The organism is Alkalicoccus urumqiensis (assembly GCF_002993335.1).
GTDB lineage: Bacteria > Bacillota > Bacilli > Bacillales > Salisediminibacteriaceae > Alkalicoccus > Alkalicoccus urumqiensis.
On record NZ_PVNS01000006.1, the window covers coordinates 172,371 to 219,019 of the forward strand.

The window sequence follows — 46,649 nt, forward strand, 5'->3', positions numbered from 1 at the left end:
AAAATGAAGCATCTTTAGGGTACGCTTGGATAAATCATAGTCGCATCGATCTATCTATATTGAAGTGCAAACAGAAATATGATCATGTCATTGTTGTTGCTCATGCGGGTTTAGAGCATTACTCTATACCACAACGGGAATGGAGAGTACGTTACAAATCTTTAATTGATCTTGGAGCAGATGCAGTCATTGCTTCACACCCTCATGTACCTCAAGGTTATGAAAAATATAATGGAGGAGTTATTGCATACAGCTTGGGGAATTTTTATTTCGACTCGAAGAATTATGTGAATAAGAAAGGCCATACTTATTCTGTCATACTGGATTTTGCAGATAATGAAGTGAACCTTACGCCGATTTTCCACCACAAAGAAAATCAAACCGTTGTATTGTCTAAAGAGGAAGAAAGAATTAATATCGATGAATTAAACAAAATGCTTGAAGATCCATATGATGAAAAACATGAAGAAATGGTATTGAGTGCGTATCAATCAGTTGGCAAGAATTTTAATTATTCAATTTCTCCATTCCCTGTATATGGGGGGGTTATTAAATCCTTGTTAAGAATGTTGAAAAGAATAATTATGTTTTTGCTGAAACGAAAACGAACGGATAAAACCCTGCTTTCACTTCATTTGTTTCGGAATGAAGCATATTATTATGTGATTCGGAATGCATTGGAAATTAAAAACAGAAGGTGAGATACAGATGAGCGATTTCATTTATAGCAATACCTATATTGATGAGGAACAGATAAAACTCAGCTTTCAAGAAATATATGGAAATGATCATAACCTTATTCATTTGTTCAATGGCAGTTGGGGAAGCTTTGCGTTTTTATCAAATCATTATGAAGGGTTTGATTATTATGAGACCGATGATCAAATAACTGCTATGTTGGGAGGACCACTGCTCGATTTTGCAGGTTTAACCGATTTGAGCATTTCTGAAAATGAGAAAACTAAAGCTATTTCTTTACGTTATTCTCAAGAGAATATGAGTTGGGACAATGATCTAAATGGTCCGTTTCAATTTATATATATTAATAAACGGAGTGGGGAAATCACTGTTGTAACAGATATGATGTCGTTTATTCCTGCATACGAATACTCCGATGATAAATGCTTAATGATCTCATCTCATCTTTCTTTAATAAAGGCATGCAAGCCAGAATTAATTTTGGATCAAACGTCAGTTGGAGATTTTGTATTACACAGTATCGTCACTTATCCGTATACAATGTATAAGGGTGTGTACCAACTGCAACCTGCGTCAGTTCATCAGTATCACTGTGAGGCAGGGAAACAACATAAGGAGCCTTATTGGGTCCCGTATGAATCAAATGCATATAAATCATTAAATGAAGCAGCTCAGGATTTAAAGAATTCATTGGACGATTATGTGAAGAATGTGATTGCCGATCATAAACAAGTAGCTCAGTTTATCAGTGGTGGAGAAGATTCTCGGTCAATATCAAGTATCATTAGGCAATTCACCAGAAGTCGATCGTTTATTTTTCTTGATCAAATGAACAGGGAAGGCCGGGTAGCAAAGAAAGCGGCTGAAGCCTACGGTATTGAATTCAATCTGGTACAAAGAGACAAGTTACATTACTTAAACATTCTTGAAGAAGGAAGCCAGCTTGTAGGTCACGGCGCTCAATATACACATGCGCATTCATTGGGATTACATAATAAGTGCGGTCTATCGAAATATCCGGCGGTTTTTGGTGGGCTTTTTTCAGATGCGCTATTAAAAGGAGCTAGAATAAAAAAAGTGAGAGGGATAGGACGATTTCCATTCCTTCCTCAGATCAAAGATAAAATGTATAACCCTGAAAAGGTTAAAAATACTTCTGCTTTAAAGAAGGAAATAATTGGAAAAATTGAAGAAAGGCGCAAGGAGCATCTGAGTTATATTAAAGAATTCAGAAAAGAATCGGCTTCTGAATGGTTTGAGTTATGGCCCAGTTCCATGAATTTAAACATTGTAAATATTCATGTGAATCGACGACTTTTTCAAAGTTATGAACCGTTTATGTCAAACGATGTTGTAAAAATTTCTGCATTGGTCCCTCAAAAATGGAAGAAAAACCGCAAGCTATTCCATAGAGCAATGCAACCGCATCTGAAGAAAACAAAATGGTTAAAACATGGTGATGGCCGTCTCCCATACTTCCCTTGGTATGTGAACAGCTTTGTACAGTTCTTTTTCTGGAGCATCGATCTAATTGGCAGGAAGACGAAAGTATCTAAAATACATCCCGGTCCTTGGGGAGATTCTAATAATATTAAGATTAGTGAGGAATACCAAGAAAAAATCCAATCAAATAATGAGCTCTATAAGAGTATAAATCAGTCATTTACATTCAAATTATTGAATGAATTGTTTACAGGTAATAACTTGCGACTAGATAATCAATTAAACTTATTACAAACATTACATTTGATAAAATTGGAATCAAATCGAAATTTTTATAGAGATGAAAAAGTTGAATCGTGAGCTGAAGTAGGCATTTCAAGCCCGTTGTAGATTGCAAGAAAAAAGTGGGTCTTATTCATTTTTGGGGATTGAACTCGCGTCCCTTCCTAACCAGGTAAATGCCATTTTAAAATCCGTGTTATTTACTGGGACCGATAAAGCATTCGTATGCGTAACAGATGAAATGACGCTCGTCCATAAAGAAGGCGTTTAATCATTTTTAAACGATTGACCTGCCCTTCCACGTAACCATTGCTGTCTTCGTTCATGAGTGCATGAAGGGTCGGTTGAAAATCCGTTAACAGCCTGTTGATGAACGCTTTGGTTAATGGATCCTCCCGGTTTTTTTCGAATAAAATAAGCGAACGGAAGCCTTCGGCATCCCGATCGGTAACACAGGCACGGAACGAAGTGAGAAAAGCATAAAACGGACCGAGTACGGGATACTGTTGAAGAATGTCGTTGATGGCATTCCGCTTTTCCTTTTCTGCCAGCGGATTCTGCCAAAGTAGTCTCCGGATCGTTCTACGCGAATAGTAAGCCTGCGCGTGAAACGGTTGTCCCTGCTTTTTCTTTTTCCGAAATTCTGTGCCGAAGACCCGAACCGCACCGTAGGTGCCTTGATAACCGTATTGAGTGGTTAATACCGTGTAAATGGTTTTGATGCTCTCTCCGCTTTCGATCATAGAGATAACATGCTCTTGATGGGCGTCCAGCGGTTTGGGGCGCTTACCTCGATGAGCCGAAGGCGGTTCCTGTATAGCGAGATATCTCCTCACGGTCACCCAGCTGCACGAAATTGTTTTTGCGATGCGACGAAGAGAATATCCCTGCTTTTGCAGGCGTTTTGCTTCCTGGATCAGTGCCCATTTTTGCTCGGCATTTTCTCTCTGGCGTCTTTCCTGCTTCGTTTCTTTGATGAGGATGGGACTTCCCAGGATTTCCAGCTTTTCCTCTCTTTTTATTCGTGCAGGGAGCACCTTTCTCATGACCTGGGCATGAAGGGTTCATAAATTTTGAATGAGATGGAACCGGTCATGAATATGGTAGAGATCCGTCCGTATTTCCTCCATCGCTTCCTTGAATCGGGAATACCTGTCCCGGGTGATGAGAGTGATTTCCGGATGCGCTTGAAGCCACTTCTGAATCGTTTATTTCTCCCGGTCCGGAAGCATTTCCATGGGCTGGTGGGTTCTAGCGTCACCAATCAAAAGCTCATACCGATGCCCTTTTTTCCAGGCGAAATCATCCATGCCGACGAAAGGGGCTGCACGCTTCTGAGATTTCTGTTTGATGCAGTAGACGCAGCAGCGTATCATGACGGACATCCATACCGATTTTCTGACAGAGGTTCGATGCCTGGACACCATTGGTCGAAAACGCAAGGGTGCGCAGCATGTCCTCCAGCCGCCAGGTGCGTCGCTTCGATGGCAGAAGCCAGTCATACCGTTCCGTAAACACCCTTCGGGTACATTCCGTATTGATACAAAAAACCATTTCTGTGTGCGAAGGTACAGCAACACGGGCTTCCCCTGGATCGGGAGATCATGAATAACCCGCATGTAGGAGCTGTGTTTTTTAGGAGAGCTTCGTTGACATAATGGACAGGCAGACGCCCTGGTTTCTTGTGCGACAACAAAGACAAAAGAGTCAGGGGTTTCCAATTTATGCAGCACGTGAAGGTGCTCATGCAGCGGGACAGAAAGAATCGTCATGATCCTCATTCTCCTTTTTATTATCTATATACCCACTTGGCGTCAAGCGTTCCCCAAAAATGAATAAGACCCATTTTTCTCTTGCCAAATACAGTCTAGTTTTCCTCTCTTGTTTCGATAATGAACCCTCAATGGATGGGTGTTCCAAATAATTTGATGGAATAAGAACTTTTATAAAGCTTCAAAAGAAACCGTAGCACTCACAGTGGGCCAGGCGCTCGTAATGCACATGATGTGACAGCCCCCCCCCTCTCTGCTCCTCAGCTGTTTCCTCAATTGAAACCTCCTATGATCGGCAGCGCTTTATCCCTGACTGTTTATAGCAAACTCCCTCCCCAAGCTACACAACATTAACGTATACTACAACTAAACCGTAAGTATACATCCCTCTGGATTCTCACCTTTTTCTCTCTTCTTCCTGAAAGAATCAGATTTTTTAGACGAAGACCTTGTAACGTTTATGCATTTCGCATATAATGAAACCACAAAAGGTTATGATGTTTTTAAAAAGGTACCTAAAGGTGGTTTTGTTTATGCCCGCTGTTTCTTTATCCGATGAACGTATCCCTCTTCAACATCTTACTTCCAGCCGTTTTACGAAATACGGAACGCTTTTAGATGCAGACGCTTTTCAAGCAGCTGTTCCTGCACTGCAGAGAAAAGCGATGCCGGAAGCCGGTAACGTGTATGTGGCCTCTGATCCGTCACTGGAAGACGATTCGTCTCTTGTGCAGGAAGCGGAAACCGTTTTCGGTGAAATGGATATTCAGGTCGGCTACTGCAACGGTTATACAAACGCTGTGAATGCGCTGGAATACCATAAGTCTAGTGAAATCAACGTGGCCGCCACGGACTTTATTCTCTGTCTTGGACGGCTGGAAAAAGGCAAGTCGACGTTTGACTTAAATCAGGCGGAATTCTTCTACGTGAAAAAGGGCGAAGCATTTGAGCTGTACCCGGAAGTGCTTCATTTTGCGCCGATGGCGGTCTGCGGGGACGGCTTTCAATGTCTCGTTATTCTGCCGAGGGGGACGAATGAGGAATTAACCCGGGAAGCGAGCCGCAGGCAGGATCCGGTGTTATTTAAGAAAAACAAGTGGCTGCTTGCGCACCCGGAACGCGATGTGCTGATTGATCAGGGTGCGGTGCCGGGATTACTGGGAGACAATATTTACGTGAAGGGGAGGCAGTGACATGACAGAATCCATTAACGTGAAAACAGGTGAACGGTCGTTTTCTGTTCAGATCAACGGAAAGGAGATCATCCGCCACACAGACGAGGCCCCGTTTCTCTATATCGGAAAGGGTCAGGAAACGATGGAGATGTACCGGGGAAACTTTGACATTGATGACTATGTGATCGAACGGGTGCCGCTCCGCGTACATACACTGACAGAAACAGCAGATGGGTTTCAGGCGGAACTCACGGACGGAACGGAACCGGTTCTTTCGGTCATTGCTGCGCTGGAGAAAGACCGCTTTACATTTACATTCAATTGTAAGCGCAATCATAACCGTTTCTGGATGCGCCTTGTGTCACACGAGGATGAGAAAGTGTACGGCGGCGGGGAGCAGCTCTCCTACTTGAACTTAAAAGGAAGAAACTTTCCGCTCTGGACGTCCGAGCCGGGTGTCGGCAGAAACAAAAGCACGTATACGACGTGGCAGGCGGACGTGAAGGATAAAGCAGGCGGCGATTATTACAACACGAACTATCCGCAGCCGACGTTTATTTCCTCCGAGCGCTACATGGCGCACATGAATACGACCGCCTACGCCGACTTTGATTTCTCGAACGAGTCGTTTCATGAACTGCAGGCGTGGGAGATTCCGGAGTCAGTGGAATTCACCGCCGGCAGTACGTACCTGAATCTGCTGGAGAAAGTGAAAGACCGGTTCGGGACGCAGCCGGAGCTTCCGGAATGGACGTACAACGGCATGTGGCTCGGCATTCAGGGCGGCACCGATGTCGTTGAAGAAAAGCTGGCCAAGGCCGAGCGTCACGGCATTCAGGTCAGCGGCGTCTGGTGTCAGGACTGGCAGGGGAAACGGGTCACGTCCTTTGGGAAGCGGCTCATGTGGAACTGGATCTGGAATGAAGAAATGTATCCCGGCCTGGATAAAAAAATCTGGGAGTGGAAAGAAAAAGGGATCCGCTTTCTCGGCTATATCAATCCGTATGTGGCTGTTGAAGGCCATTTGTTCAAGCAGGCAGAGGAGAATGGATACCTCGCATTAAAAACGGACGGCTCCACGTACGTCGTCGATTTCGGCGAGTTCTACTGTGGTGTCGTTGACTTTACGAACCCGGAGGCATCGGAGTGGTACAAGCAGGTGATAAAGACGAACATGATCGACTTCGGTCTGGACGGCTGGATGGCGGACTTCGGTGAGTACCTGCCGACAGACGTCGTGCTGCATAACGGCGCTTCGGCACATAAGGAGCACAATGCCTGGCCGATACGCTGGGGAAACGTGAACCGGGAAGCGATTGAAGAAGCCGGCAGAGAGAACGACATCGTCTACTTCATGCGGGCCGGCTATACCGGCATTCAGACGGCGTGCCCGCTTTTGTGGGGCGGCGATCAAAGCGTCATCTGGGAGCGGGACGACGGACTGGCTTCGGTGATCCCGGCAGCTCTTTCTGCCGGCATGACCGGATGCGGCATCCACCACAGCGACATCGGGGGCTATACGAGTCTTCACGGCAACAAGCGGGACAAGGAACTTCTTCTCCGCTGGGTGGAGATGGCGGCGTTTACGCCGGTGATGCGGACGCACGAAGGCAACCGGCCGGATGACTGCTTCCAGTTTGACGGAGATGACGAAACGCTCGATGTGTTCGGTTATTTCTCCAGGGTGTACGTGCATTTAAAGCCGTATTTAAAAAAGCTCGTGAAAGAAAACGCGGAAGCCGGAATTCCGGTGCAGCGGCCACTGTTTCTTCATTATGAGGCGGATGAGACGGCGTATGACATTCAGTACCAGTACCTCCTCGGAAAAGATGTGCTCGTTGCGCCCGTGATCGATCAGGGCGCGGACAGCCGGGAGCTGTATCTGCCGGAGGATGAGTGGGTGCACGTCTGGAGCGGAGAGACGTTTACCGGCGGCTGGGTAGAAGTGGATGCGCCGCTCGGAAAACCACCGGTGTTCTACCGGAAACAGGCGGAGGACGCTTCATTGTTTCAAGCGATTCACACATTGACTTAACCAGGAGGGACGCATATGCTTACCGTTTTATATTTACCGATTGCGCGCAAAACGTTTAACACCGACGTCGCCGATACGCTGCGTCAGGAAACCGAAGAGCTGCTTCAGGAGACGGTGGAACTGATCAGCCCGATGGAATTGATGACGTCCCCGGATGACTTGGACGCGTTTCTGCAGGACGTATCGAGTCCGCCGGATGCGATTGTGTACCAGAGTCTCACGTTTGCGGACGGGGAATTTATTCAGGCCGCGGTAGACCGATACAGCATTCCGGTCATCGTCTGGTCGGTCCGGGAGCCGGAGGTCGGCGGCCGTCTGCAGCTTAATTCCTTAACGGGAGGAAACAGTACGTCGCACGTTCTCCGGAGCAACAGTCATCCGTACAGTTTTCTGTTCGGAAATCCGGATGAAGCAGCAGTGCAGGAAAGGCTCGGCTCGCTTTTTCGCGTCATGGATACGGTGAAGCAGGTGAAATCATTAAATATCGGCGTCATCGGCGAACATCCGCCCGGGTTCTATTTCTCCGGCACCGATACCGGAGAGCTTCACGACGTGTTCGGTGCGAAGGTGACGACGGTCGATCTGTACGATGCGTTTGCAAGAGCGAAGGACGTCCCGGAAGAGAGGTGGCTTCCGGAAGTGGAGACAGCGGAAAAGCAGGTGCTGACGCTGAACCGGGATGATGCGACCGTGCAGCGGTTCGCCCAGTTTACGTCCGCGATGCGCGAGTATATTGCTGAAGAAAACTTGTCGGCGCTCGCGATCCGCTGCTGGCCGGACTTCTTTAACGAGCTCGGCGCGGCGGCGTGTTCGACGCTTTCCCACTTAACGGAGGAGAGCATGGTGTCTGCATGTGAGTCGGATATTCACGGCGCGCTTTCCATGTTTATCTTAAACCGTCTGTCAGCCGGACGGGCACCGTACCTCGGCGACATGGTTCATGTGAACGAGGAAAACAATGCGCTCGTCTTCTGGCACTGCGGCGCCGGCGCGTATTCGCTCGCCCGCGAAGCAACAGGAGCGCAGCCTGGCGTACATCCGAACCGGAAGCTCGGTTTTACGATGGAATTCGGGTTAAAGGCAGGCGAAGTCACGCTGTTCCGCGTCGGTCATACACCGGAAGGGTACCGGCTGCTCGTGTTTAAAGGCGAAGCGCTGGATGTACCGCAGCGGTTCAACGGAACAACGGTCGAGATCGGGCTCAAACAGCCGGTTCACAGCGTGATGCAGGAGCTGATGGAGGAAGGGTTTGAGCCGCACTACGCCCTCGTTCACGCGGATGTGACGAAAGAGATCCGTGAAATCGGAAGGCTGTTTAACCTTCCAGTTGTAGAAATCGAAGCGTAAGGGGGGCGGGTAGATGAGGGTAGCCATTGGTCAGGCAGGAGGACCGACTTCTGTCATTAACGAAAGCCTCGCCTCCTTCGTATCGACTTTTTCAGATGACGATATCTATTTAGTACTTAACGGATATGAAGGGCTGGCGACCAATCAAATGAAAGCGATGGGAGAGATGCAGCGGGAAACGATCGAGCGGAGCAGAGGGGAACCCGGAGCGGTTCTTGGCTCCGGCCGGTATGATTTCAGCCCCGCTCTTCAGAAACAGGCACTTGCCTATCTGATGGAGCGTCGCATCGAAGCGCTCGTTTTCATCGGGGGAAATGGGACGATGAGTGCGCTTCATGCGGTGCAGCACCTGGCGGAGGAGGCCGGTTATCCACTCAAGGTGATCGGCATTCCGAAGACGGTGGATAACGATATTGCAGGGATCGATCATGCGCCGGGATTTGGGAGTGCGGCGAAATATGTCGCGCAGAGCGCCCGGTATTCCAAGATGGATCTGCAGGCGATGCGCAACTTTGAGCAGGTGCGTATTCTCGAGACGATGGGAAGAAACGTCGGCTGGCTCGCGCAGGCGTCGGGATATGGCATGACAGAAGAAGCCGGTCCGGATGCGATTTATGTGCCGGAGCGGGAATACAGCCTGGAGACGATTCTCGGTGACGTGCGGCGTGCCTGGAAGGAGAAGGGCTACTGCCTGCTCGTGATCAGCGAGGGAGTGACGATCAACAACCAGCAGACGGCGCTGTCGAATTCCCGGGGGCGGACGATTCTCGGCGGGGTGTCCAAAGTGATTGAAGAGGCGGTGCGGGAGAAGCTGGAGCTCGTCTCGCGCGCGGAGCAGCTCGGGATGAACCAGCGCTGCTACTACCCGGCGGTGTCGAAGGTGGATCAGCAGGAAGCGGCGGCGGTCGGGACGTATGCTGCCAAATTAGTACAGAATGGAGAAAGCGGATTTATGGTCGGGGTCCATCGTCATGATACAATGAACTACAAAGCGGAATTAACTCGCGTTCCGCTGCAAATTGTGAGCGATGGAGGTGAACGACTGCTTCCTGATACCTATATTGAGGAGAGAAAAGCGTATAACGAATGGCTGGAAGGGATTATCGACCTTCCGCCTGTCTCCACTCAAACCCAGGCCGGAAGCAGCTCAATCTTATGAAAAAACAAATGGAAAAGCTGGATCATTCGAAAGGGTCTTTGTATTTACAGATTAAAGATATCCTGATCGACCGCATTCAAAAGCAGTACTGGGAGCCGAACAAACTCATTCCGACAGAGCAGGAATTAATGGAAGAATTCGGTGTGAGCCGAACGACGATCCGTCAGGCGATTCAAATTCTCGTGCAGAACGGGCTGCTGGAGAAAAAGCAGGGTCGGGGAACGGTCGTGAAACCGCAGCGTCTGCAGGGAAGTCTTGGACGGCTGAAAGGGTTTGCTGAAGAGGTCATTGAAAGCGGCCGGGTGCCGCGTTCGAAAACGCTCCGTGCCGAATTCCGGGAAGACCTGTATCAGGAAAAAACGGTGCTGATGCTGCAGCCGCATGAAAAGGTGCTTCTCGTGGAGCGGATCCGTTTTGCGGACGAGACGCCGATTGCTCTGGAGCGGACGGTGTGGCCGGAAGCGATTGGAAAGCTATTGATCGATGAAAATCTCGATGAAGCGAAATATTACGAAATTCTGGAGTCCCACAACATCTGGTTAAAGCGTGCGTCGGAGCAGATTAAGTCGATTAACTCCACGCTGCTGGAGGCTGACTACTTAGGTATCCGCGGAGGCGAAGCGCTGCTCGAGATGACGAGACTGAGTTTCGGCGTGGACGATAAGCCGATTGAATTTACAAAAACGAAATACCGGGGCGATCAATACCAGTACCACATTGATCTGGAGCGGTAAAGGAGGGCCACGTTGGCATATATTTCAGGGAAAACCATGTTGGAGAACGCGTACAAAGAAGGCTACGGTGTCGGTGCGTTCAGCGCACACAATGCGGAAACAATTCAAGGTATTTTGGAAGCGGCGGAGCAGATGAAATCGCCGATCATGATTCAGGTCGGGCAGAAAGTTATTCAAAATGTCGGCCTGGAACCGATGAAAGCGCTCATCGACATTTACATGAAAGACGTCACGGTACCGGTCGCTGTCCATCTCGATCACTGCCGCGATCTCGGACAGGCGATGAAGGCGATCCAGCTCGGGTTTCAATCGGTGATGTTTGACGGCTCGGCGCTGTCCTTTGAGGAGAATGCGGAAAAAACGAAGCTCGTAGCAGATGCGGCGTCCCATCTCGGTATCGGCAGCGAAGGAGAAATCGGCAAAATCGGCGGCACGGAAGATGATATTACGGTCGATGAGAAAGATGCCCAGATTACGTCGGAGGAAGAAGCGCTGGCTTTTGCAGATCGGAGCCGCGTGGACTACCTTGCCCTTTCAATCGGCACGGCCCACGGCATTTACAAGCAGGAGCCGGAGCTTGCGTTTGACCGGATCGAGGAGATTTCGAAGTCGCTGAATAAACCGCTCGTCATGCACGGTGGCTCCGACGTTCCGGATGCGGATGTGAAGAAGGCAATTGGCCTCGGCATTGCGAAAATCAACGTCGATACCGAGCTGCGCGTCGCTTTCACGGAAGGGATGAAGCAGTGCCTTCAGGACAATCCGAACGAGTACCATCTGGCGCATTCACTCGGTGCCGGTAAAGAAGCCATGATCGATAAAGTGAAAGAGAAGATCCGCGTGTTCGGAAGTGAGAACAAGGCGCGTACGTATTGAATAAAAGGTCGTAACAAATTTTAAAATGAGGTGATCTATCATGACGGTAACGTATGGACAGTGGACGAACAATGCGTATACAAGTTCGACGGACAGTATTGGTGTCATGAACAAGTTTACAGACGAAGTCATTGCAGAGGTCGGCGTGGCTTCAAAAGCCGATTTCGACAGCATGGTTGACTCTGCGGAGAACGTATCTGCTTCCCCGCTCCCGCCGTACAAGCGGTTTGAAATCTTAAAAAAGGCGTCGGAACTTTTAAAGGAAAAGCAGCATGAATTTGCGGAAGTGATCGCCAAGGAAGTAGGCAAGTCGATCACGGAGGCGACAGGGGAAGCCGGAAGATCGTCGCTCACGCTGGAAGTGTCCGCTGAAGAAGCGAAGCGGATCTCCGGGGAGGTTGTACCGGTGGAGTCTGCGCCGGGATCGGAGTCCCGCCAGGCGTTTACGATCAAAGAGCCGGTCGGCGTCATCGGTGCCATTACACCGTTTAATGTGCCGCTGAACTTAGTGTGCCACAAAGTCGGCCCGGCGATCGCTTCCGGCAATGCTGTGATCTTAAAGCCGGCGGAAGTCACGCCGCTCAGCGCGCTGAAGCTCGCCGAAGTGTTTAAGGAAGCCGGACTTCCTGACGGCTGGCTGCATGTTATTACCGGAAAGGGAAAAGACATCGGCACGTGGATGACGGAGAGTGAGCGGATCCAGATGATTACTTTCACCGGCAGCCCCGGCGTCGGTTTGTGGCTGAAGCAGCACGCCGGACACAAAAAAGTGAGCCTCGAGCTCGGGAACAACTCCGCGGTCGTTGTGCATCAGGATGCAGATATTGAAACGGCTGCGCAGCAGGTCGCGCAGAAGTCGTTTAACAATGCCGGACAGGTGTGTATCTCGGTGCAGCGGGTGTACGTGCAGAACGATGTGAAACAGGCTTTTCTCGAAAAGCTGAAAGTGGAAACCGAAAAGCTCGTAACCGGAGATCCGATGGATAAAAACACGGACGTCGGTCCGGTCATCGGAAAAGACGCCCTCCAGCGCGTGTCGGACTGGGTGAAGGAAGCTGTCGATCAGGGAGCGGACGTGCTTACCGGCAACAAGATAGAGGGGAACATATTCCTGCCGACGGTGCTCGTCGATCCGCCGCAGGAAGCGAAAGTGTGCCGGGAGGAAGTGTTCGGTCCGGTCGTTTCCGTGATCGGCTATCAGTCGGAGGGCGAAGTGATCGGCTTGGTGAACGACTCCAAATACGGGCTGCAGGCCGGGCTCTTTACGAATGACCTGACGTTTATGATGAAGGCAGCGAAAGAAATAAAAGTCGGCGGCCTGATCGTCAACGACACGTCCGGCTACCGCGTGGACCACATGCCTTACGGCGGTCTGAAGGAGAGCGGCGAAGGCAAAGAAGGACCGAAATACGCGATGCAGGATATGATGAACGAACGATTGATCGTGCTGCAGGGATCAGCAAAGCGTTAAGCCGCGGCCGCATGACCGTCACATACTGGTCATGCGGCTTTCTTTGTAGGGTAAGAATGTATAAAATTCAAAGCCACATTCAAGCAGTTATGCCAAGGGCTGCAGCATTTCAGTGTTCTGTTCCATGTACCGTTTGTTTCTGTTGATAGAGCTTCTCCGCTTTTCGGCAGAAGCTTGCCGTGGGCTTGTCTTCAGCTATTTCTCATGGCCTGCGCCCTGAGAAAGGATCTTCAGACTGCGCTTGATCCCACCGGCGTCTCTGCCGAACGCTCCGAAGTGTATTAGAATTAGGATGAAGAACAGATGATCCGTAGCAGGGTCGATGTCTATAAGGCAATACCGTTTCTTTTTTGCCTGCCGAAACCGGAAGCCGTCGACTCCGGGAGGATCCGAACGAGGCGAAAATCCATTCCTTCAGACGAAAGGAAGAAGGAATTAGTTGAGCCCGTTCCCTCCGGAACGCGTACGGCTGCAGGTGCAGGCAGAAAGCGGGAACCTATTAAACAAACCTCTCTTTTCTTAGGTAGAGCCGGGATTCGAGGGAGATGTGGTGGAGACGTTTTCGTGTAACTCTGCAGCAGGTGATTCCAACAACTGCGATTTCCGCTCCCAGAAATCGTTGGGGCGTGCCCGCTGAAGGAGGACCCGCTCCCACTCCGGCCGGATATTCCAACAACTGCTGTTAAAATTCTTACTTCTGCCGCTGTTTTTCTAACAGCGGGTCCTGTATTCCAACTTCTCCTGAAGCGACCGCGTTTGCAGGGGATCGAACGATACCAAACAAGAAAGGATTCATCATGGCATTCATTTCCGTCATCTTACCGATATTTATCGTCTTCGCCGTCGGCTTTCTCGGACAGCGGCTTTTCGCTTTTGATACGAGGGAGCTTTCCACGATGGCGCTGTTTTTGATTTCGCCGTTTCTGGTGTTTGAAACGTTTTATACAAATACGCTGTCGATGGACTACGTCTACCTGGCTGTGTATACGGTGGTTCTCTCCGGCTTTCTCTTAATCAGCCTGCAGCTGTGGGGGAGATTTAAAGGGTGGAAGCGGAATGAAACGGCCGGCGTTATGCTCTCCGGATCGTTTATGAACAACGGTAATTACGGGGCGCCGCTCGCTCTATTTGTATTCGGCGCAGCCGGCATGGAGATCGCCATTATTTTGATGGTGTTTCAGCAGCTGATGATGAGCACCGTCGGTATTTTTATCGCCGCAAAGGGCGGTGCCGCGGAGAAAAATTCCATTTCGACAGCATTTAAAAGCGTCGTGCGGATGCCGATTTTGTATGCCGCTCTCTTAGGCATCGCCCTGCAGCTGGCAGCGGTGGAACTGTCTTCTTCATTGGCAGAAGTCGTCAGTTTGATTGCCGGTGCGGCCATCCCGGTCATCATGATTGTGCTCGGCATGCAGCTCGCCAACGTGCCGTTGAAGCGTGTCCGCTACTCGCTATTAACGGCGACGGTCGTTTCCCGGCTCATTGTCTCTCCGGTCCTGGCTTTCCTGCTCGTCTGGGGCATGCCGCTCGAAGCGGATGTCAAGCTGGTCATGATCCTCATGGCAGCGACGCCGACTTCCGCCAACATTACGCTGTACGCCCTCCGATTCCGGACGGAGCCGGAATTTGTGTCGCTCGCGACATTAATCACCACCGTCCTTACACTACTCACCATCCCGATCGTCCTCTGGCTTCTGCCGGGGGTATGAGAAAGAAAGAAGAAGACCGGAGCTTCTTTATAAGGTCTTATTTTTTAACAAATAAGAATCTATAACATCCAAGAGCTCTTTTACATGGCCATGCCAAAGGCTTCAGCATTTTAAATCGCTGTTAAGTACATCGTTACTTTCTGTTGATAGAGATTCTCCGCTACTCGGCAGAAGCTTGCCGTGGGCTTGTCTTCAGCTATTTCTCAAGGCTTTCGCCTTGAGAAAGGATCTTCAGACTGCGCTTGATCCCACCGGCGTCCCTGCCGAACGCTCCGAAGCCCAGTATTGCATTTGAAAAGAAGGGACCTTCGATCTGGAGAAGATCTAAAAGAACCAGACAGCGCAGGGACGAGAAACAAATGAAGGAACATATTTTTGTTCAGGAAACATTTCTGCTAGTCGAAGTACTCCTTCCTTTTGCTGAAACCGGAGGCCGTCGACTCCGGGAGGATCCGAACGAGGCGAAAATCCATTCCTTCAGACGAAAGGAAGAAGGAATTAGTTGAGCCCGTTCCCTCCGGAACGCGTAAGGCTGCAGGTACAGGCAGAAATATATCTTTCTTTGCTTTTAAGACCAGGCGGTCTCTTCCCGGTCTTCTCTTTTTTGCACAGAAAAACCGCCCTGCGGGTGGCAGGGCGGAGCAGGTGTTTCTCAGCCTTTTACGGCGCCGGCGGTCATTCCTGCAACGAAGTAGCGCTGGAGGAAGATGTAGGCGAGTACCATCGGCGCAGAGGCGATCATGACGCCGGTGAAAAGCATTGGATAGTTGGTCGCGTACTGCCCCTGGAACTCGAGGAGTGCGAGCGGCAGCGTTTTGTAGTTGTTGTCTGTAATAAACAACAGCGGGTACAACAGGTCATTCCAGTGCATCACGAACAGGAAGATGGCCGTCGCGGACAACGACGGGAGCGAGAGCGGAATAACGACGGATGTGAACATTTTCCACTCCCCGGCTCCGTCAATGGTGGACGCTTCAAACAGCTCTTTCGGCAGTGTTTTCATGAATCCGGTTAAGATGAAAACGGCTACCGGCATCGTCACGGAAATGTTGACGAGAATAAGACCGAGCAGGCTGTTCGTCAGCCCCAGCTGTAAAACGACGTTGTATAACGGTACCATGTTCACCTGGGCAGGCACCATCATACCGAGCGTAAACAGAAGGAAAACGATGGTCCCGATCCAGTTGGTCAGCCTCGTAATCGCGAATGCGATCATTGCAGCGAACATCAGCGTAAACGAAACGGACGCAAGCGTCACAACGGAGCTGTTAATGAAGTAACCGAGCATCGTCTCACTTCGGAAAATGTCGATGTAGTTGGCGATGTTCACTCCCTCACCGGGGAGGCCGAGCGGGTTCTCAAAGGTTTCACTCATCGTTTTCATCGAGGTGAGTATCACCATCGTGATCGGAATAATGACGAGCAGTGCGTAAATCAATACAGCGAATCGACGAAAAATCATCCGGTTTCCCTCCCTCTTTAATACGAGACTTTGTCTGAGCGGAGCACTTTAAACTGCAGATACGTGATAATGGCGATGATGACCATGAAGATGACGGAAATCGACGAAGCGTAGCCGAAGTTGTAGCTGCGGAACGCGACTTCGTAAATGTATGTGGCGATGATTTCCGTGGAATGGTTCGGTCCACCGCGCGTTGTCGCAAAAATTAAGTCGAACGCTTTAAAAGACTGAATCGTCGTATAGGCAACGACGATCGTTGCCGACGGTGCAAGGAGCGGCCACGTAATTTTTTTGAACGTCTGCCATTTCGATGCCCCTTCAATTTTCGCCACTTCGTAAAGGTCGTTTGGTATGGCGTGCAGTCCGGCGACAAAGATGATCAGCATCTGCCCGGTGTGGAACCAGACCTGCGTGAAGGCAAGCGAGTAAATAGCGATGTTCTGGTTGCCGAGCCAGTTCTGCTGTAACGCCTCGAGTCCGGAGATGCCGAGAAACGTATTCAACAGCCCCATCGACGGATCGTAAATGAAGGACCAGATGAAGGCGACAGAAACGGACGAAAGAATCGTTGGGAAGAAAAATAGTGCCCGTAAAAAGATATTGAATTTGGTATTTTTAATCAGGATAATGGCAAAGATGAGTGAGAAAATCGTCTGGAAAATGACAACAAACAGCATGAAGGATAAGTTGTTTCCGACTGCCTGTGCAAAGATACTGTCATTGGTCGCAGCACGGATGTAGTTATCGACACCGACAAAGTCAAACTCGGAGGAAATGCCGTCCCAGTCTGTAAACGAGTAGAAAAAGGCACTGACGGTCGGATACAGAAAAAAGATGCTGTAGAGGATGAACCCGGGCACGAGAAAAAGATAAATATTCTTGGATGCTCTCATAGCAGTATCAGTCCTTTTAATGAATAATCTGCTTTACGCGTTATGTAAGAAAGGGTACTGAGGGAAGGAGCCTCCCTCAGTACTGGGGCGGTCTACTCGATGTTTTCTTCCACGACCTGCTGGGCCTGTTCCGCAGCATCCTGCGGCGAGTCTCCGCCGAGCACCTGCTCGATTGAGCTGAGTACGGCGTTCTCCACAGAGGAATTGGTGATGAAGAACCGCGGCTGAAAGCGGGTTTCTTTGTCCGTGAGCCAGTACGCCGTGTCCTGCAGCTCTTCGGACGTATACTCCACGTCTTCAATCGTTAAGTGCTGGCCGGTTTCATTCGCGTACTTCGACGCTACTTCAGGCTGGCTGAGGTACTCGATAAACTGCTTTGCTTCTTCCTGTTTTTCGGAATTTTCGTTGACCGCAAGCATGAATGTCGCTGTATGGATGCCTTCGTACTGTGCTTCGTCTTCCGACACCGTGATCGGCGGCAGGAAGTCGAGGTTTAATTCCGAATTCTGCTCTTTCAGGGATGCCATGTGATACGAGCCGGTCGCAAGCATCGCTGCTTCTTCCTGTGCGACAGAGGCGATGGCTGAATCCTGCTGGATACCGAGGGAGTCCTCTGAAATCATCCCTTCATCAAGCAGCGTCTGGAAGTCCTCCAGCGTGCTGACCCACCAGTCGTTGGTGAGGGACTCTTCGCCGGATTCAAGTTTTGCAAAGATGTCTTCATCCGGAGCGTTATTCATCATCATGCTGTTCATAAACTGGTTTGGCCCGATGTCACCGCCGGGAAACGCGATTGGCTGAATGTCGTTTTCCTGCAGTGTCGCACCCATCTCGATAAATTCATCCCAGCTCTGCGGCGGCTCGATGCCGAGTTCCTCAAACATATCCACGTTGTAGACCGGCATGTTGAATACCAGCTGGTATGGAACGGCGAGCTGCTGGCCGTCAGCCTGACCGATTTCAATTGCTTCGGCGTTGAAGTTGGAGACGAATTCTTCATCCGTCAGGTCTGCAAAAAAGCCTGCATCCCGGATGACTTCAAACTGGGAGCCCGGGAAAGAGGTGAAGACATCCCCAACGGAACCGTCACGAAGCATCTGCTGCGCGTTCGACTGATACTGCTCGGATGGGTAGACGTTCATTTCGACGGCAATATCCGGGTTTTCGGATTCGAACTCTTCGATGATTTCATCGAAAACTTCCGTATCTTCCCCGCGCCAGTGAATGAAGCTGATCTGTGTCTGATCCTCGCTCGCTTCCGCATTCCCCCCGGAATTATTGGTATCGTCATTGCTGCCGGAAGCATCACCACCGCCCTGATCGCCGGCGCAGGCACTGAGAAGGATCGTCATACTAATCGCTGTCCCGAAGGATAAAAACAAACTCTTTTTCACATCCATCACCCCTAAACATAATAATAAATAATTAAAGATAGGTACCTTTTGTTCCAAAAAAATATCAGCGGCGCTATACGTAAGATTATTACATGGAATTGAAGCGCTTTCAAGACCTTTTTTGAAATAGTTAGAAAATGAGATGCCGTTCATTTGCTAAATAATGGGCTGAGTATTGTCGCTGCAGGTGGAAGGAGGCTTTAGAACCGTTTCTTTCTGCAACAGAATATTGTGTTTTATGCGGAAAATGATGTATAGTATCGAAAAAAGGTAACAATGTTTATGTAAATATCATGACTTTAAAGGAGTGGACAGGAAACGATGCCAATTCCACCGATCGTCGATGCCATTGAATCCCAGGTAATTGCCTCTGTGAAAACACAGACTCAGCTTCATAAAGCCGCCAGCAGCCGATCCAATATTGTCTTTCTTTTAGATGAAGATGTCTTTACCATCGAAAGATCCGTTAAACTCCTGCAGAAACATCACAAAAAGGTATTTATTCATATGGATCTTATTGAAGGCATCGACAGCAGTAAAAAAGCACTCACTTATGCGGTGGATCTGTGGGGAATTGACGGAATCATTTCCACCCGCAGCAGCATGATCAAGTACGCCAAACAGTCCGGTACCATGGCCATTCAGCGATTATTTGCCATCGACCAAGGCGCGGTTGCAAAAGGAATAGAGAAAATTGACGGGGCAGATGCGGTGGAAATACTGCCGGGCGTAATTCCAAAAGTAATTAAAACCGTAACGGAAAAAACAGCCGTCCCGATCATTGCAGGCGGTCTGATTGAAAACGAAACCGAAATCCATGACGCCCTGCGCGCAGGAGCCCTCGCCGTTTCGGTCAGCAACAAAAACCTATGGAATACATCGCTTTAACACGGACCTGTGGAGGGGGAGGATAATGATGAGGGAAGATTGGGAGACGAGGAAGGACGATGAGGCGGAGAAAGAGAACCTGTATACGTATTATGCCGATGTGTATGAAGAACTGCAGGAACTGGGGGAGGAAGGATAGGGAGGAGCAGCCGGACCCGGAGAGAGGTGCGGCTGTTTTAATTTTAAACGGCAAAGATATCACATCGATACATTACACACAGTTTTGCTTACCACTATTATTGCAAAATTCCAACGCATATACATCACAGACTCCAATAGGCTTAGAGAAAGAATTACATAAGGGATTATTTTTTGTTGAACCATTTAAATTGACATTTGGCCCATTATCTATCGAGTGTTTCGCACCACGGTGACAAAGTTTCGTGGCGCGAAACAGGATAAAGCGATGGGGAGTTAAGTTCTCTTCTACAACAAAGTCCCGGATCGACTTTTGAAAAGTTGATTCGGGGCTTTTTACGTTTGGCTCTTTTAGGGAATGGTGATGTTTCGATTGATGTAGAGACCTTATTCTCTAACGTGATAAATCCGATGGAATTTTTGTTTAATGTCAGCATTTACAGCTAGTCATTCAGTGGAAACATCTGTGGATCTGGTTATCCCTTTCAGTGATTGGGAGTGTGAAAAAACGAACAAAAATTAATTTTGGATTTGATGGCTTCGTAGCAAACAAACGGGACCTTATTAAGTTATGTTCCATTTGTTTGATTTAGAATTAAGTGTTGATAATTTTTGGTTCAGGCTGTAGCATTAATAACAAACAAACGGGACATAAAAGATAAAAGATCCGAATGTTTGAATATTGTTTGTGGAAAAGGTGATACAAATGAATGATAAATTTAGAGTTGAGCAGATGAAAGAACGTTTTAAAAATAAGTCATTCACTAGCCAGGATTTGTATCAATTTTATTTGAAGTACGAACCTAAGCTGAAGCAAAACACTTTTAGGTGGAGAATATATACTTTGAAACAAGCAGGTATTATTTCAAGTGTTAAAAGAGGGACGTATAGACTGGAAAGTAAAAAAGCTTTTTCTCCTCTTATAAATTTAAGTTTAAAAAGAATGTATAACAAAATAAAAGTGAACTTTCCATACATTGAGGTTAGTATATGGGAAACCAACTGGTTAGCAGATTATATGATTCATCAGCCAAGGACAGACAATATAATTATTGAAGTAGATAAAGAAGCGGTGGAAGCAGTATTTGCACTTTTTCAGGAAACCAAAAGCAATGTGTTTTTAAATCCCAACAAACACGATGTTGAAACATATTTAATGACGGGGAAACGTAATATAGTGGTTAAAAATTTAGTGGTCGAATCTCCAATTCAATTGCAGGATAAAATTTATGTCCCAAAAATTGAAAAAATCATTGTTGATTTATTCGTTGATAAAGATTTATTTATCATGTACCAAGGGCAGGAATTAGCAAACATTTACGAAGCATTTTTTGAAACTTACAGCATTAATCAATCTACGTTAAATAGGTATGCGACAAAAAGAAAAGTTAAAGAACGCTTAATTGATTTCATTATCAAACAAACATCCATTGATAAAAATAACATCTATATTTGAGGTGGAAAAATGCTGGGAGAGGCAACGTACACGAAAGAATGGATTGACCAAATGAGTTATGAACTAAAAAGGGGAAAGAAAAAGGCAGACCCTGAACTAATAGAGAAAGTAACGAAGGCTCTTCATTTACTTGAATCATTAACATTTACTAAATTAGAGTTCATATTTAAAGGCGGGACGGCATTATTATTATTACTAGATGACATTCACCGTTTTTCAATAGATATCGATATTATAATAGAAGGGAATAAACATGAGGCAAGTATAGACCCGGCATTAGAAGAGGTTATTAATAATAGTAGCGTGTTTGAGAGGTTTGAAGAGCAAGCGAGAAATACCAATGAAGAAATTCCAAAAGCACATTATAAAGTTTTTTACACTTCGGTATTGGATGGAACTGAAAAATACATTTTATTGGATATTCTATTTGAAAAGAATCACTACAGCGAGATCATAGATAAAGAAATCAATTGTACATTCATAGACTACAATGAACCGGCACAATACGTTCAAATGCCTAGTATAGATTGCATATTAGGCGACAAGTTAACAGCATTTGCACCTAATACAACCGGAATACCATATGGTAAAAACAAAGAGTTGGAAATAATAAAGCAAATGTTTGATGTCGGCAATCTATTTGATTCAATGAATAATATCAACGTAGTAAATGAAACGTTTAAATCTATGGCACAACAAGAGTTAAATTATAGAGGAATGGATAAAGATCACACTTATGTAGATGTACTAGATGACATATTTAATACTTCTAGAATCTTGTCAGCGCGCGGTGGAATTGAGCGGGAGACATATGAGCTGCTGGAGAATGGGGTTAAAACAATCAAAGATTATATATTCTCCAGAAATTTCATCGTTGAAGCTGCAGTAAACAGTGCTGCGAAAGCAGCCTACCTCTCTCTATTGCTAAAGCATGATATTAAGCAGGTAGAGCGATTTGATTCGAGACTAGATCTGCAAGCTTTAAAGATTACTTCTCCAGATTTTAAGAAGTTTAAATCAATCATAAAGTTTGATCCAGAAGCTTATTTTTACTGGTATAAATGTATTGAGATAATTAATCCAAAATAGATTTATGCAGTGGGTAGAGGAGTTCATTTTGTGGCGGATAATAAAGGATAGGGTGATGAACCACATATGGCAATGGATGAGCGAAGATAAAACGAGGGACAATGGAAAGACAGGAAATGCCCGGACAGACATGGGGGATAGCCAACGAAGAGGAAGGTGGTACAGCATTGTCGCAGCGCGTGGTACATTTCCCTGCATAACATGGTACAAAAGATTGCAGGGGTGGTAAAAACTCTCCGCCGTATTCATTCTTCATGAATCAGATCGAAGAAAGATAAGGAGAGAGGGGGTTCACGAGTGGCAAAACAAAAAGCGCTGCCGTTTAATACATTTTTCTCTTGCCAAATACAACACGGGTGTCCCCTGGATCGGGGGGTCATGAATAACCCGCATGTAGGAGCTGGGTTTTTTAGGAGAGCTTCGTTGACATCATGGACAGGCAGACGTCCTGGTTTCTTGTGCAACAACAAAGACAAAAGAGTCAGGGGTTTCCAATGGATACAGCACGTGAAGGTGCTCATGCAGCGGGACGGAAAGAATCGTCATGACCCTCATTCTCCTTTGTATTATCTATATACCTACTTTAGCGTCAAGCGCTCCCCATAAATGAATAAGACCCACTTTTAGTTTGCATTAAACATATGAGTTGAACCTCCTGATTTTTGGCATAAAAAAGCACCTCCGAAGGGGAGATGCAATAAAAATGTTAAAATAAAACATGTTGATTAATGTTTGAAATATGAAGCACGTTCTCTGAAAGAAATTGCTAAACTGTGTACATGCTCCATATTTTTAAAATAAAAGTAGTCCTCTTGATTAATTCCCACTAGAGAGTTAGCGATATTTAATGAGTGAGGTTGTATGTACTTATTGATTTGAGACGCGAGAACAAGTCCTCCAACTGATCCAACTGCCGTGCCTAGCCCAGGGGTTACAAGCGTTCCCGCAGCACCTCCCCCGAAAGCTAAAACCGAGTTCACTCCGAAACGTTGGAATAGAATTAGCACTTTTACAGCGGCCATCCTACTTTTTTTGTTTTTATTTAATAGTTTATAGTCTCTGTTTACTTTAATAATATCAGAAATAGTTTTTAAACCTAAAATAATCTCTGTTGAATAAGGCGCTAACGCGAAAATTTCATCTGGCAAATCGAATCCCAAATTTCCTTTTAATGTTTCAAGTGCATCTTTAACATTCTCTGTAAATTCATAATTAGAAATATCGATAGGAATAAACTGACCTTCAAGTTCTGGGTTAATCTTCAAAATTTTTTCTCTTATTTCGCTGCTTGTTGCATATAGCACATCTGGATTGTCTTCCATTATACTCGATAACTTACTCGCACTAGTATCTTTCCACATTTTAACTTGTACCAGCATAGTCTCACCGGTTTCAGTATTTTCTCCGCTGATATCCCATACCGGTTGGGTTGGATTAGGAGCTATAGTAAAATCGAATCCTGGAAATTCTTCACTTAAATTATCTTCAACATGGAACTCAAAAAATTTACCTTTGACTCCATTCACTAATCCTATAACAGATTTTTCTCCGTTTTCTAATACTTCTTTATATTTCTCATATAAGCTTGTATTCTCAGACATTCGTGTATAACTTTCTGCATATGCTTCGAATAACTCATCAGGTATATTCCTAGTCTCTAAAACTTGATAACCAATAATTGTGGAATAAATGCTTGCGTCAACGAATATATCGTCATCTTTCATTTTAATAATATCAGTGTATAGTTCCCCATTTGAACCAGCCGAAATCACTGATTCGGACTTTGGAATATCTTCTAATTGTGAGAGCATCTTATAAGATTCCATAGCTTGGTTACTCCTTAAAAAATGATACCTGCAATAGATATAATTAAAGCAGCGATGACTCCTATGATCAAAATTAAGTTATTATTCTTTTCTGATCCACCCTTTAGTTCTTCAATTCTCTGGTTTAATTCTTTTATCTGGATTTCACTTTGATCTAACGAAGAAATCAATTCTTGTTTTTTTTGCTTTTCAATTAATAATTCTTCTTTAATATTTACTATCTCTACCTGCATTTCATTTACCTTAGTATCTATAGTTTCAATAATACTTTTATTATTCTCAGTTTCATCTTGCATTGAAGCAAGTTGGGTTAAATGCTTTTCGGATTGGTATGTCAAATCAGTAATCATCTCATGATTTTTTACAACCCTTGGGATTAGTTCTTTATTAATTTGATCTTGCTCCTCCCAAAATTTAACTTTTTCGGCAATTTTGACTTCTTCACTATTCTTTGACATTAGAATACACTCCTCACATATAAGTGGCTGTAATATAATTAATCGTCATTATTCGGTGAATTTTAAAATAGTTATTTATATGGGTCTTATTCATTTTTGGGGAGCGCTTGACGCTAACGTGGGTATATAGATAATACAAAGGAGAATGAGGGTCATGACGATTCTTTCCGTCCCGTTGCATGAGCACCTTCACGTGCTGCATCCATTGGAAACTCCTGACTCTTTTGTCTTTGTTGTTGCACAAGAAACCAGGACGTCTGCCTGTCCATGATGTCAACGAAGCTCTCCTAAAAAACCCAGCTCCTACATGCGGGTTATTCATGATCCCCGGATCCAGGGGACACCCGTGTGGCTGTACCTTCGCACACAGAAATGGTTTTGTACCAATACGGAATGTACCCGAAGGGTGTTTACGGAACGGTATGACTGGCTTCTACCATCGAAGCGACGCACCTGTCGCCTGGAGGACATGCTGCGCACCCTTGCGTTTTCGACCAATGGTATCCAGGCATCGAACCTCTGTCAGAAACTTGGTGTGGGCGTCAGCCATGATACGCTGCTGCGTCTACTGCATCAAACAGAAATCTCAGAAGCGTGCAGCCCCTTTCGTCGGCATGGATGATTTCGCCTGGAAAAAAGGGCATCGGTATGGGCTTTTGATTTGTGACGCCCGCACCCACCAGCCCATTGAAATGCTTCCGGACCGGGAGAAAGAAACGATTCAGAAGTGGCTTCAAGCGCATCCGGAAATCACTCGCATCACCCGGGACAGGTATTCCCGATTCAAGGAAGCGATGGAGGAAATACGACCGGACCTCTAGCCTATTCATGACCGGTTCCACCTCATTCAAAATTTATGGACCCTTCATGCCCAGGTCATGGGAAAGGTGCTCCCTGCGCGAATAAAAAGAAAGGAAAAGATGGGAATCCTGGAAAGCCCCACCCTCATCATCAAAGAAACGAAGCAGGAAAGACGCCAGAGAGAAAATGCCGAGCAAAAATGGGCACTGATCCAGGAAGCAAAACGCCTGCAAAAGCAGGGATATTCTCTTCGTCGCATCGCAAAAACACTTTCGAGCAGCTGGGTGACCGTGAGGAGATATCTCGCTATGCAGGAACCGCCTTCGGCTCATCGAGGAAAGCGCCCCAAGCCGTTGGACGCCCATCAAAAGCATGTCATCTCTATGATCGAAAGCGGAGAGAGCATCAAAACCATTTACACGGTATTAACCACTCAATACGGTTATCAAGGCACCTACGGTGCGGTTCGGGTCTTCGGCACAGAATTTCGGAAAAAGAAAAAACAGGGACAACCGTTTCACGCGCAGGCTTACTATTCGCGTCGAACGATCCGGAGACTACTTTGGCAGAATCCGCTGGCAGAAAAGGAAAAGCGGAATTCCATCAACGACATTCTTCAACAGTATCCCGTACTCGGCCCGTTTTATGCTTTTCTCACTTCGTTCCGCACATGTGTAACCAATTGGGATGCCGACGGCTTCCGTTCGCTTATTTTATTTGAGAAAAACCGGGACGACCCGTTAACGAAAGCGTTTATCACCAGGCTGTTAACGGATTTTCAACCGACCCTTCATGCACTCATGAACGAAGACAGCAATGGTTACGTGGAAGGGCAGGTCAATCGTTTGAAAATGATTAAACGTCTTCTTTATGGACGAGCGTCATTTCATCTGTTACGCATACGAATGCTTTATCGGTCCCAGTAAATAACACGGATTTTAAAACGGCATTTACCTGGTTAGGAAGGGACGCGAGTTCAATCCCCAAAAATGAATAAGACCCACTTTTATTTTGCATTAAACACCTGCTGTAACCGTCTAGCGCCGTCGACATCGGTACTGCCATCGGCGGCGCAATCATTCAGAACGGAAAGGTCCATAAAGGAGCCAACCTGCACAGCGGCGACTTCGGCTACATGCTGACGACGAGCCGCGTCACCGAGGAGGATGATGTGTGGAGCCGGAAAGCCTCCACCAGGGCACTCATCCGGCATAACGCCCGATTAAAAGGTGGAGCGGCGAAAATATCTTCGCCGGAGCAACGGCCGGCGACCTTGAGTGTCAGGAGCACTGGACACGTTTTACCGGGATCTTGCCGCCGGTATCTACAACCTGCAGTACATATACGCCCCCGATCTGATTCTCCTCGGCGGCGGCATCAGCCTGGAACCGAGGCTGATCGAAGGCGTCCGCCGAAAGCTGGACGAGCTGCTCGCTCTCATTCCGCTCGCCAAAGTTACGCCTGTTATCGATACGTGCAACTTTAAGCAGCAAGCGAATCTGTTTGGGGCGGTGTATGCGTATAGACGGCAGGAATTGTTCGTGAAAAAGAGGATGACGCTTATCTATCCTGAGGCTCTGCGATAACTTCTATTTTTTACCGTGACCACATGTTGGACATACAACCCACCACTTATTATGTTTGAATTCTTGAAGATGATAGTTATTTATATGTTTGATAATAGTATGTTCGGTACTGTTGCGGCAATGTACTTTAACCCAAAATTCATTACACGATAAACATGAATAATGAAATTTAGAATGTCCATTATCAGTTATAAGGTGCTCTACTTGAATTTTATTTTCTTCGCCGCAATTCCAGCAAAGATGGTATTCCTTTAGATGGTACTCCATAATTAACCGAAACCAATTTTTAAACATATATAGTTTTGAAGGTGCCAGGTATATTGAAGAATATTGATGTGGTTTATTTTGGATTAATTTAGTATTAAATAATGACTCGTTATAATAAACATGGAAAGGAGGGAATTCCCTCTCGTCATAATCAGAAAACTCTTTGTCAGAGTGAAGTATTCCAGAAATTAGTATAGGTAATTGCCAATTAGTCTCAATCGGCTGCATGTTCCCATATTTTCTTATTGCAACTTCTTCAATATCTTTTTTCCATAATTGAGTACCTTGTGATTTATAATTACGATATTTAGCATCTAAAATAGCTATACCACGTTCAGTCCCATCTTTTGAAAACTTTAATACAAAATCGGGTTTAACAAATTTATCGCTAAGTTTTATTTTGGGTTCATAATAAACTTCTAATTTCCAGGAACCTGAAAAAAGATTTATTACAAAGTTGTTTAAACTTTTATGGGGTTTTGATTTAATGTAATCATCTAGATATTTTACAATATCGCTCTTTTCATTTAGACTCCAGCCCAATTCACGAGTTAATATGAATATGATTTTATAAAGAGCCCATACTTCATAAATGTGCTCAATTTTTTTTGTAGGAATTTGCCTTTGATTTTCTACTGTGGATAAAGATGGTGCTAAATTATTTTTTATTTTTTGAATGACTTGCCACGCTGATTGGTAAGGTGGATTGTGTAGAAATAGTTGGGTTGGTTTTAACGGTAAATATTCAAGCGGTTCTAATTCTTTGAAAATTTCCATTTTTAGTAAATTTTCTGCAGTTGTTCTTAGTAGATCAAATTGGTTAGAAGCTTCATTTAAAAGTCCAATTTGTTGAGATAAAGTTTTAACCTTTTCAAGTTGTTTTAATTTTAAAAGCGGACTCTCGTTTTGCTCTTTCTCATTCAAAAGAAGTGGGAGGGTATTTTCTAATAACATTGCTAATTCATTATTCTCCTTCGGTATAGAAATGTCCACACTATCTTTAGTAATGTTGGAAATATATTTAAATTCAATACAAAGGTTATGTGAATTGAATTTTGTGGGATTTTTTGAAGTGATAATCCCCTTTCCTCGGATTTTTATAATTCTAGCGCGTTTTAGAGAATCTTCTTGTGCTTCTTTATTGAAAGTTTTGTAAAAACGATAATGTGATGGCAAATGGAAAGTTTTCAACAGAATTTTTACGATTTCTAATTCTTTTAGAACAAATGATTTGCTATTTACTTTATAGCTTTTAATACGAATAGGTGACTTATCACTAATGTTATCTAATTGCGCTTGAATACTATCCTTAGATTGATTATGCTTATAGTTCATATTTGAATTGAATATTCCATTCATCTTCAATACCAACTCTATATCTTCATAGTGTGGTCCCTCTTTAAAATCAAAATTTATAGCCTTCGATTTATTGCTTTCTCTAATTTCCTTTCGATGATCAAGGTTTTTCTGGACTTTTGATAATAAGTCATCATGACATTGCTGAATACGCCCTGCATCCTCCAAATCATAAATAGACATATCCGTACTCAAATCACTTTTATTAAAGCACATTTCTCTTTCGTTAATTAAATTTTTTAATTGAGGAGTTGGCTTACTTCCAACTGAACCCATGTCTTTAGAATAAATCACTAATTCTTCTAACATTTGCTTTATGAGTAAATTCTCGTGTGTTGCTACATACGGTTTTGCTACTTTACTCCAATAAAACGGGTTGCCAGGATTTATATTTTTCTCTAACTCCATACGCACATCAAAACGACCGTATTGTTCATATTTCTTTTTTAAGGTTTGAAGAGCAAGAGTTGAATGAGGATTTAAGTTAATTTGCTTTACCGCTAGCTTTAGTTTATTTAACTGTTCTTGGAGGTTTAAGGCTAATTTTTGTTTGCTTAACCCAATTGAAGCAATATTACTATCATCTCGAATTAAATCTTCTCGAATATGATAAAGATCTCTCAGCATTTCTTCGTAATCATCAACTGATAATGCTGAGGGTAAAAAATGAATTTTTCCAAATTTTTCAGAGTGCTGTTTATAAGAAATACTTAGATAAACTGATCCGGCACTTGTGATTCCAGTTATTGAGGGGCCTTCACTAAAAATATAAAAGTTCTTATTTTTTCTAGTCGAGAAATGAGTAGACTCAAACCATATATCTTTTTCTCCTGAATAATACAACTCAATATGCGAATTATTAATTGGGGAAACTAAATAAAGGTTATAATGTTCCAGGTTTTTATCTGAGAGTCGAACCCCAATCTGCCTAACATAAGATTCATTTTGACTACGGTAATGAGTGGGGATATTCCATTCATCATTTTTTCTTACTATCTTATTTCCAATATTAATGTCTCTTATTCTCAACGACCCCTCTATTGGCGGGGAAGAGTGATCATACCAAACTTTTATCATGTATATATCTGCAAACATTTTGATCAACTCCAAAAAGAAAACATACCGGTTTGATTATATCTTTTGTGCATTTGCCTTAACTTCAAAATACTTGAAGAATTTTCACCTACTTGTTCTTCTACTATTTGCGAAAGATCTGAAATCATTTGATCTGTTTCTAACATATCGTGTAACCTTGGTAATAATTTCATAACGGTTATGTCCTCTATAAACTTATTATCCGATATTCCCCAACTTTTGGAATGTCCATAATAAAGCAACATATGATGTTCTAGTCGTTCGCTGTAATCAATATTCCATTTGTAAAGCTCGTCTTTAATTGCACTTATAGCAAGCTTTATCTTTGATGGAAGGGTTGAATCAGTTGTAGTTGGCTTGAAAAATTCAGAAGGAATACTAAATTCTAAATCATCAGCTGAAGGATTAATTTCTTGTTTCGCTTGTGGGTTAATCGGAATAATGAAACTGCGGTCAATAACTTTTGGGCTTAATGACTGAACAGCACCGTCCACGTTCATTGTTCCAATAATTCGTAGATTATCAGGTATTTCAATTAAAGGTTCGTACTCTTGTAAATTTTCATATCGGGATATAATATCAAAGTGATTGAGATTATTCACTTTTGAACCATTTAAAAGCTCATCAATAGAGATATTTTGTGTTGATAACAAGTATTTTATATACCATTCAACTTCTCTCTTATTGTGATTATATTCAGTAGAGCTATAAAGTCGAAGTTTTTCTCCTTCTAATTCCTTTATACTCAATATATCCGCTAAATAATATTCTATTTGAGCAAGGTTGATTTCATCTAAACAAATAAAAAATAGTTTATCTTTATTTTTGTTCGCTTTGATAAGGCAATCTAAAAAAGGTGAAGAAACGTATAGTTTTCTAACTGGATTGTAGAATCCTAGTAAATCTTGTTTGTCAGTCCAATTAGGCTGTACAGGTATAATTTCAAAATCTGCACCTATAGCTTTAGCAATTTGATGAACTAATGTTGTTTTTCCAGTTCCTGAGGGACCGGATAAAATAACCATTTGTCCAGTCGTCAAGGATGCCAGAAATTGCATTAGCGTATTTTTCTCATAATGGTAACCTTGTTTGTGAAGTTGAGAATGTATGTTTTTCAGCAATTTAATGTGCGACTCTGGAAGACTCATAGGTTTTTCTATATCCGTTGTTTTTAACTTATCGATTGAAAAACCTAATGATTCTAATTTGTCTGATTTATTCTTCACTTCTTGATTTTGTTGTTCAATATACAATTGTTTAATATTCAATTTTTTATTCAAATCGTCTATTTCTTTCTTTTGTAATTCATTATTCTTTTTCGCTTTTTCAAGTAGTATAATGTCGTCCTGAATTTTCCCCTTAATAATTTTTACTAAGTCAATAAATTCATTATCCCTTTCATATAGAGGAGGGGTGACTACAGCTAATATTCCTAAATCTTCTTGGCTTATTTGCAACAATTCAAATATTTGATTGATATTAGTTATAGGGTAAATTTTGCTTGAATCAGTTTTGAAAAATTTCCCTTCAATTAATTTTTCTGTATCTGCATGGTTAAGGTTAAATTTAGCAGCAACAAGAGTGCCGTTTTCTAATGGGGTACTTCCTGTTTGAATAGAACAAAATAAATTTGGTATAATTCTTAGTTCTTTTATTATATCTAAATTCAATTGAAATCCATTATAAGGATTAATTAAATTCTCAATAAAAATAAATTTATTCCCATGGATAGGAATCCTAACATTTCCTATTACCCAAAAATCATCTAAATTCGTTTTCTTCAATATATACTGCTCTTTGTCTGGAAGCGACATGTTGATAAAATTATCTATATTAACAACAGTAGACATAAAATTCAATCCTTCCAAGTAGTAAGTGTAGGGTGGCTTAGAGCGGCAAAAATCTAAGCATTCACTTGAATTAAAAAAGATGATTAAATTAAAACATCAATAATATAGTGTTTCAGTAATACTCCACATCTTCACTGGCTGTCTCGGTTGTCTCTACGAGCCGGACGATTTTCAGTATGCCGTCGTGCTCTTTCAGTTCGTAGACGGAGTCGAACGTTTTTACTTTGACCTCTTCCAAGTCGTAGTCAATGGTATATTCCTCTTCGGTGTAGACGGTGATGGTGTCGCCGGACATGTCGTAGTCGACGACGTTGATCCAGTCGATGGACTGGGTGATGTTTCTGTCGTACAGACTTAGAATGTAGTCAAAGGCTTCGGCCTGGTAGTCGCTGCCGTCCGGGTGGATGTAGCTTTCCAGGTAGGACGTGTCTCCGGAGTTGACGGCGTAGACGCTCTCCGACGTGAAGTCACTCATGAGGTAATCCAGGTCCATCCAAAGCTGCTCTTCCGCCGCCTCTGCCTGCTGCTGTTCGTAGGCCGCCTCTTCGGCTTCTATTTCTGCCTGGAGTGTTGCTTCTTCCGCTTCGATTTCGGCCTGCAGGGCCGCGGCTTCTTCGTCGATCTGTGCCTGCAGCTCCGCCGCTGCAGTATCGGCGCTGTCGACGTTTTGGACGACTTCTTCACTGTAGATGTCTCGGTCCTCGTAGGACGTTTCTGTGTAATAATGCTCCCAGGCATCACCGGTATATTCAAACAGATAGACGACTTCACCGACCTTCGTATCCGTCACCACTTCGCTGTTGTAGTCCTCGTACACCGAGACCCATTCCTCATCGGCTTCAATCCCGGCATACCAGCTTCCGTCCTGCAGGATAGAAAGCGACTCCGGATAAAACGTTACGCTCTCCAGAATATCGTCGTAGCCGCTGTTGTATTCCTCAGCGACGGCCTCTTCGAGAGACGCCATGACCGCATCGGCATCCTCCCCGGCAAGCGACAGCTCGATGGCATGGTGGGTGCTTTCATCAGCAAAGAATACTTCGGAAGCAAGCGCCCCGAACGGGGAATCAGCCCGGATCTGCATCTCCTCATCGCCCTCAAGCAGCACCGGTCCGAATTCGGTCTCGCCAAGCCCGACCTCCATCGCGGGCTCCCCGTTGTAATACAAATCGGCCTCTTCGACATGCGTTTCCACATACACGTAATCCAAATGGAAAGGCAGGGAGAAAACGTCGTTTCCATCGAACAGTTCGAGGGTGTCCGAGCGCTGGACGTTGTCGTGATCGAGTTCCAGCGAGGCGGTTATGTCATAGGTTCCCGGTGGATAGTCCCCGAGCCAGTATGTGTCTCCGCCCTGGTCGGAGGCGGTGACGACTTCGCCGTTGACAGTAAAGGACACGTCCTCGTAGTTGGTAGAGATAAGAAGCGGTTGTTCGGCGATTTCAAAGGTGTAGGTGTCGTACAGGCCGAGAATCGAGTCATTGGTGGTCAGTTTCAGGAAGTGCAGGTTCATCGGTGCCTCATACTGGTTCGAGGCGGAGACAAAGTTATCGGAGGCGGCCAAAAGGTGCTGTTCTTCGATGAAGAGACTGAAGTCGCGGGAGATGTACGGGCTGTCGTTGATGTAATCACTGAACTGCTGCAGGTACTCGGTGGTTAACGGGCCGGACGCTGTGCCGACGTAGTCGGAGAGTGCGTCAGCATCTTCAGCGAGGACAGCCTGTTCGAACCCTTCAATGACGCGGTCCGGGGCGGTCCAGTAGTTGAGGAACAGATGGGTGCCGCCTAGCAGAACGAGCGGAACGATCAGTGCGTACGATTTTTTGCTTTTCTTTGCGCTTCGTGCCGGAGGGGCGGAGTGACAAGTGGGACAGCTGCCGTTCTGCAGCTCGGATCCGCATTTCGTACAGAATGCCATAGCATTCCCTCCTCGTTCGTATGATATGAGAATATCATATCGTATTATCAACAAAAGAAATAGGATATTTTTTCATTTTCTCCATTTTTATGTGAAGAAAGAATTGTTAATACGTGAGCACTGCGTCATAATAAAATGAAAAAGGAGGGTACATATGAGCATATCGTATTGTCCGGCCTGTGGAGCGCCCGTAAACGGAGGGGACATCTTCTGCGGGAGCTGCGGCAGCAGGCTTCCGGACGTGCCGGCCGGAACGCCGGAGCCGAACGGCTGGGTGGCGCAGACGTCGAGGAAAATCAACCGCATGGTCGGAGAGGACGGGCATATGGATCTGAATCTGCGGGACGTATTTTCCTCGGTGTTTGTCCGGCATTCAAAGGAAGAAGCGGAGCTGCTGTTTATTTCCGGAACGTCCCGGACAACGCCTGCGGAAGCCGATATTCAGACGTCGTGGCCAAAGCCGTGGCTGTTTTCAAGGGTGTTTCTCGTGCTCGCAGCGGTTTATGCCGGCCTGTATGGGATGAGCACGTTTTTTGAAAATACGATCGTCATCCCAGGATTGATAGTAATGGGTGCCTTCGCCGTGCCGTTCTCGCTTCTCGTATTTTTCTGGGAGGCGAATGCGCCGAGAAACATCAGCATTTTCGAAGTCGTGCGGCTGTTTTTCATCGGCGGCGTTGCGTCGATGGCGGCCTCCTTGTTTTTATTTTCTATTTTTCCTGTCGTGGAGCTGAATCTGCAGGGCGCGGTGATGGTCGGTGTCATTGAGGAAGCCGGCAAGCTGTTGATCGCTGCTTACTTTATCCGCCGGCTGAACGTAAAATATATACTGAACGGTCTGCTGATAGGCGCGGCTATCGGTGCCGGATTCTCGGCGTTTGAGTCTGCCGGCTATGCGTTTACGCAGGGCGCCGTTTTCGGCGAAGGGGCGATGCTCAGCAACATTGCCGACCGCGGCTGGATGTCCATCGGCGGCCACACGACCTGGGCAGCGATTTCCGCCGGCGCCCTCGTCTACGTGAAAGGACGAGGGGAACTTTCCTCCAACCATTTCATGGACACCCGCTTCCTAAAGCTGTTTGTGATACCGGTCCTGCTGCACACCGCATGGAACAGTCCGCTCTTCGTGCAGCAGGAATCCCGGCTGCTGTACATGCTCCTCATCTTCATCGCCTGGGTTTTCGTCTTCTCCCTCATGAACGCCGGGCTGAAGCAGATTTCCCGCATGAACCGGGAGACACCCCCTCCCTTACCAGAATCAAGCTGAAGGCCATGTGCCTTCAGCTTTTTTTGATGGATTGGCGCGTTATACCGCGCCGGACGCGGTTCGGGGGGCACCTTTGCAGGATCGTGCCACGGAGAGCGGGTTTTGTGCCACGAAGAGGTGGTTTCGTGCCGGGAGTGGAGCAGATCGTGCCAACTTCAGAAAAACGTGCCAAAAGTGGTGGCGACCGCGCCAGAACAGAACCGGATCGTGCCAATTTGAACAAAACCGTGCCACAAAAACAGTAAGCCGGAGGACCTGTACGGCAGTATTTCTATGGAAAAAGCCTCTTTCTTTATACCCCGATATGCTGAATAGCTGAGAAATTGTATAGGCCGATATGATAATTAAAAAGGAAGGAGGGATGACTATGATAAGCGGACTGCTTACAGTTGTTGTGTTTATGGGTGTCATATTTGTTTTGGGTTTAGTTCTTCGCTTTATTTCGAGGCTCTTAGAGATGTTGTTGATGTGGATCGGGATAGGGGTTTTTTCCAGAGGACGGATTTGGAACGTGGAGTTGGCGGCACAAGATGCGGAATTAATGTGGAAAGCAGCCCATCTGCCTGGACCGGCAGTCGCGATGCTCTATGGACTGGCGCCAGCGTTTGTCGCCTCGTCTTTTTACCAGTACTGGGTCGTGAACGTATCCACCTCCTTCGCCTGGATCTTTATTTTATGGAATGCGGCAGTCATTCTTCATATCGCAGCTCGTTTCTTCGTAACAGCCACCTACCTGAATCTTCTATTTGCCTACGCCATGGCATTTCTTTTCTGGACGGGAACGCCGGTTTCTTCCATTCTGTTGTTCTTACCTCTCGTACTCTTTCTTACCATCACCTTCCTTTTCCCGGAAAGCAGAAAGCGTACAGATACAGCTGCTGTTTCTTCGCAGAAAACAGCAATTCCCCCAAAAAATGTATAGTTCTTTATTTTATACTGAGTCAATCTACTTTATTTGAAGGAGGCACACTTCTTTAGGAAAGGAAGAATGTGGATGAACCGTACAAAGGTATTGGACCAGGAGCTGGAATCCCTCATCATGCTGGAGATGGAACAAGACCCCCAGCAGGAGGCCGGTCCGTCCGTTCTCGAGGAGATGGACGGGCTGCGTCAGGAAGTGAAGCGCGGCAATACTTTTTTTGTGAAGCAGCTGAACAGCATGGAGCGATTATTGAAGCAGCTGGGGGAGGAACCGTCCGGCCCGAAAACAGATAGCAGCGCAGAACAGCAGCTCATTTATCAGGCGCTCTCGTATTTTTACTTAATGATTCAGCAGATGGACGGAGCGGTGGAAAAGGCGTGGGTGACAGAGATGAAACAGCTTTTACACCACTATGAAACAGAGCTTTCCGCAAATGGATTTGAGGTCATTCATCCGATCGGTCAGATGCTGGATGGCCGGACGATGCGCAGTGCAGGCAGGCAGATAACGCCGGATGAAGATACTGGCCGGGTGATTATCGTAACCAGACCGGGGCTGCAGGACAGGCGGACCGGACGCCTCATTGCGAAAGCAGAAGTAATCACAGCAGAATAAATTAACTGGTAAAGGGATGTGGTGACTGTGTATACGATCGGCATTGACCTTGGTACAACGAATTCGGCGGCAGCCTACATGAAAAACGGGGAGCCGGAAATAATCGTCAATGAAGATGGAGAACGAACGACCCCATCTGTTATCCAAATCTCTGAAGCGGCTGATGACTTTGGGTCGGTCACTCAATTTAAGCTCGGCTCGCATGCGAAGGACGAATATTCCAGCTATCCGGAGCAGACGATTGTGGAATCCAAGCGGCTCATGGGGAAGAAAGAAAAACTTTCGGCTGCAGGGCTTTCGTTTACAGCAGAAGATGCGGCTGTAAAAATTCTGCAGGGGATTAAAAAGTCGGCAGAAGAAAAGCTGGGTGGACCGGTAACGGAAGCAGTCATTACAGTGCCAGCCTACTTTACAGACGACCAGCGTAAAGCGACGAAGCGCGCCGGCGAGCGTGCCGGATTCCGTGTAGACCGGATTATCAATGAACCGACCGCCGCGGCGCTTGCGTTCGGCATGGATCATCTGGAGACCGATCAGACAATCATCGTCTACGATTTTGGCGGAGGAACGTTCGACGTCTCCATCATTGAAATATTTGATGGTGTCATCGATGTGAAAGCGACAGCTGGGAACAATCAGCTCGGCGGTGCAGATTTCGATGATGTCTTGGCAGACTGGATCGTGACTACATTCAATGCAAAAGAAAATCTCGATCTTCTTCAGTTGGGCTCATCAGAGGAAATACTTCAGCGGAAAGTACGGATCCGTCAGGAAGCGGAGAAAGTGAAAAAGACGCTGTCGTTTCACGAAAAGGCAAAAGTGAATATTCCGTTTATCGCTGTTCTGGACAACCAGCCGGTTACCATCTCGCTGGATATCACGAAAGAGCAGTTTGATTCCATGACAAAGCATCTCGTTGAAGAATCGATAGAGCTCGTGCAGAAGGCTCTCGATGACGCAGGAGTCACGCGGGAGAATATCGATGAGGTGCTTCTGATCGGAGGTACGACCCGCATTCCATCCATCAAGGAGTGTCTCATTGAACGGTTTCATGTCACGCCGGATAAAAGCGTGAATCCGGACGAAGCGGTGGCGCTGGGAGCGGCGGTGCAGGCCTCCGTGAAGCAGGGAGACATCCGGCTTACGATTCTCGATATCGCCCCGTACCGCATCGGCATTGAAACGGTCTATCTCATGGATGACCGGATGATGAACGGATATTTTAATGAGATTATTCCGAGGAACAGCAAAATCCCGATCTCCGGCGTCTCTACCTATTTCACCGTAAACGACTTCCAGACTGCTATCGATGTAAATGTATATCAGTCTTTTATAGATAACGAATGGGTCGAAGCCGCAACCTTGATGGATACTTTCAAACTTGAAGGAATCCCTGCCGCCCGCGCCGGCGCGGAGCCGATTTCCATCGAATTCGGTTACGATATCAACGGGATTCTCACGCTTCATGCGACCATCGTCAGCACAGGCAGACGTGTTACGAAAATCATCAGCCGGAAAGAAAACGACGATGTGCAGACAGCAGAGCCTGTCCCGCCACCGGAAGTAAATACGGAAGCGTTGGAGCATCTGCTGCAGAAGGCAGAAGAAGTTCTGCAGGAGAAGCCGTCCGAAGTCCGGCTGGAGATGAGTGTTCTGGAGGTCCGGAGTGCATTGGCGGAAAAGCGGTATGAGGATCTTTCCCGGCTGGAAAACGAACTGACCGACGCGCTTCTGGATGCTATATAGAGGTGGATGATGAAACCGCCAGCTGCAGGGCAGCGGATCAAAGAGCACCGATACCGGGAGGCAGCGGTACAGTTGGAAAAAGCGGTTGGAGCGAAAAATCACCGGGCTCTGGCGCTTCTATACATGAAAACCGGTGAGCTGGAAAAAGCGGCTGGTCACTGGAGGCATGTCCAAGGGGAAGAAGAAGTGCGCCGCTTGTTTGACGAAGAATACGCTCTGTTTGTAAAAGCAGCAGAAGATTATGAACGAGCCCGGAATTTAATCCGCGATAAAGAATATAAACAGGCCCGCGTCCTTCTTATAGATGCTGTGGAACAGGGAGGAGAGTGGATTCACCCGGAAATCTACCGTGCACTGCTGCTCGTATGCTTAAAACAGAAACGCATAAGAGAAGCAGCGAAGTGGGCAGCACAAATACCGGAGCATTATATGGCGCACATGCCACTGAACCGGGCGGCTGGCCTCGTAAGGGAAGCCCTGCAGACGAAACGGTACACTGCCTACGCAGCTATTGCCGTGGTAGCGGTCTTCTCCGCTGGATTTGCGATGAACCCAGCTCCCTCTCCGCCGGAAGTGGAAAGTACCGCGGCGGTAGAAATAGTATCATCGAATGAATCGTCCCTTCAGCAGAAAGCGGCAGCCCTGGAAGCTGAAGTTGCCGAACTGGAAGGAGCTATCGCGGAAGCAGAAGCAGCAGAAAAAACGCTGAAGACGGAAAAGCAGGACCAGGAGGATCTTCTGACGGATGCTGGCTATAATATCGAGGACATTGCTGCGGATGCTGCCTGGAACACGTATGAGGAAGGGAGAAGCGCATTCAAGAGTGAGGCATACGTCGAAGCTGGAGAGCGGTTTACAGAAAGTCTTCGGTATGGCAGTGAGTACTACTTCAGTGACGATGCGGCCTTCTTCCTTATGGAAGCCCATAGGAGGAATAGGGCGTTTCCGGAAGCGCTCGACACTGCTGCCGCCTTTTTGGACGAAGAAACGAAGGTTTATACGGCATCGCCGTACGTAGATGATGTGTATCTGCTGGAAGCGGAAGTCTTCGAGGAAATGGGCGGAATGGAGCTTGCAGCTGCTCGGTATGAGGAGGTCGCGGACCGTTTTCCTGAGGAGTGGACTGGAAAGCGGGCGGCCGCCATTTTACAGGAGAGGGGGCAGGGCGGGTGACGACGGTGACTGAACCAACGTATTATGATGTACTTAATGTCAGTCCGCAGGCCGATGCGGGAGAAATTAAAGCAGCATACTACCGTCTTGTAAAAACGCATTCCAACGAACAGGATCCATTCGTATTTCAACAGTTGACGGAAGCATTTCAGACACTTCGGGATGAGGCCCGGCGAGAGGTGTACGACCGGTCCTTGAACACAGATTTGTATTACCATAAGGCGCTTGAGCTTGTGGAGGCGTACGGCAGGAGCGGGCAGCCGAAAAAACAGCTGGAACTATATGAAGTGCTGCTGGCGAATTATCCGAATGACGAGACCGTGCTGTCGTCATTCAGCCAGTTCCTGTTATTCTATGAGCACCCTGACAAGGCCCACCCGCTGATTCAACGCGGGCTTTCTGTCTCCAGAGGGGACATGAGGTTTCACTTTCGGGAGCTCTTGGTGCAGGCACTGACAGGAATGAGGGAATTCGACGAGGCGTTAACAGAAATCAACCGCCTTCTTCTGGATCAGCCTTCAAGCACAAATTTCCAGATGAAAGCAAAGATTCAATTCTTGCTCGGTGAAAGAGAAGCTGCCGTACGCACGCTGGAAAAAGGGCTGGAACGGGCGGACACGGTATATACGCGCCTGCCGCTTCTCGCGGTTATGCTGCTCTGCTTCGCTTTTGACGAACGGTTTGACGACTACCGGGAGGTTAAGCAGAAAATTCAAAACGAAGCGAACCGGGAGAATGACCGTGAGTTTATCCTGCAGTACATGGTTGAAGTGATTCAGGATCTTCCCGATGAAACGTACATTCTGGAAAATATGATTGCTTTTGCTGAAGGGCTGAATGTGGAAGAGAGCAGCGAATTTAAGGGGAAGTTCGCTGAAGAAAGGCGGCGCCTGCGGAAGTATCTCGCTTATTACAGAGAGAGCGTCCCGGTGGAGCAGGACCCTCCCATATATTTTACGTCTTCCACAGCAGAGCCGCCCAAAAAAGAAATAATGAAGGGCAGTCTTGCTGCGGCATTTTTTCTAGGCATCGTCTTCTTATTTTTGTTCACACCGGTTGTCGGGCTCATCGCCGGCTTTGTTGGATATATCTACCCCCGGGCAGCGAGAATCACTCTGCAGGTAGTGGGGGTAGTGCTGATTTTGCTGCTGTTTTATGTGCTGATCTAGGAGGGAGCACCTTTTAAGGTGTTTCTTTTTTTGTCTGGAGCAGGAGGTGCACCGGTTCGTAAGGGAGAGGTAGAAAAAAGCTTAAAGTGAATGATTTAAGAAATACTGGACTTTTCATTTACACCGGCTGGTGAATAAAAATAATAAACCACTCCAACAGCAACTGAAGTAAGAAAAATAGGAGAAGGCCTGCCAGGACATTAATGCTGGATACTCCACCTTTCTTTTTCAGTCGGGCTTCTTTCAGTGCGGGTTCTCCGTCAGAAAGCAGAATCTGTTCCACTTTTCTCGCTGCACTGTTGAAGTATAAATAATCTCCAAAAATACCTGACAGAAAAAAAGTTATAAGATAGGCAATAAAATAAAAGCCATCGAAATGGTAAACAGATCCAAACGAAATGAGGTAAATACCCAGCCAGATACCTAAAAAAGCAAACGCCGTTTTATACATTTTTCTGTACCAGAGCCAATAATACGAGAAGAAAAAAGCACCCCAATTCCACCCGATTTTAGGTACCGCGCTGTTATCTGCATATCCCCACTTCGTTAAGTACTTCCCCTGTTTGGGTCCGATGAATAACTGCAGCGCGCTTACGTTTTCCCTGGCATTAAAAAAGGCCGCACCAGGTGCTTCAGGAGCTGTATTTTCATCAGGGTAATCGAATGCTGCTCGCTTTGTTCCGCATTTCGGACATGCTCGAAACGTCGCTTCCAGTAAAAAACCGCAATTAGTACAGTACATATTCTCCCTCCTTGGTTATCTGCTGTAACGAATAGCCGCATGAGTAATTATTGAAAAAGGGGCTATAGAGGTTAAGGCGGCAGTGATGGCTGAAAAAAACACTATCAAATAAAGGCGGAAAGATGATTATATATTTTAAGTAATTGTGTCTATGTCTTACGTAGTATATAATCCATATTATACATATTTAGGGAGGATAAATACATGGGCAATCAGTGGAATTTACAAAGGAGCTATCGGTGAAAAAAGGCGTGTTTACATAACTATCTAGGAGGGTTACATTATGAAAAAGGGAGCGTCATTACTCTTTGCAATTATCGTGTTTTTTATGCTGGTTCCGGCTGCACATGCTGCCCAGCCGCTCGTTGTCGTGAACGGACAGGTACTGGAAGGAGACCAGCCGCCGCTCATGAAAAACTACCGGACGCTCGTTCCACTGCGGGCCGCGGCCGAAGCGCTCGGTGCTGAGGTGTCATGGGAAGCAGGAACGATTACGATTGAAAAAGACGGCGGCGTGATTCAGCTCCGCGTAAATAACACCCGCGCCGTCGTAAACGGAGGAAACGTCACGCTCGACGTGCCTGCGGAAGTGACGAAAAACAACCGTACCGTGATCCCGCTCCGTTTTGTCAGTGAACACCTTGGTGCAGATGTAACTTGGGACAGCAGAAAACGCGTTGCATCTATAACAGATGAGAGAGATAGGAGTGGGCTGATCGAGGAAATTTATGAAAAAGGAGAATTATTCGAAGACATTATCTTGTATGCTTTTACACATAACCTGCCGATCCACGCAGTTTCAGATGACTTAGAGAAGTATGCTACGCCATCCTATATTTACAGCGAAGGGCAGCGGCTTCTGTCGGATCATACCCTCTGCTATGAGTGTGATTCAAGGTATTTTCCGTGGCATATATCCCCAGAACTTGAGATGAGTATTGAGCCAATCGCTCCAACGTTAATGGAACTACGTACGTTTATTCGCGGCACAGCTATGGAAGACAGCACAGCAGCAGTATATACCGTTGAACAAATTAATGGAGAGTGGCTGATCGATAGCTACCGTCAAGGCCCTGCAAGATTGTCTCGACCGATGACAGCGAATGAAGCCGCCTACATGCTCAAAAAAGAAGAACTCGTACCGGATGATGCCATTCTGCACCACAGCCATACGTACCCACATATCAGCGGGCCTTCCTACGATTGGACAAGCAGAGATCCTCATCATTATTTCTTCGTAGAGAGCCGTATCGGAAATAGAAATATGTACATCAATGTCTTCGATGGAACGATCAACGGAGGAATTTAATCCTCAACTAACTGGGAGTAATGTTGAACTGATAAAAACAGTCCGGCCTTCCAGGAGAAGAGCCGGACTGTTTGGAAAAAACAACTAACTGCGCCCCAGTTAGTTGTTTTTCTGACGAACGATAAACCGCGATCTGCATCATTATTTTTACGTGCAGACACCAAACGGCAGTCAAAACATCTATGTCAACGTGTACGATGGGATGGTTCATAACGGCCTGTAAGGGAAAAAAGAGCAGCTCCGGTCCGTCGCAGACGGCCGGGCTGTTTTTCTTTTACGAGGAGGGGGCAGATCGCAGGTGGTTTCCAGCCCGCAGTTATTGGAGGTTTTTTTGCGGGACCGGCAGAACGGCTGAGCAAAACGAGCCCCTGCCGGAACAGGACCGGCTCCCGCCGGACCAATAGCGGCCTCTATCGGAAACAAGACCGCCGGTACGGGACCTAGTGCGCTGAATCAGACCAGCATACTGCCTTTTCGGACCACGAAGCGGTCCCATTCGAAACAGGAATCACGCTCATCGGACCAGCCTCTTCCATGCTACAGGTCGGCTCTCCGCCTCTTCTACCAATTTTTTCTACTTCCTTACTTCCCGGCAATTTCCTCGAGGTAGGAGGCCACTTTCGTTCCGGTCTCGGCTGTCGTTGCTGTTCCGCCCATATCGGGCGTGAGCGTATCGCCATCGGCTATCGTCTGTTCCAACGCTTCGAGTACTTTCTTTCCCCACGCTTCCTCCCCGAAGAAATCGAGCATTTGACTGATGGACCAGATCGCCGCGAGCGGATTCGCTTTCTGCTGTCCGGCGATATCCGGGGCCGAGCCGTGGATCGGTTCAAACATCGAAGGGTACGTTTTCTCGGGATTGATATTCGCTCCCGCAGCCAGGCCGAGGCCGCCGGTCAGGCCGGCGCCCAGATCGGTGATGATATCGCCGAACAGGTTGGACGTGACGACGACTTCGAAGCGGGCAGGGTCGGTCACAAAAAACATGCTGGCTGCATCCACTAAGTAGGAATGCGTTGGAATATCCGGATAGTCGCGGCTCACTTCCTCAAACACTTCATCCCAGAACACCATCGAATAGTTTAACGCATTGCCTTTACTGATGCTGGTGACCGATTTGTTCAGCGCCTTTGCTTCTTCAAACGCATAGCGGATAATCCGCTCGGTTCCTTTGCGGGAAAACACGCCGGTCTGGAGAGCCACTTCTTCCGGGGTGCCTTGGAACAGCCGGTCCCCTGCACCTGCGTATTCACCTTCGCTGTTTTCGCGGATGACGAGCATATCAATGTCGCTGTACTCCGCCCGGAGCGGGGACGTCACCCCTTCCAGAAGTTTAATCGGGCGGATGTTTACGTACTGATCGAAGGATTTCCGGATTTTCAGCAGTAGATCCCAGAGGGAAATGTGATCCGGCACTCCCGGATAGCCGACGGCGCCGAGATAGATCGCGTCGAACTTTTTCAGCTGCTCGATGCCGTCCTCGTCCATCATTTTTCCGTACCGGTGGTAATATTCGCATCCCCACGGAAACTCCGTTGATTCAAAGGCAATCGAGGGATCCAGCTGCTCGATTGTTTTCAATATCTTATATCCTTCCGCCGTCACTTCCGGCCCGATCCCGTCCCCCGGGATGCCTGCGATATGAAATGTTTTCGTCATGGCTCTCACTCCTACGTATGTATAGATATTTTGCGCACAGCCTCAAGTATACAGGGAATGAATTCGTTTACATAGTTTTGTTTCTCCTAAATAGGTGGTATCTTCTTTTTTATTCGTCCGGAGAAAATACCGTCTGTCCGGTTTACAAAGAAAGTGTCGTGTGATAAATTTAAAATATTAAATACGTTAAATAAATATTTAACAAAACAAACAAGGAAACTTTATCAGGAGGCTGTTTTATATGACGAAAACATACGATTACATTATTATCGGCGGCGGAAGCGCCGGCTCGGTGCTGGCAAATCGACTGAGTGCGGATCCGGAAAATTCCGTGCTCGTTCTGGAAGCGGGCCGGAGCGACTACGCCTGGGACCTGCTCATTCAAATGCCGGCGGCACTGCCGTTTCCGGCGGGAAAAAGCCTGTACGACTGGAAATACTTATCCGATCCGGAGCCGTACATGAACGGCCGCCGCATCAAGCATGCACGAGGCAAGGTGCTCGGCGGATCCAGCTCGATCAACGGCATGATCTACCAGCGCGGCAACCCGATGGACTACGAGCGCTGGGGCGCGGACGAAGGCATGGGGGAGTGGGATTACGCCCACTGTCTGCCGTATTTCAAGCGGCTTGAGAACGCCCTCGGGTCGGAAAACGACGATGAATTCCGGGGCCATGAGGGTCCGTTGAAGCTGGAGCGCGGTCCCGCAAAAAATCCGCTGTTCCAGGCCTTTTTCAATGCCGCTGTCGAAGCCGGCTACACGAAAACACCGGACGTAAACGGCTTTCGTCAGGAAGGGTTCGGTCCGTTTGATAAGCACGTATACAAAGGCAGACGGCTTTCCGCATCCCGCGCTTTTCTGCATCCGGCAATGAAGCGGAAAAACCTGGAGGTGCAGACACGGGCCTTCGTTGCGAGCGTCGATTTCAACGGGACGAAAGCAGAGGGTGTGACGTACAAGCGCAACGGCAAGATGCATACGGTGAAGGCCGGGGAAGTGATTTTATCCGGCGGGGCGATCAACTCGCCGAAGTTGCTTCAGCTGTCCGGTGTCGGCGATGCGAAACACCTGCGTTCGCTGGGCATTGAGCCGGTTGTGGATCTGCCGGGTGTCGGGGAGAATCTGCAGGATCACCTGGAGACGTACATTCAGTACGGGTGCCCGGAGCCGGTGTCGATGCAGCCGAACTTGAAGAAGCGGAAGATGCCGTGGATCGGCCTGCAGTGGATTCTCGGGCGGAAAGGTCCGGCTGCGACGAATCATTTTGAGGGCGGCGGTTTCGTGCGTTCCAATGAGCTCGTGGACTATCCGAACCTGATGTTCCACTTCCTGCCGGTGGCGGTGCGCTACGACGGGCAGAAGGCGGAGACGGAGCACGGTTTTCAAGTGCACGTCGGGCCGATGTATTCCGACGCGCGCGGCAGCCTGAAGATCCGCTCGAAAGATCCGAAAGAGCATCCGAGCATGGTGTATAACTATCTATCCACGGAGCAGGACCGCCGTGAATGGGTGGAAGCGGTCCGTATTTCCCGGGAAATAATGGCGCAGCCGGCGATGAAGAAGTACAATTCCGGCGAGATTTCCCCGGGGCCGTCGGTGCAGACGGACGAAGAGATTCTCGAGTGGGTGGCAGAGGATGCCGAAACGGCGCTGCACCCGAGCTGCACGGCGAAGATGGGGCCGGCGTCGGATCCGATGGCTGTCGTAGACCCGCAGTCGATGAAAGTGCACGGACTCGACAACGTCCGCGTCGTGGACGCGTCGGCGATGCCGTACGTGACGAACGGAAACATTCACGCACCGGTGCTCATGCTCGCAGAAAAAGCAGCGGACCTTATCCTCGGCAAAAAGCCGATGGAGCCGGAGCACGCGGACTACTACCGCCACGGCGTTCACCCTGCCGATGCAGGTACAGTAAATTAACATACACGGATGATGAAGGAAAGACCACTGAACCCGGTTCAGTGGTCTATTTTGGTTGGAAGATGGAATGTCGGTCACCAGAAGGCGGTGATGGTACCGCGGGCTGAGAACCGCCCGCCTCTGCACAAAGCCGTTCTCTGAGGGCAGAGGGGCCGCCGTGGTTTCCGGCGGCCGGTGGTTCAGGATGTCCGCTGTGTAAGAAGCACATCGCCACACCAGAGGCGGACATCGCAACGGTAAGCGGGAACACCGCCATGCGAAGAGCAGAGACCGCAACGAAACCTCTCTAATTACCGCGGGCTGAGAACCGCCCGCCATCTGCGAAAAACCGTTCTCCAAGGGCAGAGGGGCCGCCGCGGGTTATCGGCGGCCGGTGGTCCGGCGGGGTTCATTTTTGGTCCGGTAGAGGGCGGAAGGTGTTCCGAAAAGGCGGAAAGTTGGTCCGGCAGGAGGTGATCGTGTTCCGATTGGAGGCGGTTTTGTTGCGGAGGGAGCGGTTTCTAGTCCGCCAGCGTCCATTTCTGGTCCGCTTTTTAAAACTAATAAGAATGTATAAAATCCAAAGCCTCTTCCAAGCAGGCATGCCAAGAGCTGCAGCATTTCAACGTATTGCTGCATTTACCGTTTGTTTCTGTTGGTAGAGCTTCTCCGCTACTCGGCAGAAGCTTGCCGTGGGCTTGTCTTCAATCCGTGCGCTATCTGCACGGCTTCAAAGCATGAGCGGAGCCGGCCTATGGTTTGAGCCGCAGGGCAGCGGTCTTCTGTCATGCGGCGCGGCCGCGCGGAGCCATGCTTCTTCAATCGAAGCATTGTCCAACTGCAGCGCCCACTCGCTCGAGGTTCCTTCACCCCTGCCGAAGAAAGCAAAGAGCAGCTTTCGTCGGCAGGGCCTCCAGGACTGGTCGCTCGTGACCAGGGCGCTTCCGCTTTTCGGGCGACTGCGC

General features: G+C 47.1%; 37 protein-coding genes and 1 pseudogene (1 of these 38 only partly in view). 24 read left to right on the top strand and 14 right to left on the bottom strand.

Annotated elements, in window-relative coordinates; all coding sequences use genetic code 11:
* Positions 1-701, top strand: the 3' portion of a protein-coding gene (locus C6I21_RS08050) for a CapA family protein (RefSeq protein ID WP_105958941.1). 433 nt of this gene lie to the left of the window's left edge; 701 of the gene's 1,134 nt are visible here — the last part of the coding sequence; the start codon falls outside the window, past its left edge; it ends in the stop codon at positions 699-701.
* Positions 673-2,502: an asparagine synthase-related protein gene (locus C6I21_RS08055; RefSeq protein WP_142393236.1), complete on the top strand. Its 1,830-nt coding sequence runs from the start codon at positions 673-675 to the stop codon at positions 2,500-2,502. Before C6I21_RS08050 ends, C6I21_RS08055 begins: the two co-directional genes overlap by 29 nt.
* 122 nt (positions 2,503-2,624) lie before the next feature.
* Here C6I21_RS08055 and C6I21_RS16845 read toward each other — a convergent pair whose 3' ends face one another.
* The 3 genes and pseudogenes from C6I21_RS16845 to C6I21_RS16890 form a co-directional block, all read right to left on the bottom strand.
* On the bottom strand, positions 2,625-3,470 hold the full coding sequence (locus tag C6I21_RS16845) for a transposase (protein ID WP_105958943.1): 846 nt from the start codon (positions 3,468-3,470) through the stop codon (positions 2,625-2,627).
* Between the two features lie 256 nt (positions 3,471-3,726).
* Positions 3,727-3,942 (bottom strand): hypothetical protein, encoded by a 216-nt coding sequence (locus C6I21_RS16685; protein ID WP_245411570.1) that lies wholly within the window; start codon positions 3,940-3,942, stop codon positions 3,727-3,729.
* Positions 3,943-3,980: 38 nt separating this feature from the next.
* A pseudogene (locus C6I21_RS16890) lies at positions 3,981-4,205 on the bottom strand (transposase family protein); the annotation flags it as partial.
* A gap of 467 nt (positions 4,206-4,672) precedes the next feature.
* On the opposite strand from C6I21_RS16890, the gene C6I21_RS08070 reads away from it, so the two are divergent.
* The 8 genes from C6I21_RS08070 to C6I21_RS08110 all read left to right on the top strand — a co-directional run bounded on the left by C6I21_RS08070 (position 4,673) and on the right by C6I21_RS08110 (position 14,702).
* Positions 4,673-5,389 (top strand): DUF4867 family protein, encoded by a 717-nt coding sequence (locus C6I21_RS08070; protein WP_105958945.1) that lies wholly within the window; start codon positions 4,673-4,675, stop codon positions 5,387-5,389.
* Between the two features lies 1 nt (position 5,390).
* Positions 5,391-7,406: an alpha-glucosidase gene (locus C6I21_RS08075; protein WP_105958946.1), complete on the top strand. Its 2,016-nt coding sequence runs from the start codon at positions 5,391-5,393 to the stop codon at positions 7,404-7,406.
* A 15-nt stretch (positions 7,407-7,421) separates the two neighbouring features.
* Positions 7,422-8,753, top strand: a complete 1,332-nt coding sequence (sftI, locus tag C6I21_RS08080) for a sulfoquinovose isomerase (protein ID WP_105958947.1) — start codon at positions 7,422-7,424, stop codon at positions 8,751-8,753.
* 13 nt (positions 8,754-8,766) lie between these two features.
* Positions 8,767-9,912, top strand: coding sequence for a diphosphate--fructose-6-phosphate 1-phosphotransferase (locus tag C6I21_RS08085; protein ID WP_105958948.1), 1,146 nt, complete (start codon positions 8,767-8,769; stop codon positions 9,910-9,912).
* Complete coding sequence (locus C6I21_RS16775; RefSeq protein WP_280953445.1) at positions 9,909-10,646, top strand: GntR family transcriptional regulator; 738 nt, start codon at positions 9,909-9,911, stop codon at positions 10,644-10,646. Before C6I21_RS08085 ends, C6I21_RS16775 begins: the two co-directional genes overlap by 4 nt.
* Positions 10,647-10,658: 12 nt before the next feature.
* Complete coding sequence (locus tag C6I21_RS08095; protein ID WP_105958949.1) at positions 10,659-11,522, top strand: class II fructose-bisphosphate aldolase; 864 nt, start codon at positions 10,659-10,661, stop codon at positions 11,520-11,522.
* 40 nt (positions 11,523-11,562) lie between these two features.
* The gene (locus C6I21_RS08100) at positions 11,563-12,993 is read left to right on the top strand and encodes an aldehyde dehydrogenase family protein (RefSeq protein ID WP_105958950.1); all 1,431 of its coding nucleotides are present in this window, start codon (positions 11,563-11,565) and stop codon (positions 12,991-12,993) included.
* A 797-nt stretch (positions 12,994-13,790) separates the two neighbouring features.
* Complete coding sequence (locus tag C6I21_RS08110) at positions 13,791-14,702, top strand: AEC family transporter (protein WP_105958952.1); 912 nt, start codon at positions 13,791-13,793, stop codon at positions 14,700-14,702.
* 652 nt (positions 14,703-15,354) lie between these two features.
* On the opposite strand, the gene C6I21_RS08115 is transcribed toward C6I21_RS08110, so the two are convergent.
* The 3 genes from C6I21_RS08115 to C6I21_RS08125 all read right to left on the bottom strand — a co-directional run bounded on the left by C6I21_RS08115 (position 15,355) and on the right by C6I21_RS08125 (position 18,451).
* Positions 15,355-16,164, bottom strand: a complete 810-nt coding sequence (locus tag C6I21_RS08115; protein ID WP_105958953.1) for a carbohydrate ABC transporter permease — start codon at positions 16,162-16,164, stop codon at positions 15,355-15,357.
* A 17-nt stretch (positions 16,165-16,181) separates the two neighbouring features.
* Positions 16,182-17,057, bottom strand: a complete 876-nt coding sequence (locus C6I21_RS08120; RefSeq protein ID WP_105958954.1) for a carbohydrate ABC transporter permease — start codon at positions 17,055-17,057, stop codon at positions 16,182-16,184.
* Between the two features lie 92 nt (positions 17,058-17,149).
* A complete protein-coding gene (locus C6I21_RS08125) occupies positions 17,150-18,451 on the bottom strand; it encodes an ABC transporter substrate-binding protein (protein ID WP_245411571.1) in 1,302 nt (433 codons plus the stop codon).
* A gap of 321 nt (positions 18,452-18,772) precedes the next feature.
* Here C6I21_RS08125 and C6I21_RS08130 point away from each other — a divergent pair, with 321 nt between their 5' ends.
* The 3 genes from C6I21_RS08130 (at position 18,773) to C6I21_RS08140 (ending at position 22,022) form a co-directional block, all read left to right on the top strand.
* Positions 18,773-19,339, top strand: a complete 567-nt coding sequence (locus C6I21_RS08130; protein ID WP_105958955.1) for a glycerol-3-phosphate responsive antiterminator — start codon at positions 18,773-18,775, stop codon at positions 19,337-19,339.
* Between the two features lie 844 nt (positions 19,340-20,183).
* Positions 20,184-20,933, top strand: a complete 750-nt coding sequence (locus tag C6I21_RS08135; protein ID WP_105958956.1) for a DUF6577 family protein — start codon at positions 20,184-20,186, stop codon at positions 20,931-20,933.
* Positions 20,934-20,984: 51 nt separating this feature from the next.
* Complete coding sequence (locus C6I21_RS08140; protein ID WP_210200636.1) at positions 20,985-22,022, top strand: nucleotidyl transferase AbiEii/AbiGii toxin family protein; 1,038 nt, start codon at positions 20,985-20,987, stop codon at positions 22,020-22,022.
* Between the two features lie 725 nt (positions 22,023-22,747).
* Here C6I21_RS08140 and C6I21_RS08145 read toward each other — a convergent pair.
* Both C6I21_RS08145 and C6I21_RS08150 read right to left on the bottom strand, forming a co-directional pair.
* Complete coding sequence (locus C6I21_RS08145) at positions 22,748-23,848, bottom strand: DUF456 domain-containing protein (RefSeq protein WP_105958958.1); 1,101 nt, start codon at positions 23,846-23,848, stop codon at positions 22,748-22,750.
* Positions 23,849-23,862: 14 nt separating this feature from the next.
* A complete protein-coding gene (locus tag C6I21_RS08150; RefSeq protein ID WP_105958959.1) occupies positions 23,863-24,306 on the bottom strand; it encodes a hypothetical protein in 444 nt (147 codons plus the stop codon).
* A 548-nt stretch (positions 24,307-24,854) separates the two neighbouring features.
* Between C6I21_RS08150 and C6I21_RS16495 the strand changes: the two genes are divergently transcribed.
* The 3 genes from C6I21_RS16495 (at position 24,855) to C6I21_RS08165 (ending at position 26,693) form a co-directional block, all read left to right on the top strand.
* Complete coding sequence (locus C6I21_RS16495) at positions 24,855-25,127, top strand: transposase (RefSeq protein WP_181186179.1); 273 nt, start codon at positions 24,855-24,857, stop codon at positions 25,125-25,127.
* A gap of 363 nt (positions 25,128-25,490) precedes the next feature.
* Complete coding sequence (locus tag C6I21_RS08160; protein WP_245411576.1) at positions 25,491-26,033, top strand: transposase; 543 nt, start codon at positions 25,491-25,493, stop codon at positions 26,031-26,033.
* Positions 26,034-26,384: 351 nt separating this feature from the next.
* Positions 26,385-26,693: an ROK family protein gene (locus C6I21_RS08165; RefSeq protein ID WP_105958962.1), complete on the top strand. Its 309-nt coding sequence runs from the start codon at positions 26,385-26,387 to the stop codon at positions 26,691-26,693.
* Positions 26,694-26,696: 3 nt separating this feature from the next.
* Here the strand turns inward: C6I21_RS08165 and C6I21_RS08170 are convergent, their stop codons facing one another.
* The 3 genes from C6I21_RS08170 to C6I21_RS08180 form a co-directional block, all read right to left on the bottom strand.
* Entirely contained in the window at positions 26,697-29,411 is a 2,715-nt protein-coding gene (locus C6I21_RS08170) for a nuclease domain-containing protein (RefSeq protein ID WP_105958963.1), read from the bottom strand.
* A 5-nt stretch (positions 29,412-29,416) separates the two neighbouring features.
* Positions 29,417-31,261, bottom strand: a complete 1,845-nt coding sequence (locus tag C6I21_RS08175; protein WP_105958964.1) for an McrB family protein — start codon at positions 31,259-31,261, stop codon at positions 29,417-29,419.
* Between the two features lie 112 nt (positions 31,262-31,373).
* The gene (locus C6I21_RS08180) at positions 31,374-33,179 is read right to left on the bottom strand and encodes a TcaA NTF2-like domain-containing protein (protein WP_105958965.1); all 1,806 of its coding nucleotides are present in this window, start codon (positions 33,177-33,179) and stop codon (positions 31,374-31,376) included.
* Between the two features lie 154 nt (positions 33,180-33,333).
* On the opposite strand from C6I21_RS08180, the gene C6I21_RS08185 reads away from it, so the two are divergent.
* The 6 genes from C6I21_RS08185 (at position 33,334) to C6I21_RS08210 (ending at position 40,071) form a co-directional block, all read left to right on the top strand.
* Positions 33,334-34,446, top strand: a complete 1,113-nt coding sequence (locus C6I21_RS08185; protein ID WP_105958966.1) for a PrsW family glutamic-type intramembrane protease — start codon at positions 33,334-33,336, stop codon at positions 34,444-34,446.
* 367 nt (positions 34,447-34,813) lie between these two features.
* Positions 34,814-35,368 (top strand): hypothetical protein, encoded by a 555-nt coding sequence (locus C6I21_RS08190; protein WP_105958967.1) that lies wholly within the window; start codon positions 34,814-34,816, stop codon positions 35,366-35,368.
* A gap of 72 nt (positions 35,369-35,440) precedes the next feature.
* Positions 35,441-35,983, top strand: a complete 543-nt coding sequence (locus C6I21_RS08195; protein WP_105958968.1) for a nucleotide exchange factor GrpE — start codon at positions 35,441-35,443, stop codon at positions 35,981-35,983.
* A gap of 18 nt (positions 35,984-36,001) precedes the next feature.
* Positions 36,002-37,729, top strand: a complete 1,728-nt coding sequence (locus tag C6I21_RS08200; RefSeq protein ID WP_181186180.1) for an Hsp70 family protein — start codon at positions 36,002-36,004, stop codon at positions 37,727-37,729.
* Between the two features lie 6 nt (positions 37,730-37,735).
* On the top strand, positions 37,736-38,902 hold the full coding sequence (locus C6I21_RS08205) for a tetratricopeptide repeat protein (RefSeq protein ID WP_105958970.1): 1,167 nt from the start codon (positions 37,736-37,738) through the stop codon (positions 38,900-38,902).
* Positions 38,899-40,071 carry a J domain-containing protein gene (locus tag C6I21_RS08210; RefSeq protein ID WP_181186181.1) on the top strand — a complete coding sequence of 391 codons (1,173 nt, stop codon included), beginning with the start codon at positions 38,899-38,901 and terminating at the stop codon, positions 40,069-40,071. The genes C6I21_RS08205 and C6I21_RS08210 overlap by 4 nt, the downstream gene beginning before the upstream one ends.
* Positions 40,072-40,189: 118 nt before the next feature.
* Here the strand turns inward: C6I21_RS08210 and C6I21_RS08215 are convergent, their stop codons facing one another.
* Positions 40,190-40,813: a DUF2628 domain-containing protein gene (locus tag C6I21_RS08215; RefSeq protein WP_105958972.1), complete on the bottom strand. Its 624-nt coding sequence runs from the start codon at positions 40,811-40,813 to the stop codon at positions 40,190-40,192.
* Between the two features lie 283 nt (positions 40,814-41,096).
* Between C6I21_RS08215 and C6I21_RS08220 the strand changes: the two genes are divergently transcribed.
* A complete protein-coding gene (locus C6I21_RS08220; RefSeq protein ID WP_105958973.1) occupies positions 41,097-42,122 on the top strand; it encodes a copper amine oxidase N-terminal domain-containing protein in 1,026 nt (341 codons plus the stop codon).
* A 582-nt stretch (positions 42,123-42,704) separates the two neighbouring features.
* On the opposite strand, the gene C6I21_RS08225 is transcribed toward C6I21_RS08220, so the two are convergent.
* The gene (locus C6I21_RS08225; RefSeq protein WP_105958974.1) at positions 42,705-43,781 is read right to left on the bottom strand and encodes a tartrate dehydrogenase; all 1,077 of its coding nucleotides are present in this window, start codon (positions 43,779-43,781) and stop codon (positions 42,705-42,707) included.
* A gap of 241 nt (positions 43,782-44,022) precedes the next feature.
* Here C6I21_RS08225 and betA point away from each other — a divergent pair, with 241 nt between their 5' ends.
* Entirely contained in the window at positions 44,023-45,705 is a 1,683-nt protein-coding gene (gene betA, locus C6I21_RS08230) for a choline dehydrogenase (RefSeq protein WP_105958975.1), read from the top strand.
* A 709-nt stretch (positions 45,706-46,414) separates the two neighbouring features.
* Here the strand turns inward: betA and C6I21_RS16500 are convergent.
* On the bottom strand, positions 46,415-46,649 hold a 235-nt coding region (locus C6I21_RS16500; protein WP_181186182.1), incomplete at its 5' end, for a hypothetical protein.

What these genes read in the sequence shown, in the direction of transcription:
- C6I21_RS08055 (WP_142393236.1), top strand. Translation starts at nt 673, where the DNA reads ATGCATTGGAAATTAAAAACAGAAGGTGAGATACAGATGAGCGATTTC.
- C6I21_RS16845 (WP_105958943.1), bottom strand. Translation starts at nt 3,470, where the DNA reads ATGAGAAAGGTGCTCCCTGCACGAATAAAAAGAGAGGAAAAGCTGGAA.
- C6I21_RS08070 (WP_105958945.1), top strand. Translation starts at nt 4,673, where the DNA reads ATGAAACCACAAAAGGTTATGATGTTTTTAAAAAGGTACCTAAAGGTG.
- C6I21_RS08075 (WP_105958946.1), top strand. Translation starts at nt 5,391, where the DNA reads ATGACAGAATCCATTAACGTGAAAACAGGTGAACGGTCGTTTTCTGTT.
- sftI (WP_105958947.1), top strand. Translation starts at nt 7,422, where the DNA reads ATGCTTACCGTTTTATATTTACCGATTGCGCGCAAAACGTTTAACACC.
- C6I21_RS08085 (WP_105958948.1), top strand. Translation starts at nt 8,767, where the DNA reads ATGAGGGTAGCCATTGGTCAGGCAGGAGGACCGACTTCTGTCATTAAC.
- C6I21_RS16775 (WP_280953445.1), top strand. Translation starts at nt 9,909, where the DNA reads ATGAAAAAACAAATGGAAAAGCTGGATCATTCGAAAGGGTCTTTGTAT.
- C6I21_RS08100 (WP_105958950.1), top strand. Translation starts at nt 11,563, where the DNA reads ATGACGGTAACGTATGGACAGTGGACGAACAATGCGTATACAAGTTCG.
- C6I21_RS08110 (WP_105958952.1), top strand. Translation starts at nt 13,791, where the DNA reads ATGGCATTCATTTCCGTCATCTTACCGATATTTATCGTCTTCGCCGTC.
- C6I21_RS08115 (WP_105958953.1), bottom strand. Translation starts at nt 16,164, where the DNA reads ATGATTTTTCGTCGATTCGCTGTATTGATTTACGCACTGCTCGTCATT.
- C6I21_RS08120 (WP_105958954.1), bottom strand. Translation starts at nt 17,057, where the DNA reads ATGAGAGCATCCAAGAATATTTATCTTTTTCTCGTGCCCGGGTTCATC.
- C6I21_RS08130 (WP_105958955.1), top strand. Translation starts at nt 18,773, where the DNA reads ATGCCAATTCCACCGATCGTCGATGCCATTGAATCCCAGGTAATTGCC.
- C6I21_RS08135 (WP_105958956.1), top strand. Translation starts at nt 20,184, where the DNA reads ATGAATGATAAATTTAGAGTTGAGCAGATGAAAGAACGTTTTAAAAAT.
- C6I21_RS08140 (WP_210200636.1), top strand. Translation starts at nt 20,985, where the DNA reads ATGAGTTATGAACTAAAAAGGGGAAAGAAAAAGGCAGACCCTGAACTA.
- C6I21_RS08145 (WP_105958958.1), bottom strand. Translation starts at nt 23,848, where the DNA reads ATGGAATCTTATAAGATGCTCTCACAATTAGAAGATATTCCAAAGTCC.
- C6I21_RS08150 (WP_105958959.1), bottom strand. Translation starts at nt 24,306, where the DNA reads ATGTCAAAGAATAGTGAAGAAGTCAAAATTGCCGAAAAAGTTAAATTT.
- C6I21_RS16495 (WP_181186179.1), top strand. Translation starts at nt 24,855, where the DNA reads ATGATACGCTGCTGCGTCTACTGCATCAAACAGAAATCTCAGAAGCGT.
- C6I21_RS08160 (WP_245411576.1), top strand. Translation starts at nt 25,491, where the DNA reads ATGATCGAAAGCGGAGAGAGCATCAAAACCATTTACACGGTATTAACC.
- C6I21_RS08170 (WP_105958963.1), bottom strand. Translation starts at nt 29,411, where the DNA reads ATGTTTGCAGATATATACATGATAAAAGTTTGGTATGATCACTCTTCC.
- C6I21_RS08175 (WP_105958964.1), bottom strand. Translation starts at nt 31,261, where the DNA reads ATGTCTACTGTTGTTAATATAGATAATTTTATCAACATGTCGCTTCCA.
- C6I21_RS08180 (WP_105958965.1), bottom strand. Translation starts at nt 33,179, where the DNA reads ATGGCATTCTGTACGAAATGCGGATCCGAGCTGCAGAACGGCAGCTGT.
- C6I21_RS08185 (WP_105958966.1), top strand. Translation starts at nt 33,334, where the DNA reads ATGAGCATATCGTATTGTCCGGCCTGTGGAGCGCCCGTAAACGGAGGG.
- C6I21_RS08190 (WP_105958967.1), top strand. Translation starts at nt 34,814, where the DNA reads ATGATAAGCGGACTGCTTACAGTTGTTGTGTTTATGGGTGTCATATTT.
- C6I21_RS08195 (WP_105958968.1), top strand. Translation starts at nt 35,441, where the DNA reads ATGAACCGTACAAAGGTATTGGACCAGGAGCTGGAATCCCTCATCATG.
- C6I21_RS08205 (WP_105958970.1), top strand. Translation starts at nt 37,736, where the DNA reads ATGATGAAACCGCCAGCTGCAGGGCAGCGGATCAAAGAGCACCGATAC.
- C6I21_RS08215 (WP_105958972.1), bottom strand. Translation starts at nt 40,813, where the DNA reads ATGTACTGTACTAATTGCGGTTTTTTACTGGAAGCGACGTTTCGAGCA.
- C6I21_RS08220 (WP_105958973.1), top strand. Translation starts at nt 41,097, where the DNA reads ATGAAAAAGGGAGCGTCATTACTCTTTGCAATTATCGTGTTTTTTATG.
- C6I21_RS08225 (WP_105958974.1), bottom strand. Translation starts at nt 43,781, where the DNA reads ATGACGAAAACATTTCATATCGCAGGCATCCCGGGGGACGGGATCGGG.
- betA (WP_105958975.1), top strand. Translation starts at nt 44,023, where the DNA reads ATGACGAAAACATACGATTACATTATTATCGGCGGCGGAAGCGCCGGC.